Here is a 57,516-nt window from a genome sequence, read left to right as displayed (position 1 = left end):
CGCCGTCCTTCTTGGCGGCATCCTTGATGGACACGGTATTGGCAGTACGCCATTCGCTTTCAGCGCCCACTTGCGAGAAACCCATGACCAGCGGTTTGGCAGCAAAAGCGGAAGTGGTAGCCGACAGGGCCAGCATCATGGCGCTGGCGAGAATGGTGCGACGTGTCAATTTCATGGTGATCTCCTTGGTTTTTCCTTCACCGCAGGATGCGGCGACGGGTGTTTTTATGAGCCCATGGTAGGAGAAAGCAAAAGTGCCATCCAATCAATTCTTTTTCGCTAGTGATACCGATTTGCGTATCGCTGCTTTTTCCAACTGCAGCATATCGCTGCGACTGTTGTGCCAACACAAGAAAACTCTGTCTGCACGCTCGTACACTGGCCTCTCCGATCACCAGGAGCATTGATGCCCTATCCTAAAATTCCCTATGTAATTGCCAGCGAAAGAGCGCTGCTGCTATGCGAGCGACCACCGGGAAACCTGGCCACGGTGCCAATTCGCCGCGAACTGCCCGGCAATATCATCGTGATTCACGGCGTCAACGATGTCGGCACCAGTTTTGCGGCAGTGGAGCAAGGCATGTGTCAGGGACTCAATGCACGCATGTATGCCGGTGCCAGGATTCTGCGCCCGGCCAGCTATCGGCTGCCAGACACTGGCGACAAAAGCAAACTTGAAACTGATCCTGACGCCGTTTTCTTCAAGCGCAAGTTGGACGAAGAAACGAACAGTCCGGTCATTCCTTTTTACTGGGGCTACCGCGAACGCAGCAAGGCCAGCAAAATGGTCAATGGCCAGACTACGGACCGTTACGGCAACCGGCTCGACAAGGACATGGCCAAGAACGGTGGCCCGTTCGGCAACGCGACCAATACCCTGCCAGACATGTGGAACCGCGGCCTGTTCTCTCCGCTGGACCAGGGTGGCGATCCGGTGCGGCCCCTGATGACGGCGCCGGGCCGCATGTATATGGTGCTGGCGGCGCAACGCCTTGCCGCGCTGATTGCCATGATCCGCGACTACGACAAAAACGATGCAGTGTCGATTGTCGCTCACAGCCAGGGCTGCCTGATTTCACTATTGGCCCAGGCCTTTCTGTTCGACGCGGGCCAGCGCCCGGCCGACACGCTGATTCTCACGCATCCGCCTTACAGCCTGGTAGAGGATACCAGCATGTTTTTTGGTGCGGTGGAATCAAGCAGCATCTTTGGCGGCGGCAAGGACGCGGTGATGAACAATCAGTATTACCAGATACACGCACGCCAGACCCTGCACGCGCGCCTGCAGACACTGGCGCAGATCGTGCAATGCGTGGTCAGCAAGAAACACGGTGTGCCAGCCTTTGCGCGCATCACCGACGACACCATCTGCCACGGTATGGCGGGCAATAGCTGGAAGGCGGAGCAGGACCGCGATAACCGCGGCAAAGTCTATCTGTATTTCTGCCCGGAAGACATGACTGTGGCATTGGGCAATATGCAGGGCATAGGCTGGCAGGGCATACCGGATTTTATCGGCGGGCATGCGTTATCGGCTACCGAAAAAGAAAAGAGTCTGGGCATATTCGAGCAAATCCCTGTCCAATGGAAGTCCATTTTCCAGCGACGCCAGCCGTTGCAGGACATCGGCGCCGGTTTCTTCCAGCGCGTATTCACCAACAAGCAACGTATCGATCCGGCCAGCGGCAAGGCTGGCCCAGTACTGGTCGGCCAGGCCCCGCACAACTACGCACTGCGGCTGGAGGATGAAGACGACCACGCCCACGCCGCCGGTGCCAATCGCAGCCACCGCAGCAGGCATGAAGAGGCGCCGTGGCCACCGGTCAAGCATTCCAGATGGAATATCTTTTCAACTGAAGAGCGCCGTCGCAAAGGCTTGCGCCGCATCACTGGCGAAGCCTTGCCCAAGCCAGTTGCCGCCGTGCTCGATGGCGGACAAATCGATGCGCCGCAGTTTCCTGCCTCCTCCAGCCAGGCCAGGCTACCCAAGGATCAGCAAGGGCCATGCGAAGATGTCGATCCCATCGATGCTGCGATTGCCATTTCCAGCATGGCCGGATTGCGCCTGCGCCCGCGCGAGATCATTAACGATCCACGCTCGCCACAAGAGCGCAAGCCCTCGTTCGGATTCGGTGCGATCAATCCCGGTTCGCATTACGGGCCCTTCAGTCTCGATGCGCGCGAACAAGTGGAACAGGCCCTCAACCGCGGCAAGTCGCCCGATGACTGGCGCAAGCTCAAGCTGGTCAAGCGATGCCCCGACTGCGCCGAGGCCCTGTTTATCGATGCCTACGAATCCCCGAACGAAGCGCGGCTGCGCTGGCAGCATGAAATCAGCCCCAAATCGTTTCATGGCGCCATTATCGGCAATGCAGACAACCACCGTAACGTCACTGCATATGACGTGGCCATCGGCGGTGGCAAGGCATCGAGCGATCCCAGGTTTTACCGATATTTATGTGCGGTGGCGGACTGGCGCTTGCAGGAGAACAAACTGGCGCCAGAGCGGCCCTCGGTACTGAAATGGGAAAAATTCCTTGCGCAATTTGGCGTCTATTGGGCTGCAGAACCGTTGGAGCGAAAACAAATAATCCAGGGTAATGCCCGTTATTACAGTTCCGGCGTACTGCCAGGCTGCGTGCCTGGACTGCGTACTGGCCTGCCGTCCACTGTCGTATGTGAAACAAGCAATGGCATACGAACTAACTCGGTGGTAGTTCCGAAAACGCATCGTCCAAGTGACGACATCCCGCTGTAAACACGATCTAACCCATTCATTCCAAGAACGGAGCATGTAATGAGCGGCAAGATATGGCAGCACCTGCACTGGCTTTTACTGATTCCTCCAATTATTGCGGCCATCTTAGTCGGATGCCGCTGGTTGGGTGCACAGAAAGCGGTGCTGCAGACGAGCGTCGGGCAACCAGAAGGTACAAATCACAAGACACAGCGAGAATATGTTCTGGAGGTAATTGGCATGGGCGTGACCCTGGATCAATATCGCCAGGGGAAACTATGGGACGCGCTTCAAAAAGGTAACGCGTATACAAGTATTCGCGAAGAGGACAAGGAGAAATATCCATGGGATGAAATGGAGCGCTCAGGCATTTCCGGCGGACGCGGTGGGGATACGTTGGAAAATGGTGCCTCGCAGACACCCATGTATTTCGCTGTGCCCGTATTTGATGCCGAACCGCCAGTCTTCAATTCCCGCATGACAGACAAGCCTGAGGCTCCACTCATGGGCCTGGCAGGCGGTGCAGCCTCCTCCGGATTGCACTGGCATCTCTTTATCATAGGTCAGCGACGATTCAGTGAGCACCCTGATCGCGTTCTGGAAGATGTGTTTGCTTTTTTTGATGCACATCCAGATGTGCCCTACGTAGTCCTCAATTCGGAAGACAGCATGTCAACCCGCGATCTATATCGTCCCGACCAGACCCCGCCGCTAGTCAGGAATGGCCACTACATTCCAGAAATACCTGACGCATCCGCATTATTCATACTGGCACGCCGCGAGCGCATTGATGCGGTACGTAAATTTGCCTATGACGACGCCCCACCGGAAGACAGCGTTGACGATCTTAACAACTATGGGGTCGCGCGACGCCTATTTCTAGCCTATGACGAACTGACTCGCCAGCTCCCTCGACCGGATATGGATTCTCCGGTAGGCCGTCCACCACTGGTAAAAGAATGGCTTCCATTTGCTGCCCAATTTGCCCAACGCCCCGATATTCGCGGCACCGGCAGCTTCAGCATTTTCGACAAACTCAATCCCAAGACCTACTTTCCACCCAAAGACTGGCAGCCCACGCCATGGTTTCCCTTGCCGTTCAACAAGGAGCAACTGGCGCAACTCGACCGCCTGCCGACACTGGGCTTTATCCACCGTCCCACTTTTGTTCGCTTCAGCGATGAACAGGGCGCGCCCTTGACGCGTCGCGACCAGCGCGAGCATGCCTTACAGGCGGGCTGGCAGCAGGCGCTGGACAAGCTGCCCGAGGCGCTGCGCCCGGCTGCACCGGCGCGCCTGGTCGCAGCCACAGGCAACAACACACAACAACTGATCGCGTTGCACAAGACGATGACACAGCATGCGCAAGCTGGCGGTCCTGAACTCGACAGCAACAATCCGGCGCAATGGATCGATACCGACCGCCGCCTGGGCAACACCGGCGCCGCCACGCTATTCGTACAAATGGGTATCGGCGTCATGGGCAGCTATCGCGATGGCGGTGTCAGCGCGGTCATCAACCTGCGCAACGAACAGGAGGCATCGATCGTCTTGATCAGTCCACCATCAGACCAACAGCGCAAGACGCAAAAACATCCGCAGGGCGGCGACGTGTTTGCCCACTGCGGCAGGCCAGTCATCGATCTGGCTAATTATCCTGAAAACTGAGCCTGCGCGCCTGCTCAAACCCACCCGGCATCAACAATAAACTCCTGCGACGAGCACATGGCGCCATCGTCGGACGCCAGAAACAGCACCATGGCCGAGATATCCTGCGGCATCAGCTTGGCTGGCAGGCACTGGCTTTTCTTGATTTCCTGCTCGGCGGCATCATCGACCCACAAGTCGATCTGGCGCTGTGTCATCACCCAGCCTGGGGTGACGGTATTGACGCGGATATGGTGTGCGCCATAGTCGCGCGCCAGGCCGCGCGTGAGGCCCACCACGGCGGCCTTGGTGGTGGCGTAGACCGGATAGCCGCCCGCCTTCATGTGCCACGAGATGGAGCTGACGTTGATGATGGAGCCGCCGCCACGGCGCTTCATGCCTTCGAGTACGGCCTGGCAGGTAAAGAACATTGGACGCTGGTTGATCGCGATGCGCTCGTTCCAGTAGTCGACGGTCACGTCTTCGGCCTGGTGGCGCTGGTCGTTGGCGGCGTTGTTGACCAGCACGTCAAAGTCGCCCAGCTCGGCTGCCAGCTCGGCCATCACCGTCTGCAGCGCGGCGATATCGGTAATGTCGCAGTAGCGAAACAGCGGCGCCGGCAAGCCGTCTGCCTGCAGGCGCTGGCATAGCGCCTCGCTCGCTTCGCGCGCGATATCGACAAACGCCACCAGCGCGCCTTGCGCCGCAAATTCTTCCACCAGCGACTCGCCTATGCCGGTGCCGCCACCCGTAATAAAGACGCGCTTGCCCTCCAGGCTTGCATAACGCGCCAGCTGTTTGACTGTTTTTTCCATCGTGTTCTCCTGTTTTCCAACGCGCAAGCGCGAAAAAAAGCTGCGCGGCGCGGTCGACCGACCACGGCGCACAGCTTTCTAAAAAATGAGTTGGCTGCTGGCGGCTTATTCCTTGCCGAGCACGCCATCCTTGCGACGCCAGATGCCCAGCGGGTTGCCGTCACGGATCGATTCCGGCAGCAGGTCCTGCAGCAGGTTCTGGTACGACACCGGGCGCAGGAAGCGGTTGATCGCGGCCGTGCCGACCGACGTGCTGCGGCCGTCCGAGGTTGCAGGGAACGGGCCGCCATGCACCATCGCGGTCGATACTTCCACGCCGGTCGGGAAACCGTTGGCCAGAATGCGGCCGACGCGGCGCTCCAGTGCCGGCAGCAGGCGGCGCGCATCGTCCAGGTCGCCCTGGTCCATTTGCAGCGTGGCCGTCAGCTGGCCTTCCAGGCTTTCGGTAATGGCCACCAACTGGTCGATATCGCGGCAGGCAACCAGCAGCGAGACCGGGCCGAAGACTTCGTCGCGCAGGTCGTGGCGGGCCAGGAAGGCGTCGCCCGAGGTCACGAACAGGGCGGCGGCGCCCTTGCCTTCTTCACCGGTGTTTTGCACCAGCGATTTCACGTCAGCATGTTCTGCCAGTGCAGCAACGCCCTTGGTGTAGCTGGTGGCGATGCCGGCGGTCAGCATGGTGCCTGCCGGGGTTGGCGCCAGCGCTTCGGCAGCAGCCGCGGCAAAGGCGGTAAATTCAGGTCCTTCCAGGCCCAGCACCAGGCCAGGATTGGTGCAGAACTGGCCCACGCCCATGGTCAGCGAACCGGCAAAGCCGGCAGCAATGGCGGCGCCACGCGCGGCCAGCGCTTGTGGCAGCACGAACACCGGATTGATGCTGCTCATCTCGGCGTAGACAGGAATCGGTTGTGGACGGTTGGCTGCAACCTTCATCAGGGCGATGCCGCCGACACGCGAGCCGGTAAAGCCCACGGCCTGGATGGCCGGGTGCGCCACCAGTTGCTGGCCCAGGTCGTTGCCGATGCCGGTCAGCAGCGAGAACACGCCTGCTGGCAGCTTGCAGATTTCAACCGCCTTGACGATGGCGCGCGCCACCAGCTCCGAAGTACCAGGATGGGCCGGATGGGCTTTCAGGACCACCGGGCAGCCGGCTGCCAGTGCCGAGGCGGTATCGCCACCGGCAACCGAAAAGGCCAGCGGGAAGTTGCTGGCGCCAAACACGGCGACCGGACCCAGGCCGATCATGCGCAGGCGCAGATCAGGGCGTGGCGGGGTGCGGTCCGGCAGGGCCGTATCGAGGCGGGCGTCGGTCCACGAACCTTCGCGCAGCAGGCCGGCGAACAGTTTCAGCTGACCCACGGTACGGCCGCGTTCGCCTTCCAGACGCACGCGCGGCAGGCCGCTTTCGGTCATGGCGCGCACGATCAATTCGTCGCCCAGGGCCAGGATTTGTTCGGCGATGGTGTCGAGGAAGTCGGCACGCGCGTTGTCGCTGATGGAACGGTATGGATCGAATGCAGCTTCGGCCAGGCGGCAGGCTTCATCGATCTGGGCTTCGTCGACGGTCTGGAACGACGGCGCGATATGGGCGCGCGCAGCAGGGTCCCAGGCTTCGAAGGTAGCGCCGCTACCTTTGACGGCGGCGCCGCCGATCAGTGCTTCGCCCGTAATATTGAAACTCATAGTGTGCTCACTTTCGCAAATTCGGTAGGATAGACTTCGAGGCGGTTTGACAAGGCAGGGCCAAAGGCCGACGCTTCGATTTCAAAGGTTTCACCCGGTGCCACGCTTACGCCATCGGCAAAGCTCAAGGTCGCCGTGCCGAAGAAGTGTACATGCACATCGCCCGCGCGTTTGAACAGCGGGTATTTGAAGTGATGATGTTCCAGGTTGGCAATGGTGTGCGACATATTGGTTTCACCGCTGACGAATGCTTTCTCCCAACGGACTTTGCCATCGGTATCGAGTACGCGCGAGGCGCCATCGATATGTTCCGGCAGCTCGCCCACCAGCAAGGCCGGGCCGATGCTGCAGGCACGCAGCTTGGAGTGCGCCAGGTACAGATAGTTCTGGCGTTCGGTCACGTGGTCGGAAAATTCATTGCCGATGGCGTAGCCGACGCGGTAAGGCTGGCCATCGTCGCCGATCACATACAGGCCGGCAATTTCCGGCTCCTCGCCGCCGTCGAGCGCAAAGTCGGGCATGCCCAGCGGCTGGCCGCTGGCGCGCACGATCGAGCCGTCGCCTTTGTAGAACCATTCTGGCTGGGCGCCGGCGGTGCCATTGGCAGGCTTGCCGCCTTCCACGCCCAGGCGGAACATTTTCATCGAATCGCTCAAGGATTCGGCATCGCCGCCGATTTTCTTGTGCATGGCGTCACGTGCGCCGGCGCTACCCAGGTGGGTCAGGCCGGTGCCGGTGACGTAGCAGTGCGCTTCGTCGCTATGGTCGAGCGGTGGCAGCACGCGCCCGGCTGCGGCCACGGTTGCATACGAATGGGTTGCGCTACCGACGTTGGCGTTGACCAGCTCGGCGATGCCGACCTTCTTGGCAATCGCTTCACGCGCCAGCGCGTAGGTGGTGCTGTAGCCGTCGATGACGCGGATCACGTCGTCTTGCAGCAGGCCGACCAGGCGGCCTGCGTTTTCATCCTTGAATTGAATCAGCAGCATGTCAGTTTCTCTCGCTTGGGTTTGCTTAGTGTGAATGACGTGGCACGGCAGAGCCGCGTGGGCCGACCAGGAAGTCGAAGTCGCAGCCTTCATCGGCCTGCAGCACGTGTTCGATATACAGCTGCTGGTAGCCGGTCTTCGGACCTGGCGCACTGCCGCGTACGCGCACGGCCTGGCGGGCCGCCATTTCTTCGTCGGTAATATCGAGGTTCAACAGGCCACCGGCGCAGTCGAGCGTGATCCAGTCGCCGTCCTGCACGATGCCCAGCGGGCCACCGGCCATCGCTTCAGGCGCCACGTGCAGCACCACGGTACCGTAGGCGGTACCGCTCATGCGGGCGTCCGAAATGCGCACCATGTCTTTCACGCCGGCTGCCAGCAGTTTGGGCGGCAGGCCCATGTTGCCCACTTCGGCCATGCCGGGATAGCCTTTCGGCCCGCAGTTTTTCATGACCAGCACCGAATCCTTGTCGACCACCAGGTCCGGATCCATGATGCGCGACTTGTAGTGTTCGAAGTCTTCAAACACCACGGCCTGGCCGCGATGCTGCATCAGTTCAGGCGTGGCGGCCGATGGTTTCAGGACCGCACCGCGTGGCGCCAGGTTGCCGCGCAGAATGCAGATGCCGCCGTCTTTGAGCAGTGGCTTGTCGAGCGGACGCACTACTTCGTCGTCGTAGATCGGCGCGTCCTTGCAGTTTTCCCACAGCGACTTGCCGTTGACGGTCAGCGCGTCCGGGTTGGGCAGCAAGTTGCCGTCACCCATGCGGCGGATCACGGCCGGCAGGCCGCCAGCGTAATAGAATTCTTCCATCAGGAAACGGCCCGAAGGCAGCAGGTCGACAATGGTCGGCATGCCACGGCCCACGCGGGTCCAGTCTTCCAGTTCCAGGTCCACGCCGATACGCCCGGCAATGGCTTTCAGGTGAATCACGGCATTGGTCGAACCACCGATGGCGGCGTTGACGCGAATGGCGTTTTCAAAGTTTTCCTTGGTCAGGATTTTCGACAGTTTCAGGTCTTCCTTGACCATTTCCACGATACGGATGCCCGACATATGCGCCAGCACATAGCGGCGTGCGTCGACCGCTGGAATGGCCGCATTGTGCGGCAAGGAAGTGCCCAGCGATTCGGCCATGCAGGCCATGGTCGAGGCCGTGCCCATGGTGTTGCAGGTACCGGCCGAGCGCGAGTGGCCCGCTTCGGCAGCCAGGAACTCGTGCATGGAAATTTCGCCGCCCTTGACCTGCTCGTGCAGTTGCCATACGGCCGTGCCCGAGCCGATATTCTTGCCGTTCAGTTTGCCGTTCAGCATCGGACCGCCGGTCACGACGATGGTCGGAATATCGACCGATGCCGCGCCCATCAGCAATGCCGGGGTAGTCTTGTCGCAGCCGACCAGCAGGACCACGCCGTCCATCGGATTGCCGCGGATCGATTCTTCCACGTCCATCGCTGCCAGGTTACGCGTGAGCATGGCCGTTGGGCGCAGATTCGATTCGCCATTCGAGAAAACCGGGAATTCGACCGGGAAGCCGCCGGCCTCCAGGATACCGCGCTTGACGTGTTCGGCCAGCTTGCGGAAGTGGGCGTTGCAAGGGGTCAGTTCCGACCAGGTGTTGCAAATGCCGATGATGGGCTTACCCTGGAATTCATGATCAGGAATGCCCTGATTTTTCATCCAGCTGCGGTACATGAAACCGTTTTTATCCTGGGAACCGAACCACTCTGCCGAGCGCAACGTTACGTTTTTCTTTGGGTCATTCTTTGTATCGGACATGCCATTCTCCTGTGTGTGCCATGCCGTATCTCACCGATCGGCCCGGGCAGCGAATGTTCGGATACTAAAGAATCAGGCCATGCCTTTCCAATCAATTTTTAAAGTGAGTTGATATCGAATTGGGTATCAGATCAGAGGGCCCAAGCCCTCCGGGTCTGACCCCAGCCTTCAAGCTGTCGGGTGAAAGAAGCGCTGTGCCTACGCCGCCAAAAACCGATACACCGTCGTCGTCTGATACACCTGCCCCGGCCGCAGCACGCTGTCAGGGAAATGCGCATGGTTGGGCGAGTCCGGAAAATGCTGGGTTTCCAGACACAGCGCACTGCGATAATCATGCGCGCGCCCCTTGCCGGCCACGCTGCCATCGAGGAAATTGCCCGAATAAAACTGCACGCCCGGCTCCCGCGTGAACACCTCCATCACCCGCCCCGACACCGGTTCGCGCACAATAGCCGCCAGCGACAAGGTGCCATCTGCCTCTTTATTGAGCACAAAATTGTGATCATAGCCCCGACCGATACCAATTTGTGCATGGCTCGAGGTGATACCGGCACCAACCGGCGTCGCGCGGCGCAGATCGAACGGCGTGCCGGCCACATCAGCCAGTTCACCGGTCGGTATCGAGCCCGCATCGACCGGCGTATAGCGGTCGGCATTGATCATCAGCTCATGCGACCCAATATCGCCCTGCCCGGCCAGATTGAAATAGCTGTGATTGGTCAGATTGACCGGCGTGGCCTGGTCCGTCACCGCATGATAGCGCAGGCTCAGCGCATTGTCGTTATCGAGCTCATACACCACCGTCACATCGAGCTTGCCCGGATAGCCATCTTCCCCGTCCGGACTGCTGCGGCGAAACGTCACGCCCACCGCATCGGCCTTTTCAAACGGCTCAGCCTGCCACATCACCTGATGAAACCCCTGTTCGCCGCCATGCAGGTGATTGACGCCATTGTTGACGGCCAGTTGATAGCTCTTGCCATCCAGGGTAAAGCGCCCTTCTGCAATCCGGTTGCCAAAGCGCCCGATCAATGCTCCCAAGAAAGCTTTGTTCGTCAGATAAGGCTCGATGGTGTCAAAACCCAGCACCACATCAGCCAGCACCCCATCGCGGTCCGGTACATGAACTTCACTGATAATGGCGCCAAAATCGATGATCTTGACTTGCAAGCCGTTGACGTTGGTCAAGGTAAAAGCGGTGACAGGTGTACCGTCGGGCAGCGCGCCAAACGGTGCTGCGTTAATCGAAATAACAGGGGCGGTCATGAACAGGCGGTCTCCATCTCAGTGTTTTTATCGAGTCGATCAGGGCTGCGACGCAATCACGCCATGCAGGACGCTCGCAGCCCCGTTCTATCTTAGATGGTCGATGCCTATGGCTCCAATGATATTTTGCTGCCAGGAGATATCGCTTTCGGTATGAGCGACACGGCAAGGTTGCTTGCAGCCGCTCAGGCGCCTCGCAGTTGCAGGGCGGACAAGCGCGGCATGGTAGACGAGTGCGAGCGTCCCGCCACCGGCGCCTGTTTCACGTTATCAAGTTCGAAAACGCTGACCACCGCATCGAGTCCCTGCGCCCGTTCATTCAAGGAATCGGCAGCGGCGCTGGCCTCTTCCACCAGCGCCATGTTCTCCTGGGTCAGGCCATCCATTTGCACGATCGCTGCACGGATCTGCTCGAGGCCGATTGCCTGCTCCTGGCTGGCATTGGTAATTTCGCTCATGATGCCGGTAACGCGATGTACGCTTTCGACAATGTCCTGCATGGTCGTGCCGGTCTGGCCGACCAGACGCGCACCGCTATCGACTTTTTGCACCGAGTCCTCGATCAAAGTCTTGATTTCCTGTGCCGCTGCTGCCGAGCGCTGGGCCAGGTTGCGAACCTCCGTCGCCACCACGGCAAAGCCCCGGCCCTGTTCGCCGGCGCGCGCAGCTTCCACCGCTGCATTGAGCGCCAGAATATTGGTTTGGAATGCAATGCCGTCGATAACGCTGATAATGTCCGCGATCTTGGTGGACGAGGCACTGATCGATCCCATGGTATCGACCACCTGCGCCACCAGCTTGCCGCCCTTGAGCGCGACTTCAGAGGCCGACAGCGCCAGGGTGTTGGCCTGGCGCGCACTGTCGGCGTTCTGCTTGACGGTGGCGGTCATCTCTTCCATCGACGACGATGTTTCTTCCAGCGACGCGGCCTGCTCCGCCGAGCGTTGCGACAGGTCCTGGTTGCCGGCAGCAATCTGCGCCGAAGCGCTGGCCATATTGCTGGTACTGCCGCGCACTTCGGACACAATGCCGGCCAGGCTGCCCTTCATCGTGTCGAGTGCCGTCAGCAGGACACCGATTTCGTTCGTGCTGTGGCTGCCGGCGCTGCCGCGCAGATCGCCTGCGGCAACGCGCTCGGCAATCACCATGGCCTCTTGCAGCGGATCGGCAATGGCCCTGATCAGCAGGTAGCCGACCGCCAGCGCCAGCATCGCGCCCAGGATCAGAACGGCAATCGTACTGTAGCGCATGGTCTGGAGGCTGTCGCGCACCAGCTCGGCGTTGGCGGCAGCGCGTTCGTCGCTGATTTTTTTCAGCGCGTTCAATGCCACATCGCCAACGCGGTAGGTCGGATTGATTTTCTTGATCAGGACCAATTCAGCGTTATCCCAGTCGCCGTTCTTGATGAAGGCAACGGCAGCAGCAATGTGCGCCAGCCCCAGGCCATCGCTGTCGCGGAACCAGTCCTGCGCCAGCTTTTTCTGCTCAGCATTATCGATACTATCGATATAACGCTGCCAGCGCTCCTTGATGCGCTGGCTGGACGCATCGATGATGCCCCAATGCACGCTCAGTTCATGGTCATGCAATTTGGCCCATTCAAATTCGGTATTGTGTTGCAATGCCTGCAAGATCTGGCTGCGGTTGGTTTCCATGTCGAGCCGGATCGCGTTGCGCTCGCCCGATCTGGCCTGATCGGCCAATGTCACGTCGTTGACCAGCGCAACAGAACGATTGGCAGCATAGATGCCATAGCCGCCGATGAGCACAATAACAGCCGTCAACGCACCTAGCGCGGCAATCACCAGATGTTTAATTTTAAGATTGGACAGCATGAGTGCCTCGTAAAAATTCATGTGAATAGGTTAATTAGAGTTGCACTATAGCACCAAAAATCAAATTCATCATTTCAATTGAATTTATCATTTTTCGCGTTTTTCTGCAATACCAGCCCTATTCCGCGCGTGGAACGGCATGGCTCTGCTGAAGTTCGGCGGTTCATCGTCAAATCAAATGTTTTCGGGAGCGGTCAGGCGGGGCAGGTTGGTATCCAAACAACACCCCTTTGTGCGAGCGCGAGGAGCGTGATTGCAGCAGATTTGGCACACCAGGCGCGCCATGGCAAAGCGAAACAGGCAAAAATGCAGCAGCAAATGCACAGCAATGCCATCGCCAGGTCGTTGATTTCAAGGGGAATTGTGGTGCGGCTGGCGGGGATCGAACCCACGACCCTTGGCTTCGGAGGCCAATACTCTATCCACTGAGCTACAGCCGCATGAGGGGGGAATTTCAGAAGTGAGGCGAAGGATACCGTTTTTCTTTACCTGCGTCTACGGAAACTGTCGTATCGCCGGCAAATGCATGCCACTGCCTATTTTTTGTGCCTATAATCGTGAGTTACATCAAGGTTTATATCCAGGCATGTAAAAATGCCAAGACACAGCCAACGGTTTCGAATCTGGACTAAGGACATCATGAGCGACGCACATAACGAACAACAATCAGCGATCAAAACGCCTAAGCAACTGGCCATGGCCGTCATCGGTTTTTTCCTGGTGACGGTCATCGGCATTATCCTGCTGGTGCAATTCGTCACGACCCAGAAACTGACAGGCGCCGGGTCGGACAGCCAGACCGATGACGCCATTGCCGCTCGCTTAAGTCCTGTAGCAGACCAGGGCTTTACCTTCAAGGATGCCAGCGGTCCGAAAGTGCTGCAGAGCGGCGAAGCCATCTATACCTCTACCTGCGTGGCCTGCCATGGCGCTAGCGTGGCCGGTGCGCCGAAGTTCGGCGATGCAGGCGCCTGGTCGGCGCGCCTGGCGCAAGGCTATGAGACGGTCGTGAAACATGCGATCGAAGGCCTGCGCGCGATGCCGGCCAAGGGCGGCAATCCCGATCTTGATGATGTGGAAGTGGCGCGCGCCGTGGTGTATATCGCCAATGCGTCGGGTGGCAAGTTCAAGGAGCCGGAAGCACCGGCTGCAGCAGCGCCTGCCGATGGCGCCGCACCGGCCGCCGAAGCTGCCTCGGCACCTGCAGCAGCGCCAGCCAAATAAGCCTGGCCAGTAAAGAAAAAACCACCAGCGCACTGGTGGTTTTTTTTCGTCCCTGCTTCCGCGCTACAGCTTGAAGGCCGAGACGATCTGTTCCAGCCTGCCCGCCTGTTCCTGCATCGAGTGCGCAGCGGCGGCAGCCTGTTCCACCAGCGCCGCGTTTTGCTGGGTAGCGTCATCAAGCTGCGCGATGGCCTGGTTGACCTGGCCGATGCCGATGTCCTGCTCCTGGCTGGCCAGCATGATTTCACCGAGAATGGCAGCGACCTTGTCGGTGCCGGCAACGATCTCGCTCATGGTGGAACCGGCCTGGGTAACGAGCTTGCTGCCAGCATCGACGTTGTGCACCGACTCGGCAATCAGCGCGCCGATTTCCTTGGCCGCTGCAGCCGAGCGTTGCGCCAGGCTGCGTACTTCCGAGGCGACTACGGCAAAACCCCTGCCCTGCTCACCGGCGCGCGCCGCCTCCACTGCCGCGTTCAGCGCCAGGATATTGGTCTGGAACGCGATGCCGTCGATGACGCTGATAATATCGACGATCTTCTTCGATGAGGCTTCGATTGCGCCCATCGTCTGCACCACTTGCGTTACCACGGCGCCGCCCTGGGCGGCAACCTTGGACGCGTCGAGTGCCAGCCGATTGGCCTGGGTGCCGCTGCTGACGTTCTGCTTGACGGTGCTGGTCAGCTGCTCCATCGAAGAGGCGGTCTCTTCGAGCGCGCTGGCCTGGCTTTCGGTGCGGCTCGACAGGTCCTGGTTACCGCTGGCAATCTCGCGTGAAGCGAGCGCGATCGAACCGGTGCTGCGGCCAATTTCACCGATCATCGTCTGCAGGCGCCCGATAAAGCTGTTGAAGCTGGTGGCAACGGCATCGAACTCGCTGCCGCCACCGGCTGGCAGGCGACGGCTCAGGTCGGCGTCACCGGCCGACAGGGCGTCGATATTGTCCTTCAGCGCAGACAAGCGGCCCATGAAGAGGCGAATGCCGCCGATGCACATCACAAACAGCAAGATGGCAACCGGGATCTGCACTGCGCCCAGCTTGCCCAGAATGCGCCGGCTTTGCTGCGTGAGCGAACTGGTCGGTAGGGAAGTGGCTAGCAGCCACGGGCTGCCGGGAATGGCCGTGACCAGCATGGTGCGCGCTTCGCCGTTGCTGTCGTAGTCCGATTCCAGGGTGGCCTGCTTGTTCAGCTCCGGCAGGAGGCGCGCCAATTCGGCTGCCATCGGCGAAGAACTGGCCAGATCTGCCACTTTTTTCAGCACGATATCGCTCTTGATATAAGTCGTGTTGCTGACGATCTTGCCGTCGCGTTCAATGATCATGATCTGGCCGTTGAGCTTTTGCTCCATGTCGGCCACCAGGCGGTTGAAAAAGCCCAGCGTCACGTCGATGGTCGACACGCCGAACAGCTGGTCGCCCTTGTAGATCGGCATGGCGCAGTTGGTGCGTGGCTGCGGGCTGGCGTCGTCCTGGTAGGCGTTGGCCCAGGTGCAATGGCCACGCGGCGACTTCAGTCCACCGAGAAACCAGCTCTGCTCGAAGTACTTCAGCGATTCCGGCGAATTCCAGTGCGTGTTGAAAACCAGCTTGTTGGCGCCATCGCGCGCCACGAAGGTGGAGAACTTTTCGCGGCCCTGCTCACGCTGGTTGGGCAATGGCCAGATGCCGCCGCCAAACACGTTGGGATCGGAATTCTGATCTACCAGGCCGGGCAGCAGCACGTCGATGGTGGCGCTGTCCATCAAGGGCACGCTCTGGGTAATGCTGCGTGACTGCGCCTCGACCTGGCGCAGCTGCTCGCCGATGCGCGTGGCAATGGCGTTGACGCTGGAGGCAACCACCAGCGATTCGGTGCGCTTGAGGTCAGGGGTGACAAAAAAATGAATCACTGCCAGGGTCAGTCCCAGCAACAGCAGGAAAATCAGGCTGAATAAGGCGATGAAGCGTGCCTGGCTGGTACGGAACAGATTGTTCAAGATGGGCCCCTTGAGCGAATGAACATGGATGCCAGCGCCACCCGATGCGGCGCCATGCTGGTGCGAGATATATTCTTTCCAATAAGCAAAGTCAATCTGCGAAAGATCAATCTTTTCAAACTTGCATCTCTGGTTTGGTGCGCCCGCACAATGAAAAAGCCGCCCGGCTGGTGTCAGCGGGGCGGCTTCAATTGCAACAGTTTTACAACAGCGGTCTTACCACATGATCACGCGGTCTTTTGGTGGCAGGTACAGCTTGTCGCCCGGTTTGACGCCAAACGCGTCATAGAAACCTGGCTGGTTGCGCACGGTGCCGTTGGCGCGGAACTGGCCTGGCGAGTGCGGGTCGGTTTTCAGCAGGACCAGTTGCTGTGCTTCACGCATTTTCATGCGCCATACCTGAGCAAAGCCGGCGTAGAAACGCTGTTCGCCGGTCAAGCCGTCGATCACTGGCGCTTTCTTGCCGTTCAGCGACAGCTTGTATGCCTTGTAGGCAATTGCCAGGCCCGAGTTGTCGGCAATGTTTTCACCGAGGGTCAGTTCGCCATTGACATGGTGGCCGGGCACCGGGCTGAAGCTGTTGTACTGCGCCACCAGCTGCTTGGTCTTGGCGGCGAAGTTCTTGTGGTCGGACTTGCTCCACCAATCGCGCAGATTGCCGTCGCCATCGTATTGCGCGCCCTGGTCGTCGAAGCCATGGCTGATTTCATGGCCGATCACGGCGCCGATGGCGCCATAGTTGACGGCGTCGTCCGCCTTGGCGTCAAAGAACGGGGCTTGCAGGATCGATGCCGGGAAGACGATTTCGTTCATTTCCGGGTTGTAATAGGCGTTGACAGTCTGCGGCGTCATGCCCCATTCGTCGCGGTCGATCGGCTGGCCCAGCTTGTTCAGTTCGCGGTTGTACGACACCAGATGCGAGCGCTGGATATTGCCGATCAGGTCGTCTTTCGAGACCGTCAGCGCCGAGTAGTCGCGCCATTTGTTCGGGTAGCCGATCTTGGTGGTGAATTTGGCCAGCTTGATCTGTGCCTGTTTCTTGGTCGCCGGGCTCATCCAGTCGAGCTTGTCGATGCTTTGCTTGTAGGCTTTCATCAGGTTGCCGACCAGCTCTTCCATGCGCACCTTGCGGTCGGCCGGGAAGTATTGCTCCACATACAGCTGGCCCACGGCTTCGCCCAGCGCGCCTTCCACCGCGCTCACGCCACGCTTCCAGCGCGGACGCATTTCCGTTACACCCGTCAGGGTGGTGCCATAGAAAGCAAAGTTCTCGTCGACAAACGCTTTCGACAGATAGCTGGCGTTGGCGTGCAGCAGATGCCACTGGAAGTAGGCTTTCCAGGTCTCGAGCGGGGTCTTGTTGGCGATCTCGGCAAAGCCTTTCAGATAGCTGGGCTGGCTAACGATCACATAGCTGACCTTGCCGGCGATGCCGGTGTCTTTCAGGTAGGTGGCCCAGTCATAGCCTGGTGCGACTTCCGCCAGCTTGCCCAGTTCAACCTTGTTGTAGGTCTTGATCGGGTCGCGGTTCTGTACATTGCTCCACTGCGCCTTGGCGATCTCGGTTTCCAGCGCCAGGATGGCCTTGGCGTTGGCGGCGGCGTTCTTGTCGCCGGCCAGGCTCAGCATTTTTTCCACGTGGGCCAGGTATTTGGCGCGGGTGTCGGCCTTGCCTTCTTCCAGGTAATAGTCGCGGTCAGGCAGGCCCAGGCCACTCTGGCCGATGTCGGCAACGTACTTGGTGGAATCTTTGGCGTCCTGGTGGATGCCGAAATCATATGGCGAGGTCACGCCCAGCTTGCTGAAGTGGGCGATGACGGAAGGCAGTTCTTTCTTGTCCTGCAGCGCGGCAATCTTGGCCAGTTCGGCGTTCAAAGGGGTCAAGCCCAGGCTTTCCAGACGGGCTTCATCCATGAAGCTGGTGTAGAAGTCGCCGATTTTTTGCGTGTTCGAGCCCGCTGCCGCGTTCTTGTCGGCCGCTGCGCCTTCGATAATGGCGCGCAACTGGGTTTGCGTATCGTCAGCCAGCTTGGCAAAGCTGCCCCAGCTCGATTTGTCGGCCGGGATCACGGTTTCGCTCAGCCACTTGCCGTTCAGGTGCTGAAACAGGTCGTCCTGGGCGCGTACGGCAGGGTCGATATATTGCACTTCCACCCCCGATACCAGGCCAGCCGGCGCAGCAGCGGCGGCCACCGGCTTTTTCGCGTCAGCCGCGCCAGCCATGCCGGATACGCCAGCGAGCAGGCTCAGGGTCAATGCACTTAACAGATAACGATTCACGGTAATCCTTTATATTGTGTGGAATATAAGGGTCAGAACGCCCTAGGCTTCTGGCCCGGTTTTTGACTGTAGCACACGCAGCCGCAGCAGTACAAAAAAGTGTCTTGAATGCAAAAAAGACCGCACGCGGCGGTCTTTCCTGTTGCTACTTTGGCTTACCAGATAATGACGCGGTTTTCTGGCGCCACATACATCTTGTCGCCCGGTTTGACGTCAAATGCTTCGTAGAAGCCTGGCTGGTTGACCATGGTGCCGTTGGCGCGGTACTGGCCCGGCGAATGCGGATCGGTCTTGATCTGCACAATCTGCTGGGCTTCGCGCATTTTGCTGCGCCATACCTGGCCAAAGCCCATGTAGAAGCGCTGGTCGCCGGTCAGGCCATCGATCACCGGCGCAGGTTTGCCGCCGAGCGAGATCTTGTAGGCCTTGTAGGCAATTGCCACGCCGGAGTTGTCGGCAATGTTCTCGCCCAGCGTCAGCGCGCCGTTGACGTTGTAGCCTGGCAGCGGGCTATAGCCGTCGTACTGCTTGGTCAGCGCGTCGGCCTTGGCCGAGAAGTTCTTGCGATCTTCTGCCGTCCACCAGTCGCGCAGATTGCCGTCACCATCGGACTGGCTGCCCTTGTCGTCGAAGCCGTGGCTGATTTCATGGCCGATCACCGCGCCAATGGCGCCGTAATTGGCGGCGTCGTCGGCATTGGCGTCAAAGAACGGCGGCTGCAGGATCGAGGCCGGGAACACGATTTCGTTCATGGTCGAACTGTAATAGGCGTTGACCGTCTGCGGTGTCATGCCCCACTCTTCGCGGTCGATCGGCTTGCCCAGCTTGGCGATCTGGCGCGCGGTGGCGAAATTGGCGGCGCGCATCATGTTGCCCACCAGGTCACCCTGCGCAATCTGCAGCTTGGAGTAATCGCGCCACACGTTCGGGTAGGCAATCTTCGGCGTGAACTTGGCCAGCTTGGCTTGCGCTTCCTTCTTGGTTTCCGGGCCCATCCAGTCGAGCGTGTCGATGCTCTGCTTGTAGGCGGCCAGCACGTTTTTTACCAGCTCCTGCATATGCGCCTTGCGCTCTGGCGGGAAATATTGCGCCACGTACAGCTTGCCGACGGCTTCGCCCAGCACGCTGTCGACCGCGGCCACGCCACGCTTCCAGCGCGGCTGGTTTTCCGTCACGCCGCTCAGCACGGTGCCATAGAACCCGAAGTTCTGGTCGACAAAGTCTTTCGACAGGTAATTGCCGTAGCTGCGCAGCAGATGCCATTCGAAATAGGCTTTCACGGTGTCGAGGTCGGTCTTGGCCAGGATCTTGTCAAAGCCGGCCAGGTAGCTCGGCTGGTTGACGATCACATAGTCGACCTTATTGGCGATGCCATAGGCGGCCAGGCCAGCTTTCAGGTCGTAGCCAGGGGTCAGCTTGTTCAGTTCGGACAGCGCGGTCTTGTTGTAGCGCTTGACCGGGTCGCGGTTCTCGACCTTGGTCCATTGCACTTCAGCCAACTGGGTTTCCAGCGCCACGATGGCCTTGGCATGCGCAGCGGCTTTTTTATCGCCGGCCAGCGTCAGCATTTTTTCAACAAACGCCTGGTATTTTTCCTTCACGCCAGCCTGCTTGGCTTCCAGGTAGTAATCGCGGTCCGGCATGCCCAGGCCGCTCTGGCTGATATAGGCAGCGTATTTGGTCGATTCGCGCGCATCCTGGCCCACATACACGGCGTAAGGGGTGGCCACGCCGGTCTGGGTCAGATGGGCGATCAATGCCGGCACGCCCTTTTTGTCGCGCAAGGCGCGGATGCGGGCCAGTTCGCCTGCCAGTGGCTTGGTGCCCAGGCTTTCCAGGCGCGCTTCATCCATATAGCTGGCGTACAGGTCGCCAATTTTCTGCGCTTCCGAGCCGGCCTTTTTATTCTTGTCCTGCTGGGTCGCCTCGATAATGCCGCGCAGCTGCGGCGTGGTGTCGTCGCGCAGCTTGGCAAACGAACCCCAGCTCGACTTGTCGGCCGGAATTTCGGTGGTGGCCAGCCACTTGCCGTTCAGGTGGGTAAAGAAGTCGTCCTGCACGCGCACGGCAGGGTCGATATATTGCACCTCGATGCCGGAAACAGGGCCGGTTGCAGCAGCAGCTGCGGTGGGAGCGACAGTAGGCGCGGCGGTGGCTGGCACCGGTTCGGCGGCATGGGCAAAGGCTGCCAACAGGGTCAGGGTCAGGCTGCTCAGGAGATATCGGTTCACGGATGGTCCTTATGGGGCATGTCAAAGAGGTCGGGCGGGTGGCCCGCCGCGCCAGGCGGTTTAAGAATGTAGCATGGCAACATTCCCTTGACCACCCTGCTGCCCCGACAATCCGGTTCAACTGGTGTTTTTTACTTTACGATACATAAACAGGCCAGTTGAGCAACATTCACATACCCGGAAAGCTGATATTGGCGCCGCCATTGCCCATCCCCGCGCCCATGCCAGCCTTGCCGCCCTTGCGCCCGCCCGGTTCGCCGCCCTCACGAGCACGCCCTTCGTGCGGCGCCGGTCCATCCCCACCCATCACGCGTGCCATCTGGCCGGCAATAAAAGCGGCCACCGCCTGGCGCTGGGTTTCATCGAGCGCATCGTTGACATCGAGCCACCAGGCGCGCAGCTGCTTCTGCTCAGCCAGGCTGGCATCGTTTTCCTGATCCAGACCGCTGACCAGCTCACGCAGTTCAACCCCGGGTTTGGCCAACGCCTGCTGCACGCTGGCCTGCAGGCGTTCGCGGCGCGCCTTGCGCTCACGCAGCAACTGGCGCGTCCTGCCTTCCATCTGCTGCCACAGGATCTGCTGATTGGCATTGAGTTTCAGTTCGGCCTTGAAGTCCGGCGCCATCGGCAGCAGGTCTTCCAGCCGCATCTCGGCCAAGGGCACGGCGCAGGCCAGGTGGGTGGCGCTACCCAGCAGCAAAGCGATGCAAAGGCGGCGCAGGAAGGCAGGAAAAATCGGGAAAGTCATCGGTTCTCCGGATAAAAAAAAGCCTGCGTCGGCAGACGCAGGCAAAACCACTTCGGGTCGAGAATGCAGCCCCACTATAGGATGCGGCGCGACACTTTTTTTCGACTCTTACAAATGCTTACTCCCCTCAAGATTGCCTTATCTGCCGCCTACAAAGCTGCAACATTTGGCAAGTTGCGGCAGCGTCGTTCGCCCTTACACTGTCCTGTGGTGCCGCTTTTCCTTGCCGCTCCACATCAGGAAAGATTCAGGTCTATACTTTCAGTCAGGCGCCGCTCCACCGGGACCGGCGCCCTGGCAACATTTACAGGTGACACATGGGCAAACTTAAAAACAGCGGCTTGATCGGCCTGGGCGTAGTAGCAGGCATTGCCGTCTCGCTGCAGTTTTCAGCGATGGCGCAGAAAAACGTCGAACCGGCGTTGCCGCTCGAAGAGTTGCGCCAGCTGGCCGATGTCTTCGGCCTGATCAAGTCCGACTATGTGGAGCCGGTGGAAGACAAGAAACTGCTGACTGAAGCGATTGCCGGCATGGTGGCCTCGCTCGATCCGCATTCGGCCTACCTGGACAAAAAGGCCTACGCCGAACTGCGCGAAGGCTCGGAAGGCAAGTTTGTCGGCCTGGGCATCGAAATCGGCCAGAGCGAGGACGGCTATATCAGGATCGTCTCGCCGATCGAGGATTCGCCCGCCTACCGCGCCGGCATCAAGGCAGGCGACCTGATCACGCGTCTCGATGGCCAGAGCGTCAAGGGCGTCAGCCTGGACGACAATATCAAGCGCATGCGTGGCGAGCCAGGCACCAAAGTCACGCTGACGATTGCGCGCCAGGATGCGCCGCAGCCGCTGAGCTTTACCATTACCCGTGAAGAAATCCACCAGAAGAGCGTCAAGTCCAAAATGGTCGAGCCCGGTTATGCCTGGCTGCGCGTATCGCAGTTCCAGGAACCGACGGTCGACGACCTGGCCGCGCAGATTACGGCCCTGTACAAGCAGGACCCGAATATCAAAGGCATGGTGCTGGACCTGCGCAACGATCCGGGCGGCGTGCTGCAAGGCGCCATTGGCGTCTCGGCCGCTTTTTTGCCGCCCAACGCAGCGGTGGTGTCCACCAATGGGCAATTAGCGGACTCGCGCCAGGTGTTTTATGGCCGCGTGGACGACTACTCTTTCCGCAGCGACGGCGATGCGCTGGCCAAACTGCCGGCGGCCGTCAAGAAAGTGCCGCTGGTGGTGCTGGTCAATACCGGCTCGGCCTCGGCCTCGGAGATCGTGGCCGGCGCCTTGCAGGATTACAAGCGCGCCACCATTATCGGCACGCAAACCTTTGGCAAGGGGTCGGTGCAGACCATCCGCCAGCTGACCGCCGACACCGCCGTCAAGCTGACCACTGCACGCTATTACACGCCCAACGGCCGCTCGATCCAGGCCAAAGGCATCGTGCCCGACCTGCTGGTTGACGAAACTGCCGAAGGTGACGGCCTCAATGGCCTGCGCATGCGCGAAGCCGATTTGCAGAAACACCTGAGCAACGACCGCGACCAGGAAAGCGCCAAGGCCACCCCGGCCAATGATGAAATGGAAGAGCAACTGCGCATGATCGCGCTGGAGAAAACCCAGAAGCCGCTCGAATTTGGCAGCAAGGACGACTTCCAGCTGCAGCAGGCGCTGAACCATTTGAAGGGTTTGCCGGTCAAACTGGCCAAGCCCGAAACGCTCGTGGTGCAAGCCGCAAGCAAGCCCGACGCCACGGCGCAAGGAGGGAAATAAGCCGGCCCAGGCGATACAAATCTCGCTAAAGGCGAACTTGTTTGTGTAAAATTTGCTTCACCTCGGCAGCGCGTCGATTGCCCAATTTGAAAGCTTATCCATGAAACAAGTCGTCATCAGCGGTACCGGCCTGTATACCCCGCCGTACTCGATCTCCAACGAAGAACTGGTCGCCTGCTTCAATACCTACGCAGAAAAATTCAATGCCGATCACGCCACGGAAATCGCCGATGGCAGCGTGACGGCGCTGGAACTGTCGAGCGTGGCCTTTATTGAAAAGGCCTCCGGCATCAAGGCGCGCTATGTGATGGAAAAGGCCGGCATTCTCGATCCCGAGCGCATGGTGTCGCATATTGCCGAGCGCAGCGACGATGAAATATCGATCCAGGCCGAAATGGCCGTGGCCGCCGCACGCGATGCCATGGAGCGCGCCGGGCGCACTGCCGCCGATATCGACATGGTGCTGGTGGCCTGCAGCAATATGCAGCGCGCCTATCCGGCGCTGGCGGTCGAAGTGCAGGATGCGCTGGGCATCGACGGCTACGGCTTCGACATGAACGTGGCCTGCTCGTCGGCCACCTTCGGCATCCAGCAGGCAGTCGCAGCCGTGCAAAGCGGCCAGGCGCGCGCGGTACTGGTGCTGAACCCTGAAATTACCAGCGGCCACCTGAACTGGCGCGACCGCGACAGCCACTTTATCTTTGGCGACGCCTGCACCGCCATCATTGTTGAAGCGAAAGACACCGCTGTCTCGCAGCAACAGTTTGAAATTATCGGCACCGAACTGAAAACCCGCTTTTCCAACGCAATTCGCAATAACTTCGGCTTTCTGAACCGATTTGACGAAGCCGGCATCGGCCAACCCGACAAACTGTTCCGCCAGCAAGGCCGCAAGGTGTTCAAGGAAGTGTGCCCGATGGCGGCCGAAATGATCAAGGCCACGCTGGCCAAGGCTGGCGTTGAGGTGGCGCAGGTACGCCGTTACTGGCTGCACCAGGCCAATCTGAACATGAATTTGCTGATTGCACGCCTGATCCTGGGGCGCGATGCCGAGCCGGGCGAAGCGCCGGTCATTCTCGACACCTACGCCAATACCTCGTCGGCCGGTTCGATCATTGCATTCCATAAGCACCAGGATGATCTGGAAGCGGGCGCGCTGGGCGTGATCTGCTCGTTTGGCGCCGGTTATTCAATCGGCTGCGTGGTGGTGCGCAAGCTCTGAAACGCTATTGAATGAAAAGCCCGATTCCTTGAATTGGGTGCAGTTCCAGGTGGATAGGCATGCGATCGCGGCCACCTGGACGAAGATGCAGCACAAGTTTTTGCAAAAAAGTGGCCGGAAAGTTTCCGGAGCAGCCTTTGTTGCGTTTATACTTACTCGCTGAGCAACATCTTTTTCCATCCGCACGTCCTCAACAAGGAACCCTGCCCGCATGCCCCATAACATCAGTCTGATCACCACCATTGCCGCTGCCCTCGGATTCGGCCTTGTCTTCGGCTTTATCGCTATCCGCATGAAACTGCCGGCATTGGTCGGCTACCTGGCCGCCGGCATCATGATAGGACCGGCTACGCCGGGTTTTATCGCTGACGCCGAACTGGCCGGCCAGCTGGCGGAAATCGGGGTGATGCTGATGATGTTTGGCGTCGGACTGCATTTTTCCATCGAAGACCTGTGGGATGTGCGCAAGATCGCACTGCCCGGTGCCGTCCTGCAAATTGCGGTCGCGACCGCGATGGGCATGGGGCTGGCACACTGGTGGGGCTGGAGCCTCGGTGGCGGCCTGATCTTCGGCCTGGCGCTGTCGGTGGCCAGTACCGTGGTGCTGTTGCGCGCGCTCGAAGAGCGCGGCATTCTCGATTCGCTCAACGGACGCATTGCGGTCGGCTGGCTGGTGGTGGAAGACCTGGTGACCGTGCTGGTACTGGTGCTGTTGCCGGCATTTGCCGGTGCATTGGGCGGAAAATCGGCTGCTGGCGCGGAAGAAGTCAGTCTGTGGCATACGCTGGCCGTGACGCTGGGCCAGGTGGCCGGCTTTATCGTTTTTATGCTGGTGGTGGGTCGCAAATTGTTCCCGTGGATCTTGTGGCAGGTGGCGCGCAGCGGTTCGCGCGAACTGTTTACGCTGTGCGTGATTGCCGCCGCTGTCGGTATCGCCTATGCGTCGACCAAGCTGTTCGGTGTGTCGTTTGCCCTGGGCGCTTTCTTTGCCGGCATGGTGCTGCGCGAATCCGAGTTGAGCCACCGCGCCGCTGAAGAGTCGCTGCCGCTGCGCGATGCGTTTGCCGTGCTGTTCTTTGTGTCGGTGGGCATGCTGTTCGAGCCCAATATCCTGGTTGAAAAGCCACTTCAGGTGCTGGCCGTGTGCGCGATCATTATTTTCGGCAAGTCGATTGCTGCCTTCCTGCTGGTGATGGCGCTGCGCTATCCGCCAAAAACCGCGATTATCGTCTCGGCCAGCCTGGCGCAAATCGGCGAGTTTTCCTTTATCCTGGCCGCGCTGGGCCTGTCGCTGGGCCTGATGCCGCAGGAAGGCCAGAGCCTGATCCTGGCCGGCGCTATCTTGTCGATTGCCCTGAACCCGGTCGTGTTCAGCCTGGCCAATCCGCTGCTGCGCGTACTTAACAATAGCGACTTTGCGCGCAAGTTCGAGCGCACAGCCGACCCGCTGGCCGAACTGCCGATGTCGGTGCCGCAGGAAAAACTGTCAGGCCAGATCGTGCTGGTCGGCTACGGCCGCGTAGGCCGCCGCATCGCCGCTGCCCTCACCGAGCGCGGCATCCACTTTGTGGTGGCCGAGGAAAACCGCGAGATCGTCGACCAGTTGCGCAAGCAGGGCATACCGGCCGTGGCCGGCAACGCGGGCGAGCCTGCCGTGCTGATCCAGGCACATATCACTCATGCCACCATGCTGGTGATCGCCACGCCCGACACCTTCCATGTGCGCGCCATGATCGAGACGGCGCGCGCCTTGAATCCCGGCATCCTGACGGTGGTGCGCACGCACAGCGAAGAGGAAGCCGACCTGCTGCGCGCAGAAAATGCCGGCAAGATCTTTATTGGCGAGCATGAGCTGGCCAACGGCATGGCGGCCCATGTGCTGAGCAGTTTTGACGCCGCCAAGAAAGGACATGGCCACGGGCATTAATCAGCCCGCCTGCCAAGGAGCCTGCCCGCTTGATTGCCGGCAGGCTTTTTTCATGCCCGGACCCTGGGCTGCAGTTCTGGAGCGCCGCCTCCAATTTCCATGTACGCTAGCGTACAAACGATGATGCGCGCAGCTTGTGCGCGAAGATACTTTCCCGTAGGCTAGAAAGATGAAGCGACTTTTTCTTTGCCTGCTGATGTTGTGCTGTGCCCCGCTGCTGGCCGGGACGGCGCGCGCGGATACGGCAAAACTCAAAGTGGGCGTCAAACGCATAGAAATCGACACCCAGCGCATGTACGAAGTCAGTGCCAACGCCGTGGTGCAGGCTGCGCCGGCAGCGGTCTGGAAGACGCTGACCAACTACGAGCGCATGACCGAATTCGTGCCCGACCTGAGCGCCTGCCGCGTGCTGTCGCGCAATGGCAATGAAGTGGTGATCGAACAGCAGGGCGTGGCGCGCTTCCTGTTCATGAGCAATCCCATCCACCTGGTGGTGCGGGCCATGGAAAAGCCGATGACATCGATCGACATCGACCTCATTTCCGGCGACATGCGCCACTATGAAGCGCGCTGGACGCTGACGCCGCTGCCCGACACGGGCGGCACGCGCATTCTGTTTTCCAGCCGGCTGATACCGGGCTTCTATGTGCCGGGCATGCTGGGCACCACCATGATCAAGGGCGATATCGAACGGATGATGACGGCAGTGATGGCGCGCATCGACAATCCGCCCGACATCGATCAGGCCAGGTAGGTATCGCGGTCGCGGATTTCCGCAAAGTTTTCCAGGCTGCCCAGCTTGACCGTCACCGGGTTCAGGCTGGCGTTGGGCTGCACCGAGCGCCAGGCAAACAGCCACTCCTGTTCCGGTGCCTCGGCGCGCGTCTTGGTAAATACCGCACCCAGCGCGGCGCGCTGGCCATACTCCACCAGACCATCGATGCCAGCCCAGCTGGGCAGCGTGCGCTGTACGGCGCGGTGCAGGCGCTCGCCGAATTCTTCCGTGTTATGGATGATCAGGCAGCTGTCGGCCGGCGCAAACAGGTCGAACAATTGCTTGTCCCACGCTTGCGAAAAACTCAGCGTCAGGCAGTTGCCGACCGGCGCCAGGCGGAATTGCCCCTGGCTCAGCGCCAGTTCCAGTTCGCTGCGCTGGCCGTAGCGGTGCAGGGTGGGTGGACGTTTGTAATCATGCATGCTTGACTCGTTCTGTATAAAGGTAAGACGGCGTCAGCCACTTAGCGCGGCGGACGGATATGGCGGCGGATACGCTGCGCGGTGGCAGCCAGGTAAATCTCGCGCAGCAGATAAATAAAGCAGCCGATCAGGCACATCACAGCCAGCACGAAAAACACAGCGATATATTTATCGAGCGTCAGGTTCAGGATATCGCCCAAAAACAGCATGGCAATAATAATGCAGACAAAAAATCCGCAGGCCGTGCTCAGCGAAATCGAGTAATTGATCAGGTGCGTGCGGCGGTAGAGCGTATCGAGCTCATTCATGTAAAAGTCGTTGTAGCCGATATCGAGCCGGTCCTCGAGCACCCGCGTGCGGTCGATAATGCGGCCCAGGCGATTGGTCAGCACCACCAGCATGGTGCCGATACCGGTCAGCAGGAATACCGGCGCGATTGCCAGCTGGATAATATGGCCGATATCGCCGATCTGTATATTCATGGGTCAGGGTGAAAGTAAATGGCAGCTGCGCCCGCTCAGATAAAACCGCGGCCGGGCTGGAAACGCCGGGTGGCGTCCACCAGCGCCGAGGCAATGCCGCGCTCGAGCGCGCCGTGGCCGGCGTCCGGTATCATCTGCAGCTGCGAGCCGGGCCAGGCCTGGTGCAGGCGGTAGGCCGACAGCGGCGGGCAGATGGCGTCATAGCGGCCCTGCACGATCACGGCCGGCAAATGCGCAATACGGTGCATGTCGCGGATCAACTGGTCGTCCTCGAAAAAGCCCAGCTCGGCCATATAGTGCGACTCGAGCCGGCCCACGCCCAGGTCCAGTGCATCGTTGGGCGTATCTTCGGGCTGCGGCATCAGATAGACGCGGCGGCCTTCGAAGCGGCTCCAGGCACGCGCTGCCGGCCAGTATACGTCAGGGTCGTCGCTGAGGATGCGTTTGACATAGGCCGCCAGCAGGTCGCCACGCTCGGCAGCGGGAATCGGCGCGGCAAATTCTTCGTACAATTCCGGGTAGAACCAGCGCACGCCCTCGATAAACCAGTCGATCTCGGCTTTGGTGCACAGGAAAATGCCACGCAGCACAAAGCCCAGACAGGCTTCGGGGTGTGCCTGGCCGTAAGCCAGCGCCAGCGTCGAGCCCCACGAGCCGCCAAACACCAGCCACTGCGCAATGCCGAAGTTGCTGCGCAGCCGCTCGATATCATCGATCAGCAACTGCGTGGTGTTGTTGCGCCATTCTCCCAGCGGCGTCGACTTGCCGGCGCCGCGCTGGTCGAACAGGATTACGCGATAACGCTGCGGATCGAAAAAACGCCGATGCTGCGGTGACAGGCCGGCGCCCGGGCCGCCATGCAGGAAGATGACCGGAATGCCGTCCGGATTGCCGCACTCTTCCCAGTAAATCGTATGCACTTCGTCGACCGCCAGCATGCCATGCCGGTTCGGTGACAGGCTCGGATACAACGGCAGCAGGGAGTCAGGCATGGCGTTCCTCGAAAGACGGTCAGGGATGGCCAATTATAGTGTGCGACGCCATGGTCCGGCCAGTGGCGTGCGTTCAACGACGCGCTGAAGCGGGCGGCGTCAGACCAGCGTCAGCGGCAGGCGGTTCGACGATTTGATTTCACGCATCGACAGGCTGGACTGGATTTCCGCCACGCCAGGCAAGCGCCGCAGTACGTTCGATACAAATTCGCCATATGCTTCCAGGTCGCGCGCCACCACTTGCAGGAAATAATCGGCTTCGCCGGCAACATTGTGGCAGGACAATATCTCGGGAATCGCGGCAATCGCCTGCTCGAATTGCGACGGCTGCTCATTGCCATGGTTGGCAAACACCACGCGCACAAACGCCACCAGGCCAATGCCCAGCTTCTTGCGGTTGAGCAGCGCCTGGTAGCCGGTAATAAAGCCCTCTTCTTCCAGCCGGCGCAGGCGGCGCCAGACCGGCGTTTCACTGAGCTTGAGACGCTCGGCCAAGCGAGCGTTGGACAGCCGCCCCTCTTCCTGCAGCAATTTCAAGATCTGCAAATCGGTCGCGTCGAGGCTAACTTCTGAAATCTTCATCTAATTATTGTTTTTTTAGAGGTGGAATCTACCCAGATACTAGATGATGCTGGGCGAAAATAGCAAGCACATTTCAAGTGGGCAAGAACATAATGGCGCCGTGCGCGCTGCCGGCACGCCCCTCCCCACCTTTTTCCAGTCGAGCTTGCCATGTCGGATTCTACCTTCTTGATGTACCTGCTGGCACTGGCCGGCGCGTTTTTGTTGCCCGGCCCCGACATGGCGCTGGTGTTGGCAACGGGTGCCGCACGTGGAGCGGGCACGGCGCTGGTTACCGCCGTCGGCATTGCCGCGGCGCGCGCCCTGCATGTGGCGCTGTCGGGCGCCGGACTGGCCGCGCTGATGGTCACGCATCCACAGGCGCTGCAATGGGTCAAATGGGCTGGCGCCGCCTATCTGTGCTACCTGGCGGCGCGGCTGCTGCAGGCAGCATTCTCGACAGCCAGGACGACGCAGTGCGCTGCGCCGGCAACGGCCCATAATGCGCGCGCCAGCCTGGTGCGCGGTTTCCTGACCAATCTGCTCAATCCGAAGGCGCTGCTGTTTTGCAGCATGTTCCTGCCGCAATTCGTGGTGGCCGGCAGCGACAGCCTGGGCCTGCAGTACCTGCGTCTCGGTATCGCACTGGTGCTGGTCGGTCTGCTGTTCGACGCACTGTATGCCGTGCTTGCCGCACGTTTGGCCCGGCGACTGCGCGGCAAGCCCTCGCCTTACGGCAAGTTCGTACTGCCTACGGTGTTTGTGGCGCTGGCCGGGCGGCTGGTGCTGGGTTGACAGCCTGTGCGGCGGATTACGCTGCACTAGTGTACTGAGCCTGCATGTCGGCTTACGCTACGCTAAGCCGACCTACGAACTCCTGCTGGACTGAAAAACAGCGATCATTGCACGATCAATGCAGACATAAAAAAAAGACAGCCGAAGCTGTCTTTCTGGTCGAGCCCTGTCTGTCTTACGACATATGCTGGCCACCGTTGATCGAGATATTGGCGCCGGTCACGAATGCCGCTTCATCGGACGCCAGGTAAGCGACCAGGCCAGCGACTTCTTCCGGCTTGCCCAGGCGCGCCATCGGGATTTGCGGAATGATCTTGCTGTCCAGCACTTCCTGTGGAATCGCCATCACCATCTTGGTGCCGATATAGCCTGGCGAAATGGTGTTGACGGTGACGTTCTTGCGCGCTACTTCCAGCGCCAGCGACTTGGTAAAGCCGTGCATGCCGGCCTTGGCGGCCGAATAGTTGGTCTGGCCGAACGCGCCCTTCTGGCCGTTGACCGACGAGATATTGATGATGCGGCCCCAGCCGCGTTCAACCATGCCATCGCACACAGGCTTGGTCATATTGAACACGGAATCCAGGTTGGTGCCCATCACGGCGTCCCAGTTCGGCTTGTCCATCTTCTTGAACGTCATGTCGCGCGTAATGCCGGCGTTATTGACCAGCACGTCGACCGGGCCGACTTCCTTTTCCACCGTCGCCACGCAAGCGGCTGCCGAATCGTAGTCGGCCACGTCGCAAGGATAGGCCTTGAAATCATAACCCTGGTCCTTGGTCGTCGCCAGCCATTCATCGACCTTGCTGTTGCCAGGCGAATACGTGGTCACCACGCGATAGCCCAATGCCGCCAGCTTGAAACACACCGCCTCGCCCAAGCCGCCCATGCCGCCAGTTACTAATGCTACTCGTGCCATTGTCTTCCCCTCGATCGTTCTGTTTGGTTCTAATTTTGAAAAGAAATTGTTTATTAAGGCGCTCGGAAACCGTAGCGAGCAAGCCCAATGCCAGTTTGAGTAGCACAGCTGTACGAAGGTACAGCGCGCAACGGAGAACTGGCAGTGGGCTGCGCAGTAGGTTTACGAAGCCTTAATCTCGTTCGATCGCCAGGGCAACACCCATGCCGCCGCCGATACACAGCGACGCCAGGCCTTTCTTGGCGTCGCGACGTATCATTTCATGGATCAGCGACACCAGGATGCGCGCGCCCGAAGCGCCGATCGGATGACCGATGGCAATGGCGCCGCCGTTCACGTTGATCTTGCTGGTATCCCAGCCCATTTCCTTGTTGACCGCAATCGCCTGCGCGGCAAACGCTTCGTTGATCTCCATCAGGTCGAGTTCTTCATGCGTCCAGCCGGCTTTTTTCAGGCACAGGCGCGAAGCCGAGACCGGGCCCATGCCCATGATGGCCGGGTCCAGGCCCGACGAAGCATAGGCCTTGATGCGTGCCAGCGGTTTCAGGCCCAGTTCCTTGGCCACCGAGGCCGACATCATGATGACGGCAGCAGCGCCGTCGTTCAGTCCCGAGGCATTGCCGGCGGTAACCGTGCCATCCTTGGCAAACGCCGGACGCAGGCCGGACAGCGATTCGATGGTCGAGCCGGGTTTGATATATTCGTCGGTGTCGAACACCACCGTGCCTTTTTTGTTGGCAATTTCCAGCGGCAGGATTTCATCCTTGAACTTGCCGGCCTTTTGCGCCGCCTCTGCCTTCAGCTGCGACTGCAGTGCAAATTCATCCTGCTCGGCGCGCGTCACTTCGTATTTCTTGGCGACGTTCTCTGCCGTGATGCCCATGTGGTACTGGTTATAGACATCCCACAGGCCGTCGACGATCATCGAATCGATCATCTTGAAGTCGCCCATGCGGAAGCCGTCGCGCGAACCGTTCATCACGTGCGGCGAGGCGCTCATGTTTTCCTGGCCGCCAGCGATAATGATATTGGCGTCGCCGCACTTGATGGCCTGCGCCGCCAGGTGGGTGGCTTTCAGGCCGCTGCCGCAGACCTTGTTGATGGTCATGGCGGGAATCGAGGTTGGCAGGCCGGCCTTGATCACCGCCTGGCGCGCCGCGTTCTGGCCGACGCCGGCGGTCAGCACCTGGCCCAGGATCGCTTCGCCGATCAGATTGGGATCGATGCCGGTTTTGGCCAGCAGGCCCTTGATTACATGTGCGCCCAATTCGGACGCAGGAATCTTGGCCAGGCTGCCACCGAACTTGCCCACTGCGGTACGGCCAGCGGCCACGATTACAACATCATCCATTTATTTCTCCGATTTACTGGCCCCGTGCGGGCCAGGCTGTTAATGAAATGCGGGAAGGCCTCTGAAAGAACAAAAACTAAATAACAGGCTGCAACGTCGCCGATTTTTAGCGTCTATTCAGTCTCCATGGCGCGGTGCTTTGTTTTTATCATACCCTTCCTCGCCGCTGGCGAAAGGGCTTTTTAGAAAATTATTCAAGGAGATAAGCAGGGGCACCGGCGTCTTTTTTACGATCTGGCATAACTCGTCGATTTTTTGACGCGACGCAGCAAATTCACCTTTTGTCACAGACTGCAATTGTTCTTGGGTTTCTTGGGCAACTTCCTTTGCCTGGCGACTATACGAACCGATCCGTTCGATGGCCAGCTGCGACTGCGTGCGCGATACCTGCAGCAGGTTTTCAGGATTCGGCGCCGACCACAGTTGCGTGCCAGCCGCACTAGCCGCCGCCAGCGTGGCGCGGGCCGTATCGAGTTGCAGCGCCAGCGCCCTGGCGCCGCCGTTGCAGGCGGCCTGGAACAGGGCGCGGGTGCTGGCCAACTGGGCCTCATAAACAGCTTTGCCAGCCTGGGACAATTGCTCGGAAAATAAGAACATTGCATTACTCCTCAATGAAAAGCGGTGCCATGCTGCGCCGCACAGTACTCCACTGTATGCGGCGCATCGTGTTCAAATCTTGATATGGCTCAAACTTTACTGCTGAGTCCAGGCCAATCCTTTTGTGCTCAGGACAGCAATTTGATACCGTCCAGCGAGGCTGCGCACTGTTCGCGTATCACGCTGACGAAATCGTGCACATAGGCCTTGTCCTGCAATGCCGGCTGTACCGATACGAACAGGTCGCTCCACAAACCCTGCTCGCCGATCGGGCGCGCCACCACATAATCGTAATCGACATAATTCTTGATGGCCCAGTTGGGCAAGGCGGCAATCCCGCGTCGGCTGGCCACCAGTTGCAGCACCGCCACTGTCAAGTCCGCCGTGCGGCGCTCGAAATCGATGCCGGCCGGCCGCAGTACGTCGCGGATCAGGTCGACGCGCTGTTCCGCCACCGGATAAGTAATCAGGGTTTCGCCGGCAAAATCCTGCGCCACCAGCCGCCGCTGCGCCTGCAGACGGTGTTTCTGCGCCATCACTACCATGATTTCAAAACGGAACAATGGAAACACTGCGAAATCCGGACCATAGGGCGCGCCGATCACCAGGTCCGCCTCGCCCGAACGCAGCAAGTCGGCCGGCTCGCTGTGAAAACCCGACACCAGGTCGATTTCCACCTCGGGCCAGCGCTGGCGGAATGCATCCATCACCGGCATCAGCCAGTCGAAGCAGGTATGGCACTCCAGCGCAACGCGCAACTGGCCCTTGTCGCCCTGCGACAGGCGCGCCACGTCGCGCTCTGCCTGCTCGATTTCCGGCAGCAGCTTGTCGGCCAGCGCCAGCAGACGGCTGCCAGTGGCGGTAAAGGCAATCGGCATCGACTTTCGCTCGAACAGCGGCGCGTTATAGCGCTCTTCGAGCAGCCGGATCTGGTGCGACAGCGCCGATTGCGTCAGGTTAAGCAATTGCGCGGCCCGCACCAGGCTGCCTGAAGAACGCAGCGCACTCAGGGTACGCAGGTGACGAATTTCTAGCATGGGGGAAACCGATGGCTTGATACGTGAAATACTTTCATGTTATTCGATAAAATATGTTGTTTTGATTATAAATCTGAATGCCGCACACTCTAGCCTATCCACATTAAATCTCGATGACATCATCCGGATGACTTCACTATTTTCTTCATCATTGATGCGATGTAATACGGCATGAGAGGCTGCTTTCCGAGGGCTACATCGTTTTTTCCTGATTCGCCGCGCCTGCGCGATGCATTACCAGCCGTGCGCGCCCCTGATCACGTTCTTTTTGAGTAGAATGCAAGAAATTTACTGCTTTCCATATGCATCTATCCAGGCATCTGGCTGTACGCAGTTTCACTCTGATAACGTTTATGTCCAAAAGCCCGTCGCACAAGCCTATCGAAATCAAGATTTCCACCGTTGTCGCGGTCTCGGCCATCGTGCACGGGGCCGACATTGGTGCGCTGGACGCCGCCTTGCATGAAATGACCGGCGGTGTGGCCGACTTTTTTGAAGACGACCTGGCCGTGCTCGACGTGGCCGACCTGCAGCCGGGCGAAACGCCGGTTGACTGGGCGGCGCTGGTTGCGCTGCTGAAGAAATACCGGCTCAACGCCGTTGCCGTGCGCAACGCCACGCCGGACATGCATGAGGCCATCCTGGCGCAGGGCCTGAGCCTGGACAGCGGCAAGACGCGCGACGATGCGCCCGCCAAGGACGGGCCGACGGCAGCTGCGCAATCGGGCGCCGAAGCGCAGGTGATGGTGATCGATACGCCGGTGCGCGCCGGCCAGCGCATTTATGCGCGCGGCTGCGACCTGATCATCACGGCCGTGGTCAACAACGGCGCCGAGATTATCGCCGATGGCAGCATCCATGTGTATTCCTCGCTGTACGGGCGCGCACTGGCTGGCGCCTCGGGCAACCCGCAGGCACGTATTTTTGCGCTGGCAATGGAACCGGAACTGGTGTCGATTGCCGGCGTGTACCGCACGTTTGAAGATGGTTTTCCGCCGGAAATGTCCAAGGGTCCGTCGCAAATTCGTTTGGCCGGTGACAGAATCGAGATAAACTCTGTCAAACCCGTAACTCCCGTTAACCGCTCTTAAGCTGCACAATTCAAGAGATATCTGAAAAGGATTATTTGTGGCAAGAATTATTGTTGTGACGTCCGGCAAGGGCGGTGTCGGTAAAACTACCTCCAGTGCCAGTTTTTCCACTGGCCTGGCCTTGCGCGGCCACAAGACAGCCGTGCTGGACTTTGACGTCGGCCTGCGCAATCTCGACCTGATCATGGGTTGCGAGCGCCGCGTGGTCTATGACCTGATCAATGTGATCAACAAGGAAGCGACGCTGAACCAGGCGCTGATCAAGGACAAGCACTGCGACAACCTGTTTATCCTGCCGGCCTCGCAGACACGCGACAAGGATGCGCTGACGGAAGAAGGCGTGGAGCGCGTGTTGAACGACCTGATCAACATGGGTTTCGAGTTCATTATCTGCGATTCGCCGGCTGGCATCGAACACGGCGCCCTGATGGCGCTGACATTTGCCGACGAAGCCATTATCGTGACCAATCCGGAAGTATCGTCGGTGCGCGATTCGGACCGCATCCTCGGCATCCTGCAAGCCAAGTCGCGCCGCGCGCAAACGGGTGGCGAGCCGGTCAAGGAACACCTGCTGATCACGCGCTATTCGCCCAAACGCGTCGAGTCCGATGAAATGCTGTCCTACCAGGACGTGCAGGAAATCCTGCGCATCCCGCTGGTGGGCATTATCCCCGAATCGGAGCAGGTGCTGGCCGCCTCGAACCAGGGCAATCCGGCCATTCACTTCAAGGGCACCGACGTGGCGCAAGCCTACGAAGACGTGGTGTCGCGCTTCCTCGGCGAAGAGGTCGAATTGCGTTTTACCAATTATGAAAAGCCTGGCTTGCTCCAGCGTATTTTTGGGAAGTAATATGGCCTTGCTTTCTTTCCTGTTCCCCCCCAAACCGAAAACGGCCGCCGCCGCCAAGGAGCGCCTGCAAATCATTATCGCGCGCGAACGCAGCGGCCGCGACGGCCCCGACTTCCTGCCAGCCCTGCACAAGGAGCTGATCGAAGTCATTTCCAAGTACACCAAGGTCAACGCCGAAGACATCAAGATCTCGCTCGACCGCCAGGGCAACCTGGAAGTGCTCGACGTGAATGTGGTGCTGCCGGACGCCTGAGGCCGTCAGCCTGACCTTCAGCTCGGCCGTATCGTAATCAACTCCTGCGCCACCGCGGCGCAGGCATTGACGTGCTGGTTGCCGATCTGGCGAAACACCGCGTAGCCCAGTGCGGCGGCCACTGCCTGGCCAGCCAGTGGCACGACGCGCGCCACCTGCTTGGTGGCCAGCTTGACGCCACTGCGCTTGAGCAGGTGGATGATCAGTTCGCGTGTCACCAGTTTTCCCACCAGCATGCCGCCCATGCCGATCGCCACGCGATAGGCCATCAGCTTGAACTGCGGATTGAGTTTTTCGATCTGCTCGGGCGTCAGGCCGAATTCATGGTTGATGTCGTTGATCAGCATCGACAGCAAACCCACGTCGGACATCAGGTCGATACCCGGGATGGGAATGGCCGACGTGCCGGCCGACATCAAGGCGCGCCGCGCCACCAGCTTGCGGCAACGCGCGCGCGCATGTTCAATTTCTTCAGGGCTGCCTGGTATCAGGCTCCAGTCGGTCGTAGTGTGATCAGACATGCTGCTTTCTCCGCGCAATAAAGACAGTCTCAGTGTAGTGGAAAGGTGACGCGCTCGCGATTTCACTGGACACAGTTGCAATCTCTGTTATATTTCATTCGAGCATTCCTTAACATTACGATAAGCGGATCGCCGCGTCTGTTTGTTGTTACACACTCCAGCCCATTATGCGAATTGCCGTACTCGATAGCGACCATAGCCAGGCAGAACTGATCTGCCAGGTGCTCACGGCGGCAGGCCATACCTGTCACGCATTTCAAAACAGCAAAGAGATGTTGGGGCAACTGCGCAAGGAAAGCTGCGACATGCTGATCCTGGACTGGCATGTCAGCGACCTGGACGGTACCGAAGTGCTGCGCCGCGCGCGCGAAAAACTGGCGCCCAAGGCGCCCGTGTTGTTCATGACCAACAGCACTGGCGAGGATGCCATCGTCGAGGGCATCAAGGCCGGCGCCGACGATTACATGGTCAAGCCCCTGCGGCGCAGCGAACTGGCGCTGCGTACCCAGGCTCTGCTGCGGGTGGCTTATCCGGCGCAAAACGGCGCCGAGCAGCTGCAGTTTGGTCCGTATATCTTTGAAACGCGCCCCGGTCGCCTGCTGATGGAGGGTGAAGTACTTGACGTCACGCACAAGGAGTTTGCACTGGCGCTGCTGTTTTTCCGCAACCTGGGCCGTCCCTTGTCGCGCGCTTATATCCATGAAGCCGTCTGGCAGCGCGACACCATCGTTCCCTCGCGCACCATGGACACCCACGTCTCGCGCGTGCGCAACAAGCTGCAGCTGAAACCTGAACACGGCTACCGGCTGGTGCCGGTCTACAGCTACGGTTACCGGCTGGAAAAACTTGGCGGCTAAGACCGCTCATGGCAAACCGGGCAGCATCTGCTCAAACAACGGGCACAAAGCGGTATAATGTCGGCATACGCCATCCTAAGCCCTGAAATGCAACTGCTCGCCGTCGGCCTCAATCACACCACTGCCCCAGTGTCGCTCCGCGAACAGCTGGCGTTTGCTCCTGAGCAACTCGGCCAGGCGGTGATAGCGGCGCGCAGCTGGTTTGAGCGCATCGACCTGCGCGACAACGACGAAGCAGCCATCTTGTCGACCTGCAACCGCACCGAGCTGTATGCGGCCAGCCGCGCACCGAATCCGCTCGACGCCGGCGCCCATTTCCTGGCTGATTATCACAAACTCAGCTACAGCGAACTGCGCCCGCACCTGTATATGCTGCCGCAGCACGACGCCGTGCGCCATACCTTCCGCGTCGCCTCCGGGCTCGATTCGATGGTACTGGGCGAAACCCAGATCCTGGGCCAGATCAAGGACGCCATCCGCACGGCCGACGAAGCCGGCGGCTTGGGCACCTATCTGCACCAATTGTTCCAGCGCAGTTTTTCTGTCGCCAAGGAAGTGCGCAGCACCACCGAGATCGGCGCCCACAGCGTGTCGATGGCGGCCGCGGCCGTGCGACTGTCGCAGCGCATCTTCGACAAGATTGCCGAGCAGAACGTGCTCTTTATTGGCGCCGGCGAAATGATCGAACTGTGCGCCACCCATTTTGCGGCGCAAAACCCGAACAGCATCACGATTGCCAACCGCACCATGGAGCGCGGCGAGGCGCTGGCGCACCGTTTCAACGGCAAGGCAATCCGCCTGGCCGACCTGCCGGACCGGCTGCACCAGTTTGATATCGTCATTTCCTGCACGGCTTCGTCCTTGCCGCTGCTGGGCCTGGGCCTGGTCGAGCGCGCCATCAAGGCGCGCCGCCACAAGCCGATGTTCATGGTCGACCTGGCCGTGCCGCGCGATATCGAAACCGAAGTGGGTCGCCTGAACGACGTCTTCCTGTACACGGTGGACGACCTGGGCAAGGTGGTGCAGACCGGCCTGGAAAGCCGCCAGGCTGCCGTGGCGCAGGCCGAATCGATTATCGAGACGCGCGTGCAATCGTTCATGAGCTGGGTCGACGACCGCGCCATGGTGCCGGTCATCCAGGATCTGCATGAAACGAGCGAATCGCTGCGCCAGATGGAAGTGGAGCGCGCGCGCAAGATGCTGGCCAAGGGCGCCGATATCGACGCCGTGCTCGAAGCGCTGTCGAAAGGCCTGACGGCCAAATTCCTGCACGGCCCGCAGCAGGCGCTGCACCGTGCGCAAGGCGACGAGCGCAAGCACCTGGCCAATCTGCTGCCGAAGTTGTTCAACGCCCGCCGTTAGCGTCCCTGCCTGGCTCTGCCTGCCCAAGCGCCAGTTCGGCGCGCCTGTTTGTTTCCCTTTGTTTTTTCCTGATTCTTTACCGCGAACCGCTATGAAACCATCCATGCTGGCCAAGCTCGACCAACTGGCGAACCGCCTGGTCGAACTCGATGAACTGTTGATGCACCCGGACGCCACGGCGAATATGGATAGCTATCGCAAGATGACGCGCGAGCACGCCGAACTGGGCCCGCTGGTGGCGCTGTATCACTCATACCAGAAAGCCGGCGGCGATATCGTGGCGGCGCAGGAGATGCTCGCCGACCCGGACATGAAGGACTTTGCGCAGGAAGAAATCGAGGCGGCCAAGGTCGCCATGACGCAGCTCGAACGCGAACTGCAAACCATGCTGCTGCCGAAAGACGTCAATGACGAGCGCAATATTTTCCTGGAAATTCGCGCCGGTACCGGCGGCGACGAATCGGCCCTGTTTGCCGGCGATTTGCTGCGCATGTACACGCGCTTTGCCGAGCGCAACCGCTGGCAGGTGGAACTGGTGTCGGCCTCGGACTCGGACCTGGGCGGCTACCGCGAAGTGATCGTGCGCCTGGTCGGTCACGGCGCCTACTCGAAACTGAAATTCGAGTCGGGCGGCCACCGCGTGCAGCGCGTACCGGCCACCGAAACCCAGGGTCGCATCCACACTTCGGCCTGCACGGTGGCCGTGATGCCGGAAGCGGACGAGGTCGAAGACGTCAATATCAACCCGGCCGACCTGCGCATCGATACCTATCGCGCCTCGGGCGCCGGCGGCCAGCACATCAACAAGACCGACTCGGCCGTGCGCATTACCCACTTGCCGTCCGGTATCGTGGTGGAATGCCAGGACGACCGCAGCCAGCACAAGAACAAAGCGCAGGCGATGAAGGTGCTGGCCACCCGCATCAAGGACGTGCAGCTGCGCGAGCAGCAATCCAAAGAAGCGGCCACCCGCAAGAGCCTGATCGGTTCGGGCGACCGCAGCGAGCGCATCCGCACCTACAACTTCCCGCAGGGGCGCATGACCGACCACCGCATCAACCTGACGCTGTACAAGCTCGACTTCATTATGGATGGCGATCTGACGGAATTGACCAATGCGCTGGCGGCAGAGCACCAGGCTGAACTGCTCGCTGCCCTGGGCGATTAAAACGCGTCCATGGCGGCGTTGCGTTGCCCTGAACGCGTTTTAAAGCGTTCGCACGTAGGTCGGATTAGGCCGCAGGCCGTAATCCGACAACACCTTTGATGCCAACAAAGTTGTCGGATTACGGCCCGAAGGGCCTAATCCGACCTACGCTCTTTTTAGGCTGCCTATGCGAAAATAGGTGGTTAACATCCATCCACTACCCGTGCCGCCCATGAAAAATTCACGCAACGTTCTCCTGCTTATCGCCGCCCTGTGCTTTGCCATGCTGGGCGTGGCCATGTATCTGCAGCATGTGCTCAATATGGCGCCGTGTCCGCTGTGCGTGATCCAGCGCTATCTGTTTATCGCCATTGCCGTGGCCTGCCTGGCCGGCGCGCTGGCGAACAAGCCGAAAATCGGCGCCGGCGTCGGCCTGCTGGCGGCGCTGGGCGGCCTGGGCGTGGCGGGCAAGCATCTGTATGTACTGGCCAATCCTGGCTTCTCCTGCGGCATCGATCCGGTGGAAACGGCGCTCAATAAAGTGTTTACGGCGCAAATCATGCCCTTCATGTTTGAGTCGTATGGCGCCTGCGAGAACGCTGGTGAAGCCTTTATCGGCCTGTCGATCCCGCAGTGGGCGTTTGTCTGGTTTGCCATTTTTGGCGTGGCCCTGCTGTGGACGCTGCTGCGCCGCAAACACTAAGAAAGCACCATGCAAGACACCCTGATTCCCGCTGGCAGCACCGTCGGCGCGCTGCAAATCCGTCCACAACTGGACCCGGTCGACAACCGCATCCTGCTCAGTCATGCGCTGGGCCTGTCGCGCGTGGGCCTGATCACGCAGTCGGAGCGGGTGCTGACAGACGCAGAAGCGGCGCACCTGTCGGCGCTGCTGGCGCGCCGCCTGCAGGGCGAACCGATCGCCTATATCGTCGGCCAGCGCGAATTTTTCGGCCTGCCGTTTGAGGTCAGCGACGCGGTATTGATCCCGCGCCCGGACACCGAAGTGCTGGTCGAATGCGCACTGGAACGGCTGCCGGCGCAGGGGCGCGTGCTCGATATGGGTACCGGCAGCGGCGCGATTGCCGTGGCGCTGGCGCACAGCCGGCCCGATGCGGTGGTCACGGCACTCGACGTCAGCAGCGCGGCGCTGGCCGTGGCGCGCCGCAATGCCAGCGCCAACGGCGTCAATATCACCTTTATGGCCAGCAACTGGTTTGATGCGCTGGGCACCGAGCGGTTTGAGCTGATCGTGTCGAACCCACCGTATATCGCCAGCGGCGACCGCCACCTGGCTGAAGGCGATCTGCGCTTCGAGCCGGTCGGTGCGCTGACCGACCATGCCGATGGCCTGTCGGCGCTGCGCATCATTATTGCCGGCGCACGCCGCCACCTGCTCGCTGGCGGCTGGCTGCTGCTCGAGCACGGCTACGACCAGGCCGGCGCCGTGCGCCAGCTGTTACAGGAGGCCGGCTTCGACAACGTACAAAGCTGGCGCGACCTGGCCGGCATCGAACGCGTCAGCGGCGCCTGCCTGCGCTGAGTTTTTTTTCACGTTCCCCCTCATCGGCTTGACTGTGCGACGCGCAGCCAGGCCGACAGTTTGCTAAACTATCAAGCCAATTCCTGACCGACGCCGCCGGTATTTTGGGTAGGCTGCCGACGCATTTCTCCGTTTTCGGTTAATCTCAGCACAAATTATTTATCTGCTGCACAAGAAAGGAAGCTTAAATTGCCCAACCTGTTGACTCGCCGCCTGGCATTGCTCACTGAAGATGCCAACCGCGCGCTGCTGGGCGGCTTGCGTGGCATCGAACGCGAAACCCTGCGCGTCGATCCTGCCGGCCATCTCGCTTCCACGCCCCACCCCGCCGCGCTGGGTTCGGCGCTTACGCACCCCGAGATCACCACCGATTACGCCGAAGCGCTGCTGGAATTCATCACGCCAGCCGAAAACGATATTGCCGTCACACTCAACAAGCTCGACACCGTACACCGCCATGCCTACAGCCGCCTCGGCAGCGAACTGCTGTGGAGCCAGTCGATGCCGTGCGCGCTGCCGCCCGAAGAGCAGATAGAGATCGCCAACTATGGCAGCTCGAACATGGGCACGCTCAAGCATGTGTACCGGCGCGGCCTGGCGCTGCGCTATGGCAAGGCCATGCAATGCATCGCCGGCATCCACTACAACTACTCGCTCGACGAAAAACTGTGGCCTTTGCTGGCGGCCAATCCGGCCACCAGCGCCAGCGGCCAGAGCGAACAGGGCAGCGCGCGCGACGTGCAGTCGGCCAGCTATCTGGCCACCATCCGCAACTTCCGCCGCTACAGCTGGCTGCTGATGTATCTGTTCGGCGCCTCGCCGGCGCTGGCCGCCGGCTTCCTGCGCGGCCGCGAACACAAGCTCGATACCTTGTCCGACGATACGCTGTACCTGCCCTACGCCACCAGCCTGCGCATGAGCGACCTGGGCTACCAGAACGATGCGCAGTCGGGCCTGCGTCCGCATGAAAACAGCCTGGAAGACTACGTCAGCGCGCTGACCCACGCCGTCAACGATCCGTACGCGCCCTATGAAGCGCTGGGCACCAAGAAGGACGGCGAATGGATACAGCTGTCGACCAATGTGCTGCAGATCGAGAACGAATACTATTCGACTATCCGTCCCAAGCGCGTGATCCGCAGCGGCGAGCGGCCGATCCAGGCGCTGTGCCTGCGCGGCGTGCAATATATCGAAGTGCGCTGCATGGACGTCGATCCGTTCGAGCCGGTCGGCATCAATCTGCAGGCCGGCCGCTTCCTCGACGCCTTTTTGCTGTTCTGCGCACTCGATGACAGCGCGCCGATCTCGGCCGAGCAAAGCGCCTGCTACACCAGCAATTTTGCGCGCACCGTCAAGGAAGGACGCAAGCCGGGACTGATGCTGCGCCGCGACGGCCAGGAGATAGCCTTGCAAGCGTGGGGCGAAGAGCTGCTGGCGCGCATCGCGCCGGTCGCCGCCCTGCTCGACGCACGCCACGGCGGCAGCGAGCACGCCGACAGCCTCAAGGCGCAGGCCGCCAAGCTGGCCGATCCGGACGCCACGCCATCGGCGCGCGTGCTGCGCGAACTGCGCGCCAATGGCGGCTCGTTTTCCGCCTTCGGCCTGCAGCAAAGCGAACGCCATGCCGCGTTCTTCCGCACCCAGGCACCCAGCGCCGAACAGACCGTGTATTTCGACCAGCTGGCCGCCAGTTCGCTCGACGAACAGCGCGCCATGGAAGCGGCGCCGCAGGGCAGCTTCGACGACTATGTGGCGTCCTACCGCGCCAGCACCCTGTGCCCGCAATGCTGAAAACCTGAGCGGGAGCCCCATGCTGACCTTCTATAATGAATTGCACAGCCAGCACCGGGGCCGCTTTGAAATGTTTCGCGGCGAGCTCGTACCGTGCTTTGAAAAGCCGGAGCGCGCCGAGCTGGTGCTGGCCGAGCTGGGCCGGCGCAACCTGGGCCGCATCGTCACGCCGCACGGCGTGCCTTTGACCTCGCTCGAACGCATCCATACGCCGCGCTACCTGCATTTCCTGCGCCATGCCTGGCACGACTGGCTGGCGCTGGACCCGGACAATGCCGGCAAGGATGCGCTACCCTCGGTGTGGCCGGTACGCACACTGCGCAGCGATATCGAGCCGGACAATTTCACCGCCAGGCTGGGCCTGTATTCGATGGATAACGGCACGCCCCTTACCAGCGGCGCCTGGACGGCCGCCAAGACCGGCGCCGACTGCGCCGTCAACGCCGCCCACGCGCTGCGCCTGGGTGAACGCGCTACCTTTGCGCTGACGCGCCCGCCCGGCCACCATGCCGGCAGCGATTTTTTTGGCGGCGCCTGCTTCCTCAACAACGCCGCGCTGGCCGCGCAGCACCTGCTCGACGACGGTGCGCGCCGGGTCGCCATTCTCGACCTCGACTACCACCACGGCAACGGCACCCAAAGCATTTTCTATGCACGCAACGACGTGCTGTTTGTCTCGCTGCACGCCGACCCGCGCCATGAATTTCCGTTTTATCTGGGCCACGCCGATGAAACCGGCGTCGACGCCGGCCTCGGCTACAACGTCAACCTGCCGCTGCCAGCAGGCACTGGCAGCGCCAGCTGGTTTGCGGCGCTGGAAACGGCCTGCCTGCGCATCGCCATGTATGCGCCTGACGCGCTGGTGGTGTCGCTCGGCGTCGATACCTATGCAGGCGACCCGCTGTCGCACTTTACCCTGCAAAGCGGCGATTACCTGCGCCTGGGCGAACGCCTGGCGTTCCTGAACCTGCCGACCGCCTTTATCCTCGAAGGCGGGCATGCGATCAGGGAGCTGGGGATCAATGTGGTCAATGTGCTGGAAGGCTTCGAGACGGCGGAATAATTACGTAGGTCGGATTAGGCCCTCCGGGCCGTAATCCGACAACACCGCAAGCGCCAACAATGTTGTCGGATTACGGCCCCTTTGGGGCCTAATCCGACCTACGATTTTCTTTAAGGCAGCCGAGCCAGGCTCACATATTACGAAACAGCGCCATAAACGGCTGGCTGACGGCCAGCGTTTCGGGCCGCGTTTTGAGGCGCAGCGTGCCGCGCCCCAGCTCATCGCGCGTCAGCGAGGCCACCGCCTTCATGTTGACGATGGTCGAGCGGTGGATCTGCTTGAAGATGGCCGGGTCGAGCACCTCGAGCAGTTCGCGGATCGGTTTCCTGAGCAGCGCTTCGCCATCGGCCGTCAGCACCGCCGTGTATTTGGTATCGGACTGGAAGTAGGCAATATCGTCGACCATGATCAATCGCGTATCCTTGCCGCTACTGGCCGTCACCCACACCAGCGGCGGCGCCTTGGCCACCGCCGGCACGGCCAGCGTCAGCTGCTGCAGCAGGCCGGCCAGCGCCGCCTGCTCGGCCGCGACTGGCGCCCTGGCGGCGCGCTGCTGCACGCGCTGCAAGGTCGCCTGCAGGCGCTCGCGCGCCACCGGTTTCAGCAGATAATCGACCGCGCCCTTGTCAAAGGCGTCGATCGCATACTGGTCGTAGGCCGTCACAAATACCACCTGCGTGGCGGGGCTGGCCTGCAGCGCGCCAGCCGCCACTTCCAGGCCCGACAGGCCCGGCATGCGGATATCGAGCAGCGCCACGTCGGGGCGCAAGGCGGCAATCGCTTCGAGTGCACTGCCGCCATCGTCGCACACGGCGACGATGCGCAGCTCGGGCCACAGTTCCCCCAGCATGGCCACCAGCGCCTCGCGTAGCAGGGCTTCGTCTTCCGCCACCACGCAGGTCATGTCAGCCATGGGCGGCTCCCTGCAAGGTATGGTCGGGCACCGTGATGGTGGCCGTGACACCGTCGGGGAAATTGGCCACGATGGCAAACGCCGCGGCCTTGCCGTAGGTCAGGCGCAGGCGTTCGCGCACATTGCGCAGGCCGATGCCGGTACCGGCGCCGTCGTCGCTGAAGCCCTTGCCGTCGTCGGCCACCGTGACGATCATGGTGCCGTCGCCGCTGCGCGCCATGATCCAGATGGTACCGCCGCCGCTTTTCGGCTCCAGGCCGTGCTTGATGGCGTTTTCCACCAGCGTTTGCAGCATCATCGGCGGCAGTTCGACCTGGCGCAGGTAGGCCGGCACTTCGATCTGCAGGTTCAGGCGCGCACCCATGCGTATCTTCAGGATATCGAGATAGGCACAGGCGCGTTCCAGCTCGGTGCCCAGCGTCGACATTGCCTGGCCGGTGCGCGGCAGTGAATGGCGCAGGTACAGGATCAGGTTGCCCAGCATCTCGTCGGCGCGCGCCGGATCGCTGCGCGTGAGCAGCTGGGCGCTGGCCAGCGTGTTGTACAGGAAGTGCGGCTCGACCTGCGCGTGGAGCAAGCTCAGCTTGGCTACCGTCAGCTCTTTTTCCGTCTCGCTCTGGCGTGCATCGGCCTGTTCGCTGCGGCGCCGCTGCGCTACCCGGCGCGTGATGGCGCGCGTGACCGCCTCGGCGTTTTCCAGATTGCTGCCATGGTCGACCAGGAACCAGTCGGTCCAGGCCGGACGCGCCGGTTCGCAGATCAGCGTCACGCTGCCCGCCTCGCCGTTGGGCGTGACGGTGGCCAGTATCTGGTTCGGCTGCGGCGCAATAAAGGACAGCAGGCGGTGGCGCGGCAGGCCCGATTGGGTGTAGGGCGCGGCGCGGCGCACGCGCGCCTGCACCTGCAGGCTGTCGCGCGCGCTTTCGGCGATCTCACTGCCGGGCAGTTCGCGGATGGCCGCATCGATCATGTCGAACGCTTCGCCGGCCTCGAACGGAATTTCAATCTGCCGGCGCTGGCGGCTCGACAGGGTACGGCTGCTGACCTCGCCGGCGATCAGGCGCACCCGACGCACATGCGAGAACGCATTGGTAATGACGGCGCAGGCCAGCGCTGCACCGACGATCACGAAGAACTCTTCGGTATGTCTGACTACATGGCGCAAGAAATTTTCAGTCAGAATGGCGACGGCCAATATGTAAGTGACCATCGACACCAGGGTCAGGCGAAAGATAAAGAACAGGCTCGTCATGATTTATCCACAGTAGCGTTGAAGTGAGGCCAGCATAGGCAAGGTCTCGCGCAGCGGTGGCCATTATGCGACGGAAGGCCGGAACTGGCGACAGAAGCCGGCAAAACCGCAAGAAAATTACTGCCAAGTAAAAACATCAACAAATCGCTTGCAATTAAATAGCGCGCGATATATAGTTACTACATGGACGCCGCAATACAGATTTTTCAGACGGCCATCCCCACTCTGGCATACAGTATGCAAGCTGGGAAGCAGGTAAAAGTAGCACACTATTTAATAGAAAACTATTTAACTAAAGGAATTCCATCATGTCGATCGAAAAAGTACTGTACCGCGCTGTAGCAACTGCAACCGGTGGCCGCGAAGGCCGCGCCGTGTCGTCCGATAACGTGCTCGACGTGAAACTGACCACGCCAAAAGAATTGGGTGGCAACGGCGCCGTCGGCACCAATCCGGAACAGCTGTTCGCTGCCGGCTACTCGGCCTGCTTCCTCGGTGCGATGAAATTTGTCGCTGGCCGCGATAAAGTGGCCCTGCCGGCTGACCTGTCGATCGAAGGCCATGTCGGCATCGGCGCCATCCCGACCGGCTTCGGCATCGAAGTGGAACTGAAAATCTCGCTGCCAGGCATGGACCGCGCCGCTGCCGAAGCACTGGTTGCCGCCGCCCATATCGTCTGCCCTTACTCGAACGCCACCCGTGGCAACATCGACGTGACGCTGACCATCGTGTAAGCCACATCCCAAAGCAGCAAAAACCGCTCTGCCGCCAGGCAGCGCGGTTTTTTTCCGCCTGCCGCTTTAGAATGATGCCTTTTAACCGGCGGAGCGGCACATGATTACCTGGCAATGGCACACTTTCGAGGAACTGGGCGTCCATACGCTGTATCAGCTGCTGCAGCTGCGCCAGCGCGTATTCGTGCTGGAACAGCAATGCCTGTACCAGGATCTCGACGGCTACGACGCACAGGCCATGCACCTGCTGGGCTGGCACGAAGTCGATGGCCAGCGCCAGCTCGCTGCCTGCCTGCGCGTGCTGGCGCCCGGCGCCAAATACGTGGAAATGTCGCTGGGCCGGGTACTGACGTCGCCCGAGGCGCGCACCAGCGGCGCCGGCAAGCAGCTGCTGGCAGAAGGCATCGCGGGCGCCGTGCGACTGCATCCGGGCCACGCGATTCGCATCGGCGCGCAGCAGTATCTGGAGCGCTTCTACCAGTCGTTCGGCTTCGTTACCGTCAGCGCGCCTTACGATGAAGACGGCATACAGCATATCGACATGCTGCGCGCGGCCGAAGCCATCGCATGAAAGCGCTCATCTCGTGGAGCGGCGGCAAGGACTCGTGCCTGGCGCTGTGGCGCGCCCGCGCGGCCGGCATGCAGGTGCCGCTGCTGGTCACCGCCATGGATGAAGACGGGCGCAAGTCGCGCTCGCACGGCGTGCCGCCCGAACTGCTCGAGACGCAGGCCGCCATGCTGGGCGCACGCCTGCAGCGCTATCACACCAGTTGGGGCACCTACGAAGAACAGTTCGTGCGCGTGCTGCGCGAAGCGAAAGACGCCGGCATCGATCATGCGCTGTTTGGCGATATCGATCTGCAGCCGCACCGCGACTGGGAAGAAAAGGTCTGCGCCGCGGCCGGCCTGACGGCGCACCTGCCGCTCTGGGGCGGCGAGCGGCGCGCGCTGGTCGATGAATTCCTCGCGGCCGGCTTCAAGGCGATCGTGGTGTGCATCAACGGCCAGCATCTGCCGGCCGACTTTTGCGGACGCCAATTCGATAGCGCCTTTTTGGCCGACCTGCCGCCTGGCGTGGACGCCTGCGGAGAAAATGGCGAATTCCACACCTTCGTGTATGACGGCCCGGCTTTCAGCGCGCCGGTGGCGCTGCGCCGCACGCAGCTGCTGCGCTACGACGCACCGGCCGAGCTGGGCGGCGCCACCTACTATTTCCAGGAACTGGCGCCGGCCTGAATGCAAAACGGGCGACCCATCGGGTCGCCCGCTGCTGCTGCGCTACGGCCTTGCGCCGTATCAGTTGGCCTTGGTCAGCGAAACGAGCTTGACGTCAAACACCAGGCCGGCGTACGGCGGAATGGCCTGCACGCCCTTGCTGTCCTTGGCCGTGCCGCTTGGGCCATAGGCCAGGTCCGACGGGATCGTCAGACGGCGCGAACCGCCGACTTTCATGCCCACCAGGCCACGGTCCCAGCCTGGAATCACGGTGCCCTTGCCCAGCACGAAGGACAGGCCGGCGCCGTCCTTGCTGGCGTCGAACTGTTTGCCCTTGCCATCGGTTTGCGCCGAATTGTACAGCCAGCCCGTATAGGTAACGATCACGGCGTCGTTGGCAGCTGCTACAGCGGTACCGGTACCCACCGCCAGATCGGTAATAACAAGTTCCTTGACCTGCGTGGCCGGATCGATCACGACAGGCTTGGTCTCGGAGGCAGCGCTGCCGCAGCCGGCCATGACAAATGCGCAAGCAACTGGCGCGATCAACTGAAATACCGATTTCATGGTTTCCCTTTACATTTTGAATGGACTCAACCCGTTCGATGCGGGCCAACAGCGAGATGTCGGCAGCAGTGTAACAGCACTGCCAGCGTCAATTTGTAAGCAGACGTAAGCACGCCCGATTCTGGTGTGGCAATACAACGCTTGCCACACCAGCGCACGGCGGCCTAGATTTCCACCTGCGTACCGAGCTCGATCACCCGGTTGCTCGGGATCTGATAGTAATCGGCGGCCGTGCGCGCATTGCGCGACATGGTCACGAACAGATGCTCGCGCCATGGCATCATGCCGTGGCCCGGGGTCGAGATAATCGTCTGGCGGGCGATAAAGAACGACGTTTCCATCATCTCGAAGTCCAGCCCCTGGCCGGCGCACTGCGCCAGCGCGGCCGGGATATCCGGCTCATCCTTGAAGCCGTAATGCACATTGACCTGGTAGCACTGGTGGCCCAGGTCCTGCACCCGCACCTGGTCGGCCAGCGGCACCCACGGCTCCTCGTGCATGAACACTGTCAGGAACACCACGCGTTCGTGCAGCACCTTGTTGTGCAGCAGGTTATGCAGCAAGGCGTGCGGCACGCCGTCGGTTTCGCCGCGCAGGAAAATCGCCGTGCCGGGCACGCGCAGCGGCGGCGCAATAAACAGCGAGGACAGGAAATCGTCGAGCGGAATCGCATGCGCTTCGAGATTCTCGAACACCAGCTGGCGGCCGCGCTTCCAGGTCAGCATGATGATAAACAGGATCGAGCCCAGCAGCAGTGGGAACCAGCCGCCGTGGAACAGCTTGAGCGCGCTGGCCGAGAAGAACAGCACGTCGATGGTCAGGAAAAAGCCGGTGGCGGCCCAGCACAGCGCCAGGTTCATCTTCCAGCGGTAGCGGATCACGAAGAAGGTCAGGATGGTGGTCGACATCATGGTGGCCGTGACTGCAATGCCATAGGCAGCCGCCAGGTTTTCCGACGAGCCAAAGCCGATCACGGCCAGCAGTACCACCGCCAGTTGCAGCCAGTTGACGGCCGGGATATAGATCTGGCCGATTTCACTTTCCGACGTATGGCGCACGCGCATGCGTGGCAAAAAGCCCAGTGCAATGGCCTGCTTGGTCATCGAGAAGGTGCCGGAAATGGTGGCTTGCGAGGCAATCACCGTGGCCATGGTCGACAGCACCACCAGCGGGTAGACGCTCCAGGCGCCCAGCTGCTGGTAAAACGGGTTGGAAATGGCATCCGGGTGCTGCAGCAACAGGCCGCCCTGCCCCAGGTAGTTGAGCGCCAGCGCCGGGAACACGATCAGGAACCAGGCCACGCGGATCGGCTTTTTGCCGAAATGGCCCATGTCGGCATACAGCGCTTCGGCTCCCGTCAGCGCCAGCACCACCGCGCCCAGCGCAACGAAGGCCACGAAGCCGTGATTGAGCAAAAACGTCACCGCATACAGCGGGTTCAGGGCAGCCAGGATTTCCGGCGCGTGGATGATATTGATCACGCCCATCACCGCCAGTGCACCGAACCAGAGCACCATGATGGGGGCAAAAAAGCGGCCAATGCCGGCCGTGCCGTGCGACTGCACCGAATACAGGATGATCAGCAGCACGATGGTCAGCGGCACCACATAGGCGCTCAGCGCCGGCGTGGCCACTTCCAGTCCTTCGATGGCCGACAGCACCGAGATGGCCGGCGTAATCACGCTGTCGCCATAAAACAGTGTCGCGCCAAATACGCCGATCAGCATCAAGGGGAAATGCCAGCGCGAGCCGCGGCTGACCGACGACAGTACCAGCGCCATCAGCGCCATGATGCCGCCCTCGCCGCGGTTGTCGGCGCGCAGCACCAGCGTGACGTATTTGAGCGAGACCACAAAGGTCAGGCTCCAGAAGATCAGCGAAATAATGCCCAGCAAATTGGTTTGCGTGAGCGCCAGACCGTGGGCAGGGTCAAAGACGGTCTTGAGGGTATAGAGCGGACTGGTGCCAATATCGCCATAGACGATGCCGACAGCGGCCAGGGTCAGGCCGACCAGGCCGCTTTTTTTGTGTTCCGACGTCAAGGTTGCACCCGTTTTTGTTTTGTTGCATCGCACAATATGATAGGTATTAGCAAATAGCAAGAGTATTTTTGCATGATTCCGGGCTGCCCCTCAGTCGATATTCCCAGCCGTTTTCTTGATCACGGCGCTTGATTTGTTGCCATTCTACGCCGAGGCGCAGCCGGCGGCAGCTACCGTTGTTTTCAGCGATAATGCCAGACTGTCTACTTCCACCGTGAACCGATCATGAATCCAGGCATGCTGTACGCCTCGCTCGCCTTTTTGCTCTGGGGCCTGTTTCCACTGTACTTCCATGCGATTGCCGAAGTCGCACCGCTGGAAATCCTGGCGCACCGCATGGTCTGGTCACTGCTGTTCCTGGCCGTGCTGCTGACGGTGCGGCGCCAGTGGCGCTGGCTGCCGGCATTGAGACAGCAACCGAAGGTCGTGCTGAGCTTTGTGGCCAGCGCGTTTTTGCTGTCGGCTAACTGGTTTATCTATATCTGGGCCGTCAACAACGGCCATGTGCTCGACGCCAGCCTTGGCTACTTCATTACGCCGCTGGTCAATGTGATGCTGGGCTTTTTGCTGCTGCACGAGCGCCTGCGCCGCCTGCAATGGCTGGCCATTGCGCTGGCCGCCGGCAGCGTGGCCTGGCTGACCTGGCAGGCGGGCCAGATGCCGTGGGTGGCGCTGGCGCTGGCGGCCTCGTTTGGCGGCTACGGGCTGCTGCGCAAGACCGCCGCGCTCGGTGCGCTGGAAGGCCTGTCGTTCGAGACCATGATTTTGTTCCCGCTGGCGCTGGCCTATATGCTGTGGCTGGCATGGCATGGCCAAAGCAACTTCATCAATACCGACACTACCAGCACGCGGGCGCTGCTGCTGGCGTCCGGTCCGATTACCGCCATTCCGCTGCTGCTGTTTGCAGCCGGCGCGCGGCGGTTGCCGCTGGCCGTGCTGGGCCTGCTGCAATATATCGCGCCCACCGGACAGTTGCTGATCGGCATCTGGGTGTTCCACGAGGATTTCACGCCGCAGCGCATGCTCGGCTTCATGATCATCTGGGTCGCGCTGGCCCTGTATGCGGCCGAAGGCCTGTGGCATACGCATTGCCAACGCAAGGCCACCTGATGGCGGGCACGCTGCAGCATGCCGGCCGTGCTGGCCGTCGGCGCGCGTTTACCGTATCCTGTCCGTCTTTTCTTTGTATATCACCCTCACCCGAGATTTCTAATGGCAAATTACGTCTACACCATGAACCGCGTGGGCAAAATCGTCCCGCCCAAGCGCCAGATCCTGAAAGATATTTCGCTGTCCTTCTTCCCGGGCGCCAAGATCGGCGTGCTGGGCCTGAACGGCTCCGGCAAATCGACCCTGCTCAAGATCATGGCCGGCATCGACACCGACATCCAGGGCGAAGCCGTGCCGATGCCGGGCCTCAATATCGGCTACCTGCCACAGGAACCGCAGCTCGACCCGGAAAAAACCGTGCGCCAGGAAGTCGAATCGGGCCTCGGTGAAGTATTCGAGGCGCAAGCCAAGCTTGAAGCCGTGTACGCCGCCTATGCCGAGGAAGACGCCGACTTCGATGCGCTGGCCACCGAGCAGGCGCGCCTGGAAGCGATCATCTCGACCTCCGACGGCGGCAACCTGAACCTGCAGCTGGAAATGGCCGCCGACGCGCTGCGCCTGCCAGCCTGGGACGCCAAGATTGCCGTGCTCTCCGGCGGTGAAAAGCGTCGCGTGGCGCTGTGCAAGCTGCTGCTGTCGAAACCCGACATGCTGCTGCTCGACGAGCCGACCAACCATCTGGACGCCGAATCGGTCGACTGGCTCGAGCAGTTCCTGCTGCGCTTCCCAGGCACCGTGGTGGCCATTACCCATGATCGCTACTTCCTCGACAATGCAGCCGAATGGATTCTGGAACTGGACCGCGGCCACGGCATTCCATGGAAAGGCAACTATTCGACCTGGCTGGACCAGAAGCAGGCCCGCCTGAAGCAGGAAGAAGCCACCGAATCGGCGCGTCAGAAAGCACTGCAGAAAGAACTGGAATGGTCGCGCCAGAATCCGAAAGCGCGCCAGGCCAAGTCGAAAGCGCGCCTGGCCCGCTTCAACGAGCTGTCCGAGCACGAATATCAGAAGCGCAACGAAACCCAGGAAATCTTTATTCCTGTGGCTGAGCGTCTGGGCAATGATGTGATCGAATTCAAGAATGTGTCGAAAGCGTTTGGCGACCGCCTGCTGATCGACAACCTGAGCTTTACCATTCCACCGGGCGCGATTGTCGGTATTATCGGCCCCAACGGCGCCGGTAAATCGACGCTGTTCAAGATGATCACCGGCAAGGAACAGCCTGACAGCGGCGAAGTAGTGATCGGCCAGACCGCGCGCGTGTCGATCGTCGACCAGAACCGCGATAGTCTGGCTGACAACAAATCGGTGTTTGAAGATGTATCCGGCGGCGCCGACATGCTGACCGTGGGCCGCTTTGAAATGCCGTCGCGCGCCTACCTGGGCCGCTTCAACTTCAAGGGTTCGGACCAGCAGAAAATGGTCGGCAACCTGTCCGGTGGTGAACGCGGCCGCCTGCATCTGGCCAAGACGCTGCTGATGGGCGGCAACGTGCTGCTGCTCGATGAACCGTCAAACGATCTGGACGTGGAAACCCTGCGTGCGCTCGAAGACGCCTTGCTGGAATTTGCCGGCAGCGTGATGGTGATCTCGCATGATCGCTGGTTCCTCGACCGTATCGCTACCCATATCCTGGCGTTCGAAGGCAACTCGCAAGTCACCTTCTTTGACGGCAACTATCAGGAATATGAAGCCGACAAGAAAAAACGTCTGGGTGAAGAAGGCGCCAAGCCGAAACGCATCCGCTACAAGCCATTGACGGTATAAGTCAGGCGCACATAAAAAAGGCAGTCACTGCGAAGTGACTGCCTTTTTTTCAGCAAATTAAATGCTTAGAAGTTGTAGCGTGCGCCCAGTGCCAGGCCGGTAGCTTTCTTGCCCTGGTCGGCGCTCTTGCCGAAGTGTTCCACCTCGGCCGTCAGCGAGACTTTTTCGTTGATCGCATATTGCGCACCAACCGAAGCGTAGACGCCGGTCTTGTTCTCGCCGCTGGCGCCGCTCGACAGGCCGGTACCGCTCAGTTTGTTATCGACGCGGGCGACACCGAGCTTGCCGAACACGCCGACCTTGTCGCTGACCGGCATGGTGGCTTTACCAGCCAGATAGTAGCCTTCCGACTTGCTTTTCAGCGCGCCGTTGCCGGCCCCGGTCACATAGCTGTAATCCTTGCTGCCGAAATCGGCATAGCCGCCTTCCACTGCCCAGGTCTGGTTGATGTCATAACCGGCAAACAACTTGCCGCCAGCCTTGTAACCGCTGTGGTTATCGGCCGAGGTAGCGCCCGGCACATCGAAGTTATAGCGGTTGGCGGTCACACCAGCGCCAACGTAGACGCCTTCAGCGTGGGCGGCGCTCATGCCGGACAGTGCGGTTGCGGTAGCGATCATTGCAAACAGGATCTTTTTCATCATGTTCTCTCTTTCGTATTTGTTGAGTTGCATGTGTATTGCCATGTTTCGCAGTTCAGCGAAGTGCGATGGAGACACAATAGCACTGGCAAAAACACACGTCCCTCTCCATTCCGTAAGAAATGTGACGAGATGTAAGGAGAATGTGAAAGAGAGGAAATAAAAGAAATAGAGCGAAGATGGCGAAACTTAAGCGAAACTTAAACGATACGTAGGTCGGATTAGCGGGGCAAAGCCCCGCGTAATCCGACAACACTGCTGACGCCAACAATGTTGTCGGATTACGGCCCGAAGGGCCTAATCCGACCTACGCTTGATCCACGCGCATCAGGCGAATGTACGGCGAGGAGCTGCAACGCCGCCATCGGCATTTTCTAAGGGGCGCGTCCCTGGCCCGCCGTTTTTCGCCTTGTTAATTTCAATGCCGCAAAAAGCTTAAGGTAGCGGCATTATCGCCGCGGCGGGTCAAGCCATGCGTCTCAGGCATACGCTTCGGCCATCGTCATCACGCGCGGCGCAATGGTAATGCCGTGTTCCTGGAACAGCGCCGTAATGGCGGCCAGATTCTGCTCGCATTCTTCGCTTTTCCAGCCTTTGAAGATATCGGTGCCGTCTTTCTGAAAATGCAGGTCGAGCACCTTGCCGCCGTCCTTGTGCTGGTAGGGCGAACTGTAGGTATTGACGAAACCGAGTGCGGCCAGCTGCGTCAGCAAGGCATGCGGTGGTTGGTCGGCGTCGGTGGCAAGGAACACGCCGAAGGTCTTGCCTGGCGGCTTGGCAGCAATATCGACTTCATAGACGCCCGGCGCCTTGCTGGTGGACGTGCTTTTTAGAAATAACATCATGTCTCCCTGCGCATGTTCCTGCGCCCCGGAGCAGCCGCACGGTGGGGGCGCTGCGCATCGTTCCCCGAATCAAATACTATTTCCAATCTGCATCTTTGTCGATAAAACGGCGGTTTTATTTGTGCAATCGTGGTTATCTGGTCGTATTGTGTGCCGAGACCGCTTCGATAGCGCGTCAGCATTGCACCAAGATGTGGCCTGTTGCATACTTTTGCCTTGCGCTTAACAACGCCACCTCTTCCGTCCCTCATGCGCATTTTGTCGAACAAGTACCGCTTGCTGCTCCTGCTGACCCTGATCCTGTCAGCCGGCTTTGTTGCTACCAGCCTGGCTGGCTACCTGGCCTCGCGCAAGGCGATCGAGCATGGCATTGCCGACCAGACCTTGCCGCTAACGGGCGACAATATCTATTCCGAAATCCAGAAAGACATGCTGCGCCCGGTCTTTATTTCGTCCTTGATGGCGCACGACACCTTTGTGCGTGACTGGATACTGGCCGGAGAGCAGGATCCGCGCCAGATCGTGCGCTACCTGGCGGAAGTGAAAAAGAAATACGGCGCCATCACCAGCTTCCTGGTGTCCGACAAGACCAGCAAATATTATTACGCCGAAGGCACGCTCAAGTCGGTCAACCCGAACGCCACGCGCGACGTCTGGTATTACCGCGTGCGCAAGATGACCGACAGCGATTTTGAAACCAATGTCGATATCGACATGGCCAACCGCGACAGCATGACCATCTTTATCAACCATCGGGTCGTCGACTACGATGGCCGCTTCATCGGCGCGACCGGCATCGGCCTGACACTCGATACGATGAGCCATATCATCGACCGCTACCAGGTACGCTTTCACCGCAATATCTATTTTGTCGATGGCAAGGGTGCGCTGGTTCTGGCGGGCAAGACCATGCGCGACAGCCAGGCCGGCAATGCGGCGCACGGCAATATCCATACGCTGCCGGGCGTGCAGGACATTGCAGGACACATCCTCAATCACCAGACCGAACCGACGCACCTGTCGTACCAGCTCAAGCACGCGAAAATCCTGGTCAATTCACGCTTTATTCCCGAGTTGGGCTGGTATCTGGTGGTCGAACAGAATGTCAGCGACGAGGTCGAATCGCTGCAGCATGTGTTCATCATGAACCTGGCCATCAGCTTTGGCGTGACCCTGCTGGTGCTGCTGCTGACGCTGCTGACGGTCAACCGCTACCAGCAGCGCATCGAGCGCATCGCCTCGACCGATGCGCTGACCGGGCTGCTCAATCGCCAGTCGCTTGAACTGCTGTTCCAGCGCGCCAGGCTGCAGTCGCGGCGCACGTCCCAGCCGCTGTCGGCCATCCTGTTCGATATCGATTTCTTCAAGCGCGTCAACGACACCCACGGCCATCTGTGCGGCGACAAGGTGATCCGCAGCGTGGCCGATGTGGCGCGCGCCACCGTGCGCGCCAGCGACGCCATCACGCGCTGGGGCGGCGAGGAATACCTGGTGCTGCTGAACGATTGCAACCTGGCGCAGGCCAGCGCACTGGCCGAGGAACTGCGCCTAGCCATCGAAAGCCATCATTTCGGCCTGCCGGCGCCGGAAGTTCCCGTCACGATCAGCCTGGGTGTTGCTCAGTACCACCAGGACGAGACCGAATCGGCATTTTTCTCGCGCGTTGACAGCGCGCTGTACCAGGCCAAGCATCTGGGCCGCAACTGCGTCTACAGCGCCAGCCAAACCTGACCCTGATCCTGATGCCGCTAAGTTAAGCGGACGGTAGATACTGTTATCCCCGTCAAGCGGCGTGCAAGGTCGGATCAAATATTTTTCCTGACCTGAGCACGCCGAATGCCACGTGTACCAGTTTGCGCATCATGGCGCCGATGATCAATTTCGGCGCCTT

At 60.4% G+C, this 57,516-nt stretch carries 50 protein-coding genes, 1 tRNA gene and 1 pseudogene (1 of these 52 only partly in view); 24 read left to right on the top strand and 28 right to left on the bottom strand.

Features of this window, described 5'->3' with window-relative positions; translation table 11 throughout:
- A protein-coding gene (locus GCM43_RS20160) for an ABC transporter substrate-binding protein (RefSeq protein ID WP_152247635.1) crosses the window boundary here: on the bottom strand, positions 1-175 show its 5' end (the start). 788 nt of this gene lie to the left of the window's left edge; only the first 175 of its 963 coding nucleotides appear in the window; it begins with the start codon at positions 173-175; the stop codon falls past the left edge of the window.
- A 231-nt stretch (positions 176-406) separates the two neighbouring features.
- Here GCM43_RS20160 and GCM43_RS20155 point away from each other — a divergent pair, with 231 nt between their 5' ends.
- Both GCM43_RS20155 and GCM43_RS20150 read left to right on the top strand, forming a co-directional pair.
- On the top strand, positions 407-2,758 hold the full coding sequence (locus GCM43_RS20155) for a T6SS effector phospholipase Tle3 domain-containing protein (protein ID WP_152247633.1): 2,352 nt from the start codon (positions 407-409) through the stop codon (positions 2,756-2,758).
- A 39-nt stretch (positions 2,759-2,797) separates the two neighbouring features.
- Entirely contained in the window at positions 2,798-4,405 is a 1,608-nt protein-coding gene (locus GCM43_RS20150; RefSeq protein ID WP_152247631.1) for a type VI lipase adapter Tla3 domain-containing protein, read from the top strand.
- Between the two features lie 14 nt (positions 4,406-4,419).
- Here the strand turns inward: GCM43_RS20150 and GCM43_RS20145 are convergent, their stop codons facing one another.
- The 7 genes from GCM43_RS20145 to GCM43_RS20115 all read right to left on the bottom strand — a co-directional run bounded on the left by GCM43_RS20145 (position 4,420) and on the right by GCM43_RS20115 (position 13,192).
- Positions 4,420-5,199, bottom strand: a complete 780-nt coding sequence (locus GCM43_RS20145; RefSeq protein WP_152247629.1) for an SDR family NAD(P)-dependent oxidoreductase — start codon at positions 5,197-5,199, stop codon at positions 4,420-4,422.
- A 105-nt stretch (positions 5,200-5,304) separates the two neighbouring features.
- On the bottom strand, positions 5,305-6,882 hold the full coding sequence (locus tag GCM43_RS20140; protein WP_152247627.1) for an aldehyde dehydrogenase (NADP(+)): 1,578 nt from the start codon (positions 6,880-6,882) through the stop codon (positions 5,305-5,307).
- On the bottom strand, positions 6,879-7,871 hold the full coding sequence (araD1, locus tag GCM43_RS20135; RefSeq protein ID WP_152247625.1) for an AraD1 family protein: 993 nt from the start codon (positions 7,869-7,871) through the stop codon (positions 6,879-6,881). The genes GCM43_RS20140 and araD1 overlap by 4 nt, the downstream gene beginning before the upstream one ends.
- Before the next feature lie 25 nt (positions 7,872-7,896).
- Entirely contained in the window at positions 7,897-9,651 is a 1,755-nt protein-coding gene (locus tag GCM43_RS20130; protein ID WP_152247623.1) for an IlvD/Edd family dehydratase, read from the bottom strand.
- Positions 9,652-9,849: 198 nt separating this feature from the next.
- Positions 9,850-10,917 carry an aldose epimerase family protein gene (locus GCM43_RS20125; RefSeq protein WP_152247621.1) on the bottom strand — a complete coding sequence of 356 codons (1,068 nt, stop codon included), beginning with the start codon at positions 10,915-10,917 and terminating at the stop codon, positions 9,850-9,852.
- A 185-nt stretch (positions 10,918-11,102) separates the two neighbouring features.
- Entirely contained in the window at positions 11,103-12,752 is a 1,650-nt protein-coding gene (locus GCM43_RS26515) for a methyl-accepting chemotaxis protein (RefSeq protein ID WP_152247619.1), read from the bottom strand.
- Positions 12,753-13,116: 364 nt separating this feature from the next.
- Positions 13,117-13,192 (bottom strand) — tRNA-Arg (locus GCM43_RS20115).
- Between the two features lie 199 nt (positions 13,193-13,391).
- Here GCM43_RS20115 and GCM43_RS20110 point away from each other — a divergent pair.
- Positions 13,392-13,976 carry a c-type cytochrome gene (locus tag GCM43_RS20110; RefSeq protein ID WP_152247617.1) on the top strand — a complete coding sequence of 195 codons (585 nt, stop codon included), beginning with the start codon at positions 13,392-13,394 and terminating at the stop codon, positions 13,974-13,976.
- A 63-nt stretch (positions 13,977-14,039) separates the two neighbouring features.
- Here the strand turns inward: GCM43_RS20110 and GCM43_RS20105 are convergent, their stop codons facing one another.
- From GCM43_RS20105 to GCM43_RS20090, 4 genes are all read right to left on the bottom strand, one after another.
- A complete protein-coding gene (locus GCM43_RS20105) occupies positions 14,040-15,944 on the bottom strand; it encodes a methyl-accepting chemotaxis protein (RefSeq protein ID WP_152247809.1) in 1,905 nt (634 codons plus the stop codon).
- Positions 15,945-16,169: 225 nt separating this feature from the next.
- Positions 16,170-18,233: a M13 family metallopeptidase gene (locus tag GCM43_RS20100; RefSeq protein ID WP_152247615.1), complete on the bottom strand. Its 2,064-nt coding sequence runs from the start codon at positions 18,231-18,233 to the stop codon at positions 16,170-16,172.
- 155 nt (positions 18,234-18,388) lie between these two features.
- On the bottom strand, positions 18,389-20,464 hold the full coding sequence (locus GCM43_RS20095) for a M13 family metallopeptidase (RefSeq protein ID WP_152247613.1): 2,076 nt from the start codon (positions 20,462-20,464) through the stop codon (positions 18,389-18,391).
- Between the two features lie 169 nt (positions 20,465-20,633).
- The gene (locus tag GCM43_RS20090; RefSeq protein ID WP_152247611.1) at positions 20,634-21,212 is read right to left on the bottom strand and encodes a hypothetical protein; all 579 of its coding nucleotides are present in this window, start codon (positions 21,210-21,212) and stop codon (positions 20,634-20,636) included.
- A gap of 317 nt (positions 21,213-21,529) precedes the next feature.
- Between GCM43_RS20090 and GCM43_RS20085 the strand changes: the two genes are divergently transcribed.
- The 4 genes from GCM43_RS20085 to GCM43_RS20070 all read left to right on the top strand — a co-directional run bounded on the left by GCM43_RS20085 (position 21,530) and on the right by GCM43_RS20070 (position 26,884).
- A complete protein-coding gene (locus GCM43_RS20085) occupies positions 21,530-22,981 on the top strand; it encodes a S41 family peptidase (protein WP_152247609.1) in 1,452 nt (483 codons plus the stop codon).
- Positions 22,982-23,081: 100 nt separating this feature from the next.
- Positions 23,082-24,203: a beta-ketoacyl-ACP synthase III gene (locus GCM43_RS20080; RefSeq protein WP_152247607.1), complete on the top strand. Its 1,122-nt coding sequence runs from the start codon at positions 23,082-23,084 to the stop codon at positions 24,201-24,203.
- Between the two features lie 211 nt (positions 24,204-24,414).
- Complete coding sequence (locus GCM43_RS20075; RefSeq protein WP_152247605.1) at positions 24,415-26,130, top strand: cation:proton antiporter domain-containing protein; 1,716 nt, start codon at positions 24,415-24,417, stop codon at positions 26,128-26,130.
- Positions 26,131-26,299: 169 nt separating this feature from the next.
- Positions 26,300-26,884 (top strand): SRPBCC family protein, encoded by a 585-nt coding sequence (locus tag GCM43_RS20070; RefSeq protein WP_226929582.1) that lies wholly within the window; start codon positions 26,300-26,302, stop codon positions 26,882-26,884.
- On the opposite strand, the gene GCM43_RS20065 is transcribed toward GCM43_RS20070, so the two are convergent.
- The 4 genes from GCM43_RS20065 to GCM43_RS20050 form a co-directional block, all read right to left on the bottom strand.
- Positions 26,872-27,327 carry a hypothetical protein gene (locus GCM43_RS20065; RefSeq protein ID WP_152247603.1) on the bottom strand — a complete coding sequence of 152 codons (456 nt, stop codon included), beginning with the start codon at positions 27,325-27,327 and terminating at the stop codon, positions 26,872-26,874. The genes GCM43_RS20070 and GCM43_RS20065 overlap by 13 nt on opposite strands.
- A 41-nt stretch (positions 27,328-27,368) precedes the next feature.
- Complete coding sequence (locus tag GCM43_RS20060; protein ID WP_152247601.1) at positions 27,369-27,809, bottom strand: DUF2721 domain-containing protein; 441 nt, start codon at positions 27,807-27,809, stop codon at positions 27,369-27,371.
- 35 nt (positions 27,810-27,844) lie between these two features.
- Positions 27,845-28,801: a prolyl aminopeptidase gene (gene pip / locus GCM43_RS20055; protein ID WP_152247599.1), complete on the bottom strand. Its 957-nt coding sequence runs from the start codon at positions 28,799-28,801 to the stop codon at positions 27,845-27,847.
- A gap of 99 nt (positions 28,802-28,900) precedes the next feature.
- Positions 28,901-29,383: an Lrp/AsnC family transcriptional regulator gene (locus GCM43_RS20050; protein WP_152247597.1), complete on the bottom strand. Its 483-nt coding sequence runs from the start codon at positions 29,381-29,383 to the stop codon at positions 28,901-28,903.
- A gap of 150 nt (positions 29,384-29,533) precedes the next feature.
- Between GCM43_RS20050 and GCM43_RS20045 the strand changes: the two genes are divergently transcribed.
- Entirely contained in the window at positions 29,534-30,157 is a 624-nt protein-coding gene (locus GCM43_RS20045; protein ID WP_226929581.1) for a LysE family translocator, read from the top strand.
- A gap of 175 nt (positions 30,158-30,332) precedes the next feature.
- Here the strand turns inward: GCM43_RS20045 and phbB are convergent, their stop codons facing one another.
- The 4 genes from phbB to GCM43_RS20025 form a co-directional block, all read right to left on the bottom strand.
- A complete protein-coding gene (phbB, locus tag GCM43_RS20040; protein ID WP_152247595.1) occupies positions 30,333-31,073 on the bottom strand; it encodes an acetoacetyl-CoA reductase in 741 nt (246 codons plus the stop codon).
- Positions 31,074-31,245: 172 nt separating this feature from the next.
- Positions 31,246-32,424, bottom strand: a complete 1,179-nt coding sequence (locus GCM43_RS20035) for an acetyl-CoA C-acetyltransferase (RefSeq protein ID WP_152247593.1) — start codon at positions 32,422-32,424, stop codon at positions 31,246-31,248.
- Between the two features lie 117 nt (positions 32,425-32,541).
- Complete coding sequence (locus GCM43_RS20030; RefSeq protein ID WP_152247591.1) at positions 32,542-33,021, bottom strand: phasin family protein; 480 nt, start codon at positions 33,019-33,021, stop codon at positions 32,542-32,544.
- A 128-nt stretch (positions 33,022-33,149) separates the two neighbouring features.
- Positions 33,150-34,058 (bottom strand): LysR family transcriptional regulator, encoded by a 909-nt coding sequence (locus GCM43_RS20025; protein WP_152247589.1) that lies wholly within the window; start codon positions 34,056-34,058, stop codon positions 33,150-33,152.
- Between the two features lie 353 nt (positions 34,059-34,411).
- Between GCM43_RS20025 and minC the strand changes: the two genes are divergently transcribed.
- The 3 genes from minC to minE are packed head-to-tail and all read left to right on the top strand — an operon-like array spanning position 34,412 to position 36,252.
- Positions 34,412-35,149: a septum site-determining protein MinC gene (gene minC / locus GCM43_RS20020; RefSeq protein ID WP_152247587.1), complete on the top strand. Its 738-nt coding sequence runs from the start codon at positions 34,412-34,414 to the stop codon at positions 35,147-35,149.
- A gap of 37 nt (positions 35,150-35,186) precedes the next feature.
- Positions 35,187-35,999: a septum site-determining protein MinD gene (gene minD / locus GCM43_RS20015; protein ID WP_152247585.1), complete on the top strand. Its 813-nt coding sequence runs from the start codon at positions 35,187-35,189 to the stop codon at positions 35,997-35,999.
- A gap of 1 nt (position 36,000) precedes the next feature.
- On the top strand, positions 36,001-36,252 hold the full coding sequence (gene minE, locus GCM43_RS20010) for a cell division topological specificity factor MinE (RefSeq protein WP_152247583.1): 252 nt from the start codon (positions 36,001-36,003) through the stop codon (positions 36,250-36,252).
- A 17-nt stretch (positions 36,253-36,269) separates the two neighbouring features.
- Here the strand turns inward: minE and GCM43_RS20005 are convergent, their stop codons facing one another.
- Positions 36,270-36,773 (bottom strand): hypothetical protein, encoded by a 504-nt coding sequence (locus GCM43_RS20005; RefSeq protein ID WP_152247581.1) that lies wholly within the window; start codon positions 36,771-36,773, stop codon positions 36,270-36,272.
- Between the two features lie 167 nt (positions 36,774-36,940).
- On the opposite strand from GCM43_RS20005, the gene GCM43_RS20000 reads away from it, so the two are divergent.
- The 7 genes from GCM43_RS20000 (at position 36,941) to GCM43_RS19970 (ending at position 44,536) form a co-directional block, all read left to right on the top strand.
- A complete protein-coding gene (locus GCM43_RS20000) occupies positions 36,941-37,630 on the top strand; it encodes a response regulator transcription factor (RefSeq protein ID WP_152247579.1) in 690 nt (229 codons plus the stop codon).
- An 87-nt stretch (positions 37,631-37,717) separates the two neighbouring features.
- Positions 37,718-38,992, top strand: coding sequence for a glutamyl-tRNA reductase (gene hemA / locus GCM43_RS19995; RefSeq protein ID WP_152247577.1), 1,275 nt, complete (start codon positions 37,718-37,720; stop codon positions 38,990-38,992).
- A 91-nt stretch (positions 38,993-39,083) separates the two neighbouring features.
- The gene (gene prfA, locus GCM43_RS19990; protein WP_152247575.1) at positions 39,084-40,160 is read left to right on the top strand and encodes a peptide chain release factor 1; all 1,077 of its coding nucleotides are present in this window, start codon (positions 39,084-39,086) and stop codon (positions 40,158-40,160) included.
- A 211-nt stretch (positions 40,161-40,371) separates the two neighbouring features.
- Positions 40,372-40,842, top strand: coding sequence for a disulfide bond formation protein B (locus GCM43_RS19985; protein ID WP_152247573.1), 471 nt, complete (start codon positions 40,372-40,374; stop codon positions 40,840-40,842).
- Between the two features lie 9 nt (positions 40,843-40,851).
- Positions 40,852-41,682, top strand: a complete 831-nt coding sequence (gene prmC, locus GCM43_RS19980; protein ID WP_152247571.1) for a peptide chain release factor N(5)-glutamine methyltransferase — start codon at positions 40,852-40,854, stop codon at positions 41,680-41,682.
- Positions 41,683-41,871: 189 nt separating this feature from the next.
- Positions 41,872-43,473, top strand: a complete 1,602-nt coding sequence (gene gshA / locus GCM43_RS19975; protein WP_152247569.1) for a glutamate--cysteine ligase — start codon at positions 41,872-41,874, stop codon at positions 43,471-43,473.
- Positions 43,474-43,492: 19 nt separating this feature from the next.
- Positions 43,493-44,536 (top strand): histone deacetylase family protein, encoded by a 1,044-nt coding sequence (locus GCM43_RS19970; protein ID WP_152247567.1) that lies wholly within the window; start codon positions 43,493-43,495, stop codon positions 44,534-44,536.
- A 130-nt stretch (positions 44,537-44,666) separates the two neighbouring features.
- On the opposite strand, the gene GCM43_RS19965 is transcribed toward GCM43_RS19970, so the two are convergent.
- A complete protein-coding gene (locus GCM43_RS19965; RefSeq protein ID WP_152247565.1) occupies positions 44,667-45,449 on the bottom strand; it encodes a LytR/AlgR family response regulator transcription factor in 783 nt (260 codons plus the stop codon).
- On the bottom strand, positions 45,442-46,701 hold the full coding sequence (locus tag GCM43_RS19960; protein ID WP_152247563.1) for a sensor histidine kinase: 1,260 nt from the start codon (positions 46,699-46,701) through the stop codon (positions 45,442-45,444). The genes GCM43_RS19965 and GCM43_RS19960 overlap by 8 nt, the downstream gene beginning before the upstream one ends.
- 308 nt (positions 46,702-47,009) lie before the next feature.
- Between GCM43_RS19960 and GCM43_RS19955 the strand changes: the two genes are divergently transcribed.
- The 3 genes from GCM43_RS19955 (at position 47,010) to GCM43_RS19945 (ending at position 48,671) form a co-directional block, all read left to right on the top strand.
- Positions 47,010-47,435 carry an organic hydroperoxide resistance protein gene (locus tag GCM43_RS19955; RefSeq protein ID WP_152247561.1) on the top strand — a complete coding sequence of 142 codons (426 nt, stop codon included), beginning with the start codon at positions 47,010-47,012 and terminating at the stop codon, positions 47,433-47,435.
- A gap of 100 nt (positions 47,436-47,535) precedes the next feature.
- On the top strand, positions 47,536-48,006 hold the full coding sequence (locus tag GCM43_RS19950; protein WP_152247559.1) for a GNAT family N-acetyltransferase: 471 nt from the start codon (positions 47,536-47,538) through the stop codon (positions 48,004-48,006).
- On the top strand, positions 48,003-48,671 hold the full coding sequence (locus GCM43_RS19945; RefSeq protein WP_152247557.1) for a Dph6-related ATP pyrophosphatase: 669 nt from the start codon (positions 48,003-48,005) through the stop codon (positions 48,669-48,671). Before GCM43_RS19950 ends, GCM43_RS19945 begins: the two co-directional genes overlap by 4 nt.
- A gap of 60 nt (positions 48,672-48,731) precedes the next feature.
- On the opposite strand, the gene GCM43_RS19940 is transcribed toward GCM43_RS19945, so the two are convergent.
- Complete coding sequence (locus GCM43_RS19940; protein WP_152247555.1) at positions 48,732-49,217, bottom strand: FKBP-type peptidyl-prolyl cis-trans isomerase; 486 nt, start codon at positions 49,215-49,217, stop codon at positions 48,732-48,734.
- Between the two features lie 164 nt (positions 49,218-49,381).
- The gene (locus tag GCM43_RS19935; RefSeq protein WP_152247553.1) at positions 49,382-51,259 is read right to left on the bottom strand and encodes a potassium transporter Kup; all 1,878 of its coding nucleotides are present in this window, start codon (positions 51,257-51,259) and stop codon (positions 49,382-49,384) included.
- Between the two features lie 225 nt (positions 51,260-51,484).
- Between GCM43_RS19935 and rarD the strand changes: the two genes are divergently transcribed.
- The gene (rarD, locus tag GCM43_RS19930; protein ID WP_152247551.1) at positions 51,485-52,369 is read left to right on the top strand and encodes an EamA family transporter RarD; all 885 of its coding nucleotides are present in this window, start codon (positions 51,485-51,487) and stop codon (positions 52,367-52,369) included.
- Between the two features lie 102 nt (positions 52,370-52,471).
- Positions 52,472-54,139: an energy-dependent translational throttle protein EttA gene (ettA, locus tag GCM43_RS19925; RefSeq protein ID WP_152247549.1), complete on the top strand. Its 1,668-nt coding sequence runs from the start codon at positions 52,472-52,474 to the stop codon at positions 54,137-54,139.
- Between the two features lie 65 nt (positions 54,140-54,204).
- Here ettA and GCM43_RS19920 read toward each other — a convergent pair whose 3' ends face one another.
- Together GCM43_RS19920 and GCM43_RS19915 are read right to left on the bottom strand one after the other, a co-directional pair.
- The gene (locus tag GCM43_RS19920) at positions 54,205-54,783 is read right to left on the bottom strand and encodes a porin family protein (RefSeq protein ID WP_226929580.1); all 579 of its coding nucleotides are present in this window, start codon (positions 54,781-54,783) and stop codon (positions 54,205-54,207) included.
- 476 nt (positions 54,784-55,259) lie between these two features.
- The gene (locus tag GCM43_RS19915; protein WP_226929579.1) at positions 55,260-55,625 is read right to left on the bottom strand and encodes a hypothetical protein; all 366 of its coding nucleotides are present in this window, start codon (positions 55,623-55,625) and stop codon (positions 55,260-55,262) included.
- Between the two features lie 276 nt (positions 55,626-55,901).
- Here GCM43_RS19915 and GCM43_RS19910 point away from each other — a divergent pair, with 276 nt between their 5' ends.
- Positions 55,902-57,356 (top strand): sensor domain-containing diguanylate cyclase, encoded by a 1,455-nt coding sequence (locus GCM43_RS19910; RefSeq protein ID WP_226929578.1) that lies wholly within the window; start codon positions 55,902-55,904, stop codon positions 57,354-57,356.
- A gap of 52 nt (positions 57,357-57,408) precedes the next feature.
- Here GCM43_RS19910 and GCM43_RS26235 read toward each other — a convergent pair.
- Positions 57,409-57,516, bottom strand: a pseudogene (locus tag GCM43_RS26235) (IS110 family transposase); the annotation flags it as partial.

It is taken from the genome of Janthinobacterium aquaticum (assembly GCF_009208565.1).
Taxonomy (GTDB): Bacteria; Pseudomonadota; Gammaproteobacteria; order Burkholderiales; family Burkholderiaceae_D; genus Janthinobacterium.
The sequence above is the reverse complement of the archived record's forward strand: the minus strand, read 5'-3'. Positions and strand labels throughout refer to the sequence as shown.

Excerpts from the sequence above, each read along its gene's own strand:
- rarD (WP_152247551.1), top strand. The coding sequence starts at position 51,485 with ATGAATCCAGGCATGCTGTACGCCTCGCTCGCCTTTTTGCTCTGGGGC.
- GCM43_RS19985 (WP_152247573.1), top strand. The coding sequence starts at position 40,372 with ATGAAAAATTCACGCAACGTTCTCCTGCTTATCGCCGCCCTGTGCTTT.
- GCM43_RS20125 (WP_152247621.1), bottom strand. The coding sequence starts at position 10,917 with ATGACCGCCCCTGTTATTTCGATTAACGCAGCACCGTTTGGCGCGCTG.
- GCM43_RS20145 (WP_152247629.1), bottom strand. The coding sequence starts at position 5,199 with ATGGAAAAAACAGTCAAACAGCTGGCGCGTTATGCAAGCCTGGAGGGC.
- GCM43_RS20065 (WP_152247603.1), bottom strand. The coding sequence starts at position 27,327 with ATGCATGATTACAAACGTCCACCCACCCTGCACCGCTACGGCCAGCGC.
- GCM43_RS19940 (WP_152247555.1), bottom strand. The coding sequence starts at position 49,217 with ATGAAATCGGTATTTCAGTTGATCGCGCCAGTTGCTTGCGCATTTGTC.
- prfA (WP_152247575.1), top strand. The coding sequence starts at position 39,084 with ATGAAACCATCCATGCTGGCCAAGCTCGACCAACTGGCGAACCGCCTG.
- GCM43_RS20080 (WP_152247607.1), top strand. The coding sequence starts at position 23,082 with ATGAAACAAGTCGTCATCAGCGGTACCGGCCTGTATACCCCGCCGTAC.
- prmC (WP_152247571.1), top strand. The coding sequence starts at position 40,852 with ATGCAAGACACCCTGATTCCCGCTGGCAGCACCGTCGGCGCGCTGCAA.
- GCM43_RS20090 (WP_152247611.1), bottom strand. The coding sequence starts at position 21,212 with ATGACTTTCCCGATTTTTCCTGCCTTCCTGCGCCGCCTTTGCATCGCT.
- araD1 (WP_152247625.1), bottom strand. The coding sequence starts at position 7,871 with ATGCTGCTGATTCAATTCAAGGATGAAAACGCAGGCCGCCTGGTCGGC.
- GCM43_RS20075 (WP_152247605.1), top strand. The coding sequence starts at position 24,415 with ATGCCCCATAACATCAGTCTGATCACCACCATTGCCGCTGCCCTCGGA.
- GCM43_RS26515 (WP_152247619.1), bottom strand. The coding sequence starts at position 12,752 with ATGCTGTCCAATCTTAAAATTAAACATCTGGTGATTGCCGCGCTAGGT.
- GCM43_RS20150 (WP_152247631.1), top strand. The coding sequence starts at position 2,798 with ATGAGCGGCAAGATATGGCAGCACCTGCACTGGCTTTTACTGATTCCT.
- GCM43_RS20050 (WP_152247597.1), bottom strand. The coding sequence starts at position 29,383 with ATGAAGATTTCAGAAGTTAGCCTCGACGCGACCGATTTGCAGATCTTG.
- hemA (WP_152247577.1), top strand. The coding sequence starts at position 37,718 with ATGCAACTGCTCGCCGTCGGCCTCAATCACACCACTGCCCCAGTGTCG.
- GCM43_RS20045 (WP_226929581.1), top strand. The coding sequence starts at position 29,534 with ATGTCGGATTCTACCTTCTTGATGTACCTGCTGGCACTGGCCGGCGCG.
- phbB (WP_152247595.1), bottom strand. The coding sequence starts at position 31,073 with ATGGCACGAGTAGCATTAGTAACTGGCGGCATGGGCGGCTTGGGCGAG.
- GCM43_RS20130 (WP_152247623.1), bottom strand. The coding sequence starts at position 9,651 with ATGTCCGATACAAAGAATGACCCAAAGAAAAACGTAACGTTGCGCTCG.
- GCM43_RS20030 (WP_152247591.1), bottom strand. The coding sequence starts at position 33,021 with ATGTTCTTATTTTCCGAGCAATTGTCCCAGGCTGGCAAAGCTGTTTAT.
- GCM43_RS20085 (WP_152247609.1), top strand. The coding sequence starts at position 21,530 with ATGGGCAAACTTAAAAACAGCGGCTTGATCGGCCTGGGCGTAGTAGCA.
- GCM43_RS20110 (WP_152247617.1), top strand. The coding sequence starts at position 13,392 with ATGAGCGACGCACATAACGAACAACAATCAGCGATCAAAACGCCTAAG.
- GCM43_RS20070 (WP_226929582.1), top strand. The coding sequence starts at position 26,300 with ATGAAGCGACTTTTTCTTTGCCTGCTGATGTTGTGCTGTGCCCCGCTG.
- GCM43_RS19950 (WP_152247559.1), top strand. The coding sequence starts at position 47,536 with ATGATTACCTGGCAATGGCACACTTTCGAGGAACTGGGCGTCCATACG.
- GCM43_RS20155 (WP_152247633.1), top strand. The coding sequence starts at position 407 with ATGCCCTATCCTAAAATTCCCTATGTAATTGCCAGCGAAAGAGCGCTG.
- GCM43_RS19960 (WP_152247563.1), bottom strand. The coding sequence starts at position 46,701 with ATGACGAGCCTGTTCTTTATCTTTCGCCTGACCCTGGTGTCGATGGTC.
- GCM43_RS19945 (WP_152247557.1), top strand. The coding sequence starts at position 48,003 with ATGAAAGCGCTCATCTCGTGGAGCGGCGGCAAGGACTCGTGCCTGGCG.
- GCM43_RS20140 (WP_152247627.1), bottom strand. The coding sequence starts at position 6,882 with ATGAGTTTCAATATTACGGGCGAAGCACTGATCGGCGGCGCCGCCGTC.
- GCM43_RS20035 (WP_152247593.1), bottom strand. The coding sequence starts at position 32,424 with ATGGATGATGTTGTAATCGTGGCCGCTGGCCGTACCGCAGTGGGCAAG.
- GCM43_RS19955 (WP_152247561.1), top strand. The coding sequence starts at position 47,010 with ATGTCGATCGAAAAAGTACTGTACCGCGCTGTAGCAACTGCAACCGGT.
- minE (WP_152247583.1), top strand. The coding sequence starts at position 36,001 with ATGGCCTTGCTTTCTTTCCTGTTCCCCCCCAAACCGAAAACGGCCGCC.
- ettA (WP_152247549.1), top strand. The coding sequence starts at position 52,472 with ATGGCAAATTACGTCTACACCATGAACCGCGTGGGCAAAATCGTCCCG.
- GCM43_RS20060 (WP_152247601.1), bottom strand. The coding sequence starts at position 27,809 with ATGAATATACAGATCGGCGATATCGGCCATATTATCCAGCTGGCAATC.
- GCM43_RS20025 (WP_152247589.1), bottom strand. The coding sequence starts at position 34,058 with ATGCTAGAAATTCGTCACCTGCGTACCCTGAGTGCGCTGCGTTCTTCA.
- GCM43_RS19965 (WP_152247565.1), bottom strand. The coding sequence starts at position 45,449 with ATGGCTGACATGACCTGCGTGGTGGCGGAAGACGAAGCCCTGCTACGC.
- GCM43_RS20000 (WP_152247579.1), top strand. The coding sequence starts at position 36,941 with ATGCGAATTGCCGTACTCGATAGCGACCATAGCCAGGCAGAACTGATC.
- GCM43_RS19970 (WP_152247567.1), top strand. The coding sequence starts at position 43,493 with ATGCTGACCTTCTATAATGAATTGCACAGCCAGCACCGGGGCCGCTTT.
- pip (WP_152247599.1), bottom strand. The coding sequence starts at position 28,801 with ATGCCTGACTCCCTGCTGCCGTTGTATCCGAGCCTGTCACCGAACCGG.
- minC (WP_152247587.1), top strand. The coding sequence starts at position 34,412 with ATGTCCAAAAGCCCGTCGCACAAGCCTATCGAAATCAAGATTTCCACC.
- GCM43_RS19920 (WP_226929580.1), bottom strand. The coding sequence starts at position 54,783 with ATGATGAAAAAGATCCTGTTTGCAATGATCGCTACCGCAACCGCACTG.
- GCM43_RS20005 (WP_152247581.1), bottom strand. The coding sequence starts at position 36,773 with ATGTCTGATCACACTACGACCGACTGGAGCCTGATACCAGGCAGCCCT.
- GCM43_RS19915 (WP_226929579.1), bottom strand. The coding sequence starts at position 55,625 with ATGATGTTATTTCTAAAAAGCACGTCCACCAGCAAGGCGCCGGGCGTC.